We start from the raw sequence: 57,671 nt of genomic DNA, 5'->3' as shown, positions 1-57,671 counted from the left end.
GCGCGCTCGCCGGACTGCGCATGGTGGGGTTGTTCGTCGACGACTGGCGCGCGCTCGAGCTCGCACGACGTGCACGAGGGGTCGCCGATCGCGGGCGCGTGCGCCGCTTCGCGGGCATGGTGTTCGCACTGCTCGTTCTGTCGATCCGCCGAGGTGCGAAGCTCGCAACCGCGATGGAAGCCCGTGGCTTCGGCGCGCCGGTGCCGCGCACGTGGGCGCGCGAATCGACGTTCGGTGGCCGGGAGTGGGCTCTCCTGCTCGTCGGTGCGCTGATCTCGGCGGTCGCGGTGACCGCTGCCGTGATGGCCGGCTCGTGGAACTTCATCCTCGGACCGGAATAACGCCATCAGCTTCAGGTCTCATTCTGCGGCTGCCAGCGCGGTCACAGCAGTTCGTGGAGGGCCTCTTCGAGCACGATCGCGTGGGTGTGCTCCTCGTCGTGCAAGGCGTAGATGAGCGTGACGACCGGATGCTTCTTCACCTCTGCCGCGAGCTCTTCGAGCGCCGCGGCGGATTCGCCAGCGAGCTCGGCGCGATAGCGGTCGACGCAGATGCCCCATTCGTCGCCGGATGCTGCATGCCAGGCCTTGCGCAACTCGGGGCTCGGCGCGACATCCTTCGCCCACAGATCGATCTGGGCGCGTTCCTTCGAGACGCCTCGGGGCCACAGTCGGTCGACCAGAACGCGGAAACCATCGTCCGGTTCAGCGGTGTCGTAGGCTCGCTTGCGACGCAGTTCCATAGCTCCAGCCAACACCTCGTGATGCACCCGCACCAGTGCTGGAACTGAAGCCCGCGTATGCTGAGACTGAGTTGCAGAACCGTTCGAAGGAGAACTTATGCAGATCCAAGGATCCGGCGCTCTGATCACCGGCGGGGCCTCTGGCCTCGGCCTGGCCACTGCCCGCGCACTCGCCGCGGCTGGCGCGCACGTCACTCTGCTCGATCTTCCGTCGTCTGCGGGGGCTGCGGTGGCCGCCGAACTTGGCGGTGCGTTCGCCCCGGGGGACGTCACCAGCGCCGAGGACGCTGCGGCCGCTGTCGCCGCTGCGAACGAGAAAGTGCCGCTGCGCATCGTCGTCAACTGCGCGGGCATTGCCCCGCCCGCCAAGGTCCTCGACCGCGACGGCAACCCGGCAGTGCTCGCGGACTTCGAACGCATCATCCGCATCAACCTCGTCGGCACGTTCAACGTCATCTCCCAGGCATCCGCCGTCATCGCGAAGAACGACCCTTCGACAGGCTCAGGGGGCGAATCGGTCGGAGACCGTGGTGTGATCATCAACACGGCATCCGTTGCAGCATTCGACGGGCAGATCGGGCAGCCCGCGTACTCCGCGTCGAAGGGCGGCGTGCACGCCATGACCCTGCCGATCGCACGAGAGCTCGCGCGCTACGGCATCCGGGTGTGCACGATCGCTCCCGGAATCATGGAGACCCCGATGCTCTCCGGCCTTCCCGAGGCAGCGCAGGCCTCTCTCGGTGAGCAGGTGCCGTACCCCGCGCGCCTCGGCAGGCCCGCCGAGTACGCCGCGCTGGTTCAGAGCATCGTCGAGAACGGATACCTGAACGGCGAGACGATCCGCCTCGACGGCGCCATCCGCATGGCGCCGAAGTAACGGCGCACCACCCGCCGTTCAGGTCGCAATTTGTGCCGCTCTGAGCGTGCGAAAGCGGCACAAATCGCGACCTGAACGCACACCACAACGCAAGGAGCACGAATGACCACCCTCGCCGGAAAGACCATCCTGATGTCGGGCGGCAGCCGCGGCATCGGCCTCGCGATCGCGCTGCGCGCTGCAGCAGACGGCGCGAACATCGCGATGCTCGCGAAGACCGACACCCCGCACCCGAAGCTCGAGGGCACGATCCACACGGCCGCGGAGCAGATCCGTGCCGCCGGTGGTCAGGCGCTTCCCATCGTCGGTGACGTGCGCGACGATGACGACATCACCGGTGCTGTCATGAAGACGCAGGGAGAGTTCGGCGGCATCGATATCGTCATCAACAACGCCAGTGTCATCGACCTGTCGCGTTCGCTCGATCTCGGCGCCAAGAAGTACGACCTCATGCAGGACGTCAACGTCCGCGGCACGTTCATGCTCTCGCGGGCGGCGATTCCGCAGCTGCGCGAAGCGGCGAACCCGCACATCCTCTCACTCTCGCCGCCGCTGAACCCCACGCCGAAGTGGCTCGGAGCGCACACCGGATACTCGCTCGCGAAGTTCGGCATGACCATGGCCACCCTCGGCCTCGCCGCCGAGTTCGCGGCCGACGGCATCGCCGCGAACACCCTGTGGCCGCGCACGACGATCGCAACGGCTGCGGTGCAGAACCTCCTCGGCGGAGACCAGGTCATGGCAGCCAGCCGCACGCCGGATATCTATGCGGATGCTGCGTACGCCGTCATCACGAAGCAGGCGAGCGGCTACACCGGACAGACGCTCATCGTCGAGGACGTGCTCGAGGCCGACGGCGTGACCGACTTCTCGAAGTATGCGGCAGTCCCCGGCACCCCGGACGACCGCCTGTTCCCCGACATCTTCCTCGATTAGGGCCCGAAGCTCTCTCGAGCCCGCAAAACCACGCCCAGCCCGCAAAACCAGGCCGAAACGGCGGCGAATCGCCGCGGTCTCGGCGTGGTTTTGCAGGTTTGTGGGGCGGGGCAGGGGCTGGTCAGAAGAGTAGGTAGACCGCACCGATGATCGTCAGCACGATCACGATGCGATCGAACACCTGCTGCTTCATGCGTCGTGCGAGCCAGAGCCCTGCAAAGGCGCCGATGATGACGAGCGGGACGAACGCGGCATCCATAAACAAAGTCTCGGCGTCGAAGAGTCCGATTCCGGCCAGGAACGGCACCTTGGCGAGGTTCACGATCGCGAAGAACCACGCCGACGTCCCGAGGAACACCTGCACCGGCGTGCGCTTCGCGAGGAAATACATCGACATGACCGGTCCTGCAGCATTGGCGACCATGGTCGTGAATCCGGCGAGAGAGCCATAGGCGGATGCCGCGACGATTCCGTGTTCTGCGGACGACGCATCCGCTCTTCCCTGTCTCGATCTGCGCCAAAGCGTCACCGCGATCATGGCCAACAGAATGACGCCGATCGCGCGGCGCACGACCTGATCATCGCCGAGCGCGAGGAACGCGAAGCCGATGAGAAGCCCTGCCACCACCGCGGGTGCGAGTCGCAGGAGCGTCGGCCAGTGCGCGTGGCGGCGATAGGCGATCAACGCGAAGGCATCGCCGACGATCAGCAGCAGCAGAAGCGCCGCTGTCGACGTGCGCGCGGGTAGAACAGCGGCGAAGATCGCGACAGGCAGGATGCCGCCGCCGGGGATCGCGGTCTTGGCGAGCCCGACGAACAGCGCCGCGAGGCCGAGCAGCAGCCACGCCCACGGCGCAAGATCGATCATGGATCAATCATGCCGTTGCCGCAGGCTCCATTCGTCGTGAGAGGTCAGCGGGACAAGAGGGGGCCGCTCGGCCGTGGTGGCCAGGTCGATGCGCTGGCCGGTGCGCGCCGACTCCATCAGCGCGCTCATGATCTCGAGCACGTGCAGGGCGATCGAACCATCTGAGCGCGTGCCGCCTGATACGAAGTCGAGCAAGCCGATGCCGCGTCCTGCGTTCTCGTAACCTGCGCTCGTCGGGACCGTGCTCCAGCCGTCGTCGCCCGCGCGACGCAGTCGCACCTCGCCCGTGAAGTGGTTGGGGTCGGGCAGTGAGAGGGTGCCGGTCTCGCCGTGCACCTCGATCGGTGCGGCCTCTGTCGCCGGGGCATCGAAGCTGAACGTGACGGTCGAGATCGCACCGCCGACGTGCTCGAGCACACCGGTGACGTGGGTGTCGACCTCGACCGGGATCTCTTCTCCGGACCGGGGTCCGGATGCGATACGGCGCACCGACTTCGGCCGGGAGGATGCGCCGGAGACGCGTGCGACCGGGCCGAGCAGGTGGAACAGCGAGGTCAGGTAGTACGGACCCATGTCGAGCAGCGGGCCGCCGCCCTCGCGGTAGTAGAAGTCGGGGTTCGGATGCCAGGCTTCATGCCCTGGCGAGGTCCACGTCGCCACCGCGGCGATGGGGCGGCCGATCTCGCCCGCGTCCACGGCCGCGCGGGCGGTCTGGATGCCGGTGCCGAGCACGGTGTCGGGAGCACACCCCGCCCAGGCTGACTTGGTGGTGGCGGCGATGATCTCGCTGGCCGCCGGCAGGGTTGCCGCCAGCGGCTTCTCACCGAAGACGTTCTTGCCAGCGCGGAGCGCGGCGAGCGCGACCTCCGCGTGGGCCGCCGGGATGGTGAGGTTCAGCACGGTCTGCACCGCGGGATCTGCGACGAGCTCATCGACGGTGAGTGCGCGGCATCCCTCGATCCCGTCGGCGACCTCGGCTGCCCGCGTGAGAGTCAGGTCTGCTGTCGCGACGATCCGCACGCCCGGGTGCGTGCCGAGGGTCTCCAGATACTGTCCGGAGATGACCCCGAGTCCGACTATTCCGATACCGTGCGGCTCGCCCACAGCATTCCTCTCTCAACGATCGTGCGCACATTTTCGTCGCGCAGCACTTCCGGGCTGTGCCCGGGGGTCGCGACGAAGATGCGTCCCTGACCCCACTCGCGCGTCCACACTGCGGGAGACACGATCGGCCGGTGCCAGGGGTGGTACGGCTGGACGGGATGGGTGGTCGTGGCGAGAACGTCATTGAGATCGTCCGTGAGCACCCAGTACTGCTCAGTCTCGAGCGGGAAGTCCTCGATGCCGGCCATGATCTCGTGCGCGCGGCCGAGGTCGGTGACCGCGACCGTGTGCGGCAGGTAATTGTCGGACGGGTCTCCGACGCAGGCATCCGGATGCTTCGACGGGTGAGTGGCGAACTGTCCGCCGATGAGCTGCAGGTAGTCGGAGCTGTTGCGGTAGGAGTCCGCGATCCCGCCGTGCCAGCCGGCCAGCCCGGTGCCAGCCGCAACGGCGCGGCGCAGACCCTTCAGCGCGTCATCCGAGATCTCGGACATCGTCACGGACTGCACGATGAGGTCGGTCTCACCCATCACGGTCTCGTCGGCATAGATCGCGTTGGACTCCTCGACGCGCACCTCGAACCCCTGCTCCTGAAGGAACGGGATGAAAACCTCAGTCGCCTCGATCGGGCTGTGGCCTTCCCATCCGCCTCGAACGACGAGTGCTTTTCGCGTTGCGGTCATGACTGTCTTCCTTCCCCTGCGGTGTGCGGGTCGCGCAAAACTCTGCCACGTGTCGCGCCCCATGTCTCGAAAATTGCGCAAAAATAAGTGGGTGTCTTCTCCGCGCCGCATCACCCTCGCCCGCGTGGCCGAGGAGGCCGGGGTCAGCGTGTCCACGGCATCGCGGGCATTGCGCGGTCGTGGTGACCTGTCCGCCGACGTCCGCACCCGCGTGCTGCATGCCGCAGCGGCGCTGGGGTACACCTCGGCGGGAGAGTCGCGCGGCCGCCCGCGCGACCCGACCGCAGGGGTGATCGATCTCGTCTTCGGCAACTTCCATGACCCCTATACCGACGAGGTCGTCGCGGGCGCGCGGACGACGGCCGCAGCGCTCCGCTACGACCTCGTGCTGACGACAGACCGTCCGGATGCTGAAGATGACTGGCCGCATCGCATCCGCACACGCGGCACGGCGGGCGTGATCGTCGGGCTGGTGATGCCGACGGCAGCGCAGGTGGCGCTGATGCGAGAGGCCGGGATCCCCCTGGTGCTGCTCGATCCGCCCAGCGAAGCGCCTGCGGCGCTGACCAGCATCCGCACCACCGACCGAGCTGGCGGGGTCTCGGCCGCCGAGCACTTGCTCGCCCGAGGCGCGGAGCGCTTCATTGTTATCGGTGGCACGCCGTCGTACCGATTCGGGCGTGCCAGGGTCGATGGATTCATCTCTGCTGTGCGCACGGACTTGCCGGAGGCGCAGGTGGTTCGTGTCGACGCTGATTGGAGCGCGATTGGCGCTGCCGCCGCATGCGCCCGGGCGCTCCGCGAGCTGAACGGGGCAGGGCCGATCGGACTCTTCGCCTGCAACGACGAGATGGCGGCGGGCGCGTATCGGGCCATTGCCGATGCGGGGCTGGCCGTGCCGCGGGAGGTGCTGGTGGTCGGCTTCGATGACGTGCGCGGTGCCCGGTGGCTACATCCGCCGCTGACCACCATCCGGCAGCCGATCCGCGAGATGGGAGCTGCGGCCGTGCGAACCCTGGTGCGCGCGATCGAGGGGGCGGACATCGCGGGGGAGGCGATCGAGCTTCCCACCGCGCTGGTGGTGCGCGGGTCGACGGCGCCGGGGGCACCGGGCGACCCAGCCTCTTCTCACCCGTGAAGCCGTACCCTGGAAGCATGACCGAGACTTCTCCTGCGCGCCCTGCGAACACTGGTGTGCGCCAGACGCGCCCGCGCACCGAGGGCTGGACGCAGAAGAAGGATGCCGAGGGACGCCCGCTGCTGCAGTTCGCGAGCCCGAAGCGCGGCAAGCCTCCCGTGCACCTCGCCGACATGACGCCGGCCGAGCGCATCGAGAAGGTCAAAGAGCTGGGCCTGCCCGGCTTCCGCGCGAAGCAGCTGGCGACGCACTACTTCACGCACTACACGTCCGACCCCGCCGAGATGACCGACCTGCCCGCCGCTCAGCGCGACGAGCTCGTCGCCGGCATGCTGCCGCCGCTGCTCACCGAGGTGCGCAGGCTCGAGACCGACAAGGGCGACACGATCAAGTTCCTCTGGCGCCTGCACGACGGCGCACTGGTCGAGTCCGTGCTCATGCGCTACCCGGGGCGCATCACGCTGTGCGTGTCGAGCCAGGCCGGATGCGGCATGAACTGCCCGTTCTGCGCCACCGGCCAGGCGGGTCTGACCCGCAATATGTCGACGGCTGAGATCATCGAGCAGATCGTGCGCGCCAACCGGCTCATCGCCGAGGGCGGTCTCGGCGGCAAGAAGGCGGATGACCACTCGATGGAGCGCGTGAGCAACATCGTCTTCATGGGCATGGGCGAGCCGCTCGCCAACTACAAGCGCGTGATGGATGCCGTGCGCATCATGGTCGCAGACCAGCCCGATGGCCTCGGCATGAGCGCCCGCGGGATCACGGTCTCGACCGTTGGTCTGGTGCCTGCGATCCGCAAGCTCGCCGAAGAGAACATCCCGGTCACCTTCGCCCTGTCGCTGCACGCCCCGGATGACACTCTGCGCGACGAGCTCATTCCGGTGAACTCGCGCTGGAAGGTCGACGAGGCGCTCGATGCCGCCTACAACTATTACGAGAAGACCGGCCGCCGCGTCTCGATCGAGTACGCGCTCATCAAAGACATGAACGACCATGGGTGGCGTGCCGACCTGCTGGCAGAGAAGCTCAACCAGCGGGGTCGCGGCTGGGTGCACGTGAACCCGATTCCGCTGAATCCGACGCCGGAATCGGTGTGGACGGCATCCACTCGCGAGGTGACGAACGAGTTCGTGCGCCGCTTGAACGACGCCGGCATCCCGACGACCCTGCGCGACACCCGCGGCAAGGAGATCGACGGCGCCTGCGGTCAGCTCGTGGCCACGACCGAAGACGAAGCGGCAGCCGAAGCCTTCGCCTGAGCAGGCATTCCTGTGAGTGCCTCGCAGGGATCTTCCAACCTTTCCACAGGCGCCCTTTCGTAAGTTGTTCGGATGCCTTATTCTGCTCACCGCCCAGGGCGATTCGACTCGCAGGGCCGGATCGTTCTCGCCAGCGACTCCGCAGACGAGACCGATGAGCTCGACTTCCTGCGCGACTACGAGCCGACCGGAACCCCGGAGGTCACCGATCCGTTCGTGGGCACGTCGTTGACCGAGGATGCTGAGGCGCCCGTCGCTACGCCGGTGGAAGAGACCGCGCCTGCGGAAGCATCCGCGCCGCAGAAGGTGAAGCGCCCGCGTCGCCCGCGTACCCCCGGCTCTCGCCTGCGCACCCTCGCGATCCTCGGTGGAGCCGACGGCGAGATCCTCGACCGCGTCCCCGGCGAGACGCCCCGGTTCGTGCAGATGTTCTTCGTCCTCGCCGGCACCGCGCTGGTCTCGGCGATCTCGATGCTCTTCGCCCTCACGACCGGAGTGCAGGCCGCCATCTGGCTGGCAGTACCGCTCGCGATCGTGTGGGCGCTGGTCATCTTCAACCTCGACCGCTTCCTCACGTCGACCATGACGTCGACGCGGAGCATCCTGAAGCTGCTCGGCCTCGCGCTGCCGCGAGTCATCATGGCGATGATCATCGGCTTCGTCGTGGCTGAGCCGCTCGTGCTGCAGGTCTTCCACAACGACATCAGCCGTGAGGTCGCGGCGACCAATATCGTGCAGGCACAGTCCGATCAGGAAGCACTCGAGAGCGGACCGGAGAGGATCGCCCTCGATGACGCGACCGACCGGGTGTCGGCACTCGAGAACCAGGCGGCGACGGGGATCGTCGCAGGCACGGATGCATCCTCTGCGAGCGAGTCGGCCGCACAGGCGACCGTCGATGACCTCACCGCCAAGATGACGGAGCAGCAGGGCGTCATCGACCAGGCGCGTGCGCTGTACCAGTGCGAGTTGACCGGTGAGGGGGCCGGAACCGTCCCCGGTTGCACGGGGGTGAACGGCGAGGGTGCGAGTTCGGATGCTGCAGAGGCACAGTTAGGGCAAGCACAGCAGACCTACGACGCGCTCGCCGCCCAGCTGCGCGACGCCAACGACGACCTCGAGAGCGCGGGAACCACCGCGAAGGCGAGCACCGCAAGCTCCGAGACGCGCAACCGCGAGGAGGCGGCATCGAAGCTGCCCGCAGCGCGCGACAGCTATGACCAGGCGCTCGCCGCCTACAACGCACGAGCCGATTCGGTGGCGCAGGGCAATGCCGGTGCGGTCGGGTTGCTCAGCCAGATCAGTGGGCTGAACCGGCTCTCCGAGAAGGAGCCGACGATCCTCTGGGCGCACTGGCTGATCGCCGCGCTGTTCTTCATGATCGAGTTGCTGCCGGTGCTGGTGAAGGTGCTCACGAGCTACGGTGCCCCGTCGCTGTATGAGAAGGCCTATGCGATCCGCAAGCAGGTCGATCTCGACCGGGTGACCGCCGAGGGATTCCGCGACAGGGCATCGATCGTCACGGCCGCGGATCCCGCGGCATCCGAACCTGCGCCATCCGCCCCCGCGACCCGCGCCGATCTTCGTAAATCGGTCAACGCCTGACTTTACGGAGCAGGCGCCTCCCAGGCGGCGCCGATAGGGTCGCGGCATGAACGAACAGGGCCGTGCAGTTGCCACTCGCTCCACTATCGTCGTCTCGATCGTCGGCATCCTCGCCGTCGTCGCTTACGCCGTGTGGGGTGCTGTGCAGGTCATGATTCTGACCCCGATGGTCGCAGTGCCCGGACTCACCATCCGCGAGATCCGTGCAGCGATGTCCGCCGCGGGCGAATCGCCCTCCGACGTGGCGATCTGGATTTTCGTGGGGCTCGGCGTTGCGCTTGCCGTTATGGTGGCACTGATCGCCATCCGCTCGGGGATCCAGCCTGAACTCACCGCGCTGCTGTTCCTCGGCGTGCTGACGTTCGGTGCTCCTGCACTGTTCATCGCGTCTTTCGGATGGGGGATGGCGCTCGCCGACACCTTCGGGGTCTCTGGTGGAATCACCGCCCCAGGAATGGCAGTGGTCTACCTCGTCAGCGCACTCGCCGGGGCCGGAAGCATCGTGCTCGGGGTAATCTTCGTGATGCGATCTCGTCACGTGGCCGTGACAATCTGACGCACTCGCCCCGTTGGTTCCGAGACGCCGTAGCGTGGACTTATGGTCAACTATCGCTATCTCGGAAACAGCGGCCTCAAGGTCTCAGAGATCACCTACGGCAACTGGGTCACTCACGCTTCGCAGGTTGAAGACGACGCAGCGGTGAAGACGGTGCACGCCGCCCTCGACGCCGGAATCACGACCTTCGACACTGCCGACACCTATGCCAACACGGCTGCGGAGGTCATCCTCGGCAAGGCTCTCGCCGGCCAGCGCCGTGAGGGCCTGGAGATCTTCACAAAGGTCTACTTCCCGACCGGACCCATGGGCCCGAACGACACCGGGCTCAGCCGCAAGCACATCTTCGAGTCGATCAACGGTTCGCTGCAACGCCTCGGCACCGACTACGTCGACCTGTACCAGGCGCACCGCTTCGACTACGAGACGCCGCTGGAAGAGACGTTCCAGGCGTTTGCCGATGTCGTGCGCCAGGGCAAGGCGCTCTACATCGGCGTCAGTGAGTGGACCGCAGAGCAGCTGCGCGAAGGACACGCGCTGGCTGCGCAGCTCGGCGTGCAGCTCATCTCGAACCAGCCGCAGTACTCGATGCTGCACCGCGTGATCGAGGGCAAGGTCGTTCCCGCATCCGAAGAGCTCGGCATTTCGCAGATCGTCTGGTCGCCGATGGCGCAGGGTGTGCTCAGCGGCAAGTACCTGCCCGGTCAGCCCGTGCCGGCCGGCTCGCGCGCGACTGACCCGCACAGTGGAGCGGACTTCATCAAGCGACTGCTCGAGGACGATATCCTCACCGCCGTCCAGCGCCTGAAGCCGATCGCCGCGGACGCCGGACTCACGATGCCGCAGCTCGCGATCGCCTGGGTGCTGCAGAACCCGAATGTCGCCGCAGCCCTGGTGGGAGCATCGCGTCCGGAGCAGCTGGCAGACACGGTCAAGGCGTCTGGTGTGACGCTCGCGCCGGAGACTCTCCAGGCGATTGATGAGGCCCTGGGCGACGTCCCCAACCGCGACGCCGAGCACACCTACTCCGTGTCGCCGAAGTCCCGCCTGGTCTGACTCTCTTCCCTCCCTTCCGCCGAGACCCCAGGCTCTCGCCGAGACCCCGCGTTGTTCACGCCTGTAACCGGGGGTCTCGGCAGCAACCGGGGGTCTCGGCGAAAGGCCAGGAGGCTCAGCCCAGCGTGATGTCGACCTGGAGCTCGGCCGTGAGCCGCTCCAGGTCGGCGCGCAGCGCGGCAAGATCAGCAGACGCGGGCACTGTCGCCGCCACCGACGCCTCGAACAGGCGGCCGCCGGCCATCGCGGCATCTCGCGTCTGGGTCGTCATGTCCTGGATGCTGAGCTCATGCGCGTGCAGCACCGCCGAGACCTCGCGCACGATGCCCGGCCGGTCGTTCCCGAGGATCTGGAGCGTGATCGGCCGCTCGGCAGCATCCGAAGCATCCGCCCCGGTGTGGATGGAGACGCTCAGCAGTCCGTCCAGGCTGCGCAGCGCGCTCTGCAGGTCGCCCTCGTGTTCGGGGGCGACTGAGACCTGGATGACTCCGGCGAAGACCCCGGCGAGCTCGGCGAGCTGACTGCTCTCCCAGTTTCCGCCGTGCGCATCGACGACATCGGCGACGGCCGCGACAAGGCCAGGGCGATCGGATCCGGCGACAGTGAGGATCAGAGTGGTCATGTCTGAAGCGTAGCCCGACCCGCACCCCACTCGCGAGACCGCAAAACCACGCCGAGACCGCAACGACACGACGCTGTCTCGGCGTGGTTTTGCAGTCTCGGTGGGGCTACCAGGTGCCCGACTCGAGGAACCGGTCCAGCTGCGCGCGGTGCGGCTCGAGGTCCATGCCCTCAGATGCGACCCACTCGTCGGAGTAGTACGTTCCCGCGTAGCGGGCGCCTCCGTCGCAGATGAGCGTCACAACGCTGCCCTGCTCTCCGGCAGCGCGCATCCGCGCGATGAGCTGGAACGCGCCGACGAGGTTCGTGCCGGTCGATCCGCCCGCCCAGTGCAGCGTGCGCTCCTTCAGCAGGCGGATGGCAGCGATCGACGCGGCATCCGGGATCTGCAGCATCTCGTCGATCACGCTGGGCACGAAAGACGGCTCGACGCGCGGCCTGCCGATGCCCTCGATCCGGCTGGGGACGCCGGTCGTGAAGTCGGATGCTCCGATCGACCACCCGCCGTAGAACGCCGACCCCTCCGGGTCGACGACGGCGACGCGGGTCGGATGCTGCCGATACCGCACATACCGCCCGAAGGTGGCGCTGGTGCCGCCGGTCCCGGCGCCCACGACGATCCATGCAGGGATCGGATGCTTCTCCCGCTCGAGCTGGCTGAACACGCTCTCGGCGATGTTGTTGTTCCCACGCCAGTCCGTCGCCCGCTCCGCGTAGGTGAACTGGTCGAGGTAGTGCCCGCCGCACTCGGTCGCGAGCCGCTGGGCCTCGCTGTACATCTCCGGCCCGCTGTCGACGTAGTGGCAGCGGCCGCCGTAGAACTCGATGAGGTCGATCTTCTCCGGGCTGGTGGAACGGGGAACGACCGTGATGAAGTCCAGTCCCAGCATCCGCGCGAAATACGCTTCTGAGACGGCGGTCGATCCGCTCGAGGCCTCAACGAGCGTCGTGTGCTCGTTGATCCGCCCGTTGACCAGTCCGTACAGAACGAGCGAACGTGCGAGGCGGTGCTTGAGCGAACCGGTCGGATGCACCGATTCGTCTTTCAGATACAGATCGATGCCCCACTCGGCGGGAAGCGGGAAGACATGCAGATGCGTGTCTGCACTGCGATTGGCATCGGCCTCGAGCAGGGCGATCGCTGCGCTGGACCAGGAGGTCATCCGAGCCCGGACTGCGACAGCTGCCAGAACACGATCGCGCCACCGGCCGCGGCGAGCGCGAGCACGATGATGAGCGGTACGAGCCATCTCGCGCGCCTGCGCGGAGGACGGATCACGGGCGCGGGCTTGGTGAGCGGGCCGGGAGCGGGCTCCGGCTTGCCGGTCAGATCCGCCATCGGCGGGGTCGGGCCGGTGCGCGGCTGCCTCTCGCCGCCGGGGTTCTGATCAGGAGCTGCGCCGGTGACCATCGTTGTCCTCTCCGAGGCGAGTGAATGCCTTAGACAGAGACTGTACCGCCGGCCCCGCCTTCGCCGGCGCAGACCCGGCGGATGAGCATTACTGTCAGTGATGATGGATGCTCTCTCAGATGGCGCCCGAGTGCGCTCCGGCTTGCGGCTCGGAATGCCGCTCGCGATCGCCGCCGCGCTGTCGTTCGGCATGTCGGGGGCATGGGCGCGCGGTCTGATCGACGCGGGCTGGACCCCTGGTGCCGCCGTCACCGTGCGGATCTGGGTCGCAGCCCTCGTGCTGCTCGTGCCGACGCTCATCGCCCTCCGCGGCAAGTGGGTGCTGCTGCGTCGCAACATCTGGATCATCGCCGCGTACGGACTGCTGGCGGTCACCGCGACGCAGCTCTTCTACTTCCAGGCTGTTGCCGTCATGGACGTCGGGCTCGCGCTGCTCATCGAGTACACCGCCCCGATCGCCGTGGTGCTCTGGCTGTGGGTGCGCCGCGGGGAGAGGCCCACGGGGCGCAGCATCCTGGGGGCGGGGATCGCGCTCGTCGGCCTCGTACTCATGCTCGATGTGCTCGCCGGCGGCAGCGCCCCGATCTCGGGCGTGCTCTGGGCGTTCGGCGCGATGATCGGGGCGGCGGCGTACTTCGTGCTGTCGGCCAAGAGCGATACCGGGCTGCCGCCCATAGCGCTCGCCGGAGCCGGCCTTCTCGTCGGCGCTGTCGGTCTCACGATCGCCGGCCTCATCGGCGTTCTGCCGATGGTCTGGAACACCGACGATGTCGTCTACCGCTTCGGAACCGTGCCGTGGTTCGTTCCGGTCCTCGCGATCGGCCTCATCGCGACCGCCCTCGCCTATGTCCTCGGAATCGCGTCGACCCGTCTGCTCGGTTCACGTCTTGCGTCATTCATCGCGCTCGCCGAAGTGATCGCAGCCATGCTGTTCGGCTGGCTGCTGCTCGGACAATTGCCGAACCTTCTGCAGGGCCTCGGCGCGGTGCTGGTGCTCGCCGGCGTCATCGTAGTGAAGCTCGGGGAGCCGGCGGCATCCGTCTCTGGTGACCCGGCGCTGGCGCCGCCTGTCGATTAGATCATCCGCAGGCATTCAGGTCGCACTTAACGCCGCTATGGCCGCGCTCAGAACGGCCGATATTGCGACCTGGACATCACCGCGAACTGCGTTTCGGCAAGAGACCCAGGAGTGCGGTCCGCATGCCTTCGAGCATCTCAATCGAGGAAGACACATCGGGCAGCGTCGGCTCCGGAGACCAGAGCCCCTCGGCTTCGCTGATCGGCGGCGCACCATCGATGATCGACTCGACGTCGGTCACCAGCGCGCCCTTCGACGTATCGCCCCGCAGGCGCTCGCGGATGCTGTCGGCGTCGATCTCTGCACCGCTTGCGATGAGACAGGCGTTGCCGAAACGCAGACCTCCCAGAGACGAGCCCTGCACGATCATGACGACATGGGGGAAGACGCTCTGCAGCGTCGCGAGCTGACGGCGAGTGAACTCCAGCTCCGGCCCCGCCACGGAGTTGACGACGAGCATCCCCTCGTCAGTCAGGACTCGCCGCGCGTCATCGGCGAGCTCGACCGACGAGAAGGCGGGCGGGACCCGTCCGTTGTGGAACACATCGATGAGGATCGCCTCCTGCGAGCCGGACTCCGCCTCAGCGAGCCAGACGCGCGCGTCGCCCTCGATCATCGTGACGCCGGCGGGTGGCGGAAAATGTGAACGAACGAGTGACACGAGCGCAGGCTCGGACTCGAGGACGACCTGCACAGCATCCGGCCATCGCCCCGCGATCGCGCGCGCCAGCATCAGCAGACCACCGCCGAGCTGAGCGATGCGGCGGTGGTCTCGGCTGTCGAGAGCCGCCATCATCCAGCGTGCGTATGCGAGTGAGAGGGGACGACCGGGCTCGGCGATGTGCGATTGCTGCACGCCACCGACCTCGAGAAGCCATCCGTCGGCATGGGGGATGACGTGGGCGGTGCGTCCATCGCTGAGCACGACCGAGAGCGGTTCGTCGTTCGGCATTCCTCGATCTTGTCACGTCCGCGCGCGCCGATTCCGGGGAGGAGTGCCCATGCGTTCAGTTCAGACATCGAGCCAGTATCGGTAACGTTGCAGGGTACGGCAGAACGAGTCTGCTGCAGCCGCGGGAGGTGGGCACGTGACGACGATCTGGGAAGTGGATGACGCTGACGAAGAGATCGAGGGGCTGGACGCGGCCGGGCGGCCCGATCCCGCGTACGCCGCCGCGCTCGGTTTGATTCGCGCCCCTTACGGGCGACGGTTCCTGGCCGTGACGATCGACATCGTGGTCTATCTGATCGTGCAGATCCCCTACTGGGTTTTCAGCGTGCCGCTGCTGCTCATGTTCGCTCGGTCGGAGATCACTCTGTACGGGCTCGTGGCCCATCCGAATTTCTTCGTCGCCGTGCTCATCGCGGGAATCACTGCACTGCTCACCCTCGCGCTGTTGATCGTGCAGGGCGCTTTCCAAGGGCGCGCGGGCGTCACGATCGGCAAAGCCATCACCGGCATCCGCAGCATCAACGTGGTGCGGCTTGCGAAGCCGGGGTTCTGGCGGATCGTCCTGCGAACTCTGATCGTCGGTGCGTCGAACATCGTGCCCGTGATCGGACCGACGCTGATGTTCTGCTCGGCGCTGGGCGACTCAGAGAAGCGGGGACGCGCGTGGCATGATCATGCCACCCAGGTGTGGCTGATCGACGTGAAGAAGGGGCTCGACCCCTACGACGGAAAACGCATGCGCATCGCACGAAAGGTCGTGAAGGTCGAGATCGCGCCTCAGAGCCGTGATCTGCCGTCGCTCGCGACAGCCGAGAGCAGTGCAGTAGAGCCCGAGTACCGACCGGCGCACAGCGTCAGCGCCGGGGTGCTGGGCATTGCGAAAGCGAAGCGTGCGGGCCGCGATGACTCCGTCGGGATCGTCGCGCAGCACCTGGGTTCCGCGAGTGCTGTCACGGCGGCCGAGAAGGAAGGCGGCCGGGTCGGCGGCGGTTAGCCGGGTGGCCGATCGGGCCAGCCGCCGCTTCCTGCCACAGGGCTCCCTGCCCGCGCACCTGAGGATCATCGCGTCGTGCTCGGCGTGCCGCCAGAGATCGCGTCCGGCTCCGCTTCGCAGACACCTCCTGCGACTGCTCCGGAACCTCCTGCGCCGGCCCCGCAGCCGGCCGCTCCTGCCCCGGAGCCTGCCGCCCCTGCCCCGGAACCGACCGTACGACTTGCCCTCGACTCTGGCGACGCGTACGTGCTCGCCGAGCCGATGATCTTCGGGCGCAATCCCGATGAGACCGGGACATTCGGCGCAGCGCAGCGCGTAGCGGTGTCGGATGACACCCGGTCGGTCTCGAAGACGCACTTCGCGATTCGTCTGTCGGCGTCGGGCATCGAAGTCGAGGACCTCGGGTCGACCAACGGCACGTTCATCCTGCGCGCTGGAGTCGAGACGCAGGTGCCCTCCGGCGCGGCGCTCATCGCCGCGCCGGGTGACGTGGTGCGATTCGGTGACCGCACGATGACGATCGGCACGGTATGACGTTCACGACCCGCGGTATGACGTTCACGAATCGTGAACAGAGGGAAGAGATGAATGAAGGTTAAGCTCACTCTGCATCGCCCTAGTGGCGACCCTGTGGACATCGCTGTCGTCGCTGACTCGACGGCCACGACCGGGGACGTCGCGCGGCATATCGCTGCCGCAGATCCTGCGCGGTCGATCTTCGTCGATCCGAACGATGACCTGACCCTCGCCGTTGCTCCGCCCACCGGCGAGCACCTGGAGCTTCTGCAACCTGACATTCCGATCGGCGAGGCGCCGATCGGGTCCGGCTTCGCCGCTGCCGTGCGCCCGGTGAAGCGCGACCAGGGCCAGTCCGCCGAGGACCGCAAGGTCGTGGCCTTCCTGCGTGCGATCGATGGGCCGTTGAAAGGGCAGGTGTTCCCCGTCGCCCAGGGCTACTCGTTCATCGGGCGCGTCGGCCCCAACGACGTTGTGCTGCCCGACGCGATGGTTTCGAAGAAGCACGCGCGTCTTGAGGTCTCGACCTCGCTCGAGCTGGTCGACCTGAACTCTACGAACGGCGTCTACGTCGACGGTGAGCAGGTGCAGCGCGTGCGCCTGGAGCCTGGGCAGCAGTTCGTCATCGGAGCGTCGACGCTGGTCGTCGCCCTCGCCGACGACTACGACCCGTTCGAAGACCACCCGGTGCTCGAACGCGGCGGTGGGTTGCGGTTCAACCGCAGCCCGCGCGTCGAGGATCGTTATCCCGGCATCCAGCACACACCACCGCGGATGCCGACAGAGACGCTCATGCGTCTGTTCCCGTGGACGATGCTCGTCGCCCCCATCATCATGGCGCTGTCGATCTACCTCATCACCGAGCGCCCGCGCGCGCTCCTGCTGATCATCATGACGCCGCTGATGGCGTTGGGTAACTTCATCAACCAGCGCGTGCAGATGAAGAACAAGCGCAATCATGAGCTGCAGTTGTTCGAGCGGCAGTTCGAGCATCTGGAAGAGGTCTTCTTCCACGAGAAGCCTCGTGAGGAGAGCGCCAGGAACAAAGAGGTGCCTCCCGTCGTCGAGGTGTTCGATCATGCGATGCGTCTCGGCCCGATGCTGTGGACGCGGCGCCCTGAGCATTGGAACTTCCTCGCTCTGCGACTGGGGGTCTCGACAGCGGTGTCGCGCAACGCGATCCGCGAGTCCGAATCGTTGGACGGCTTGCCCGAGTACATCGAGCGCGTCGAGCGTTTGAAGGAGCGCTACCGGCTGGTGCACGAAGTGCCCGTGCTGGAGACGCTGCCTGCGAGCGGTTCCATCGGGGTGGCGGGACCGGATGCTGTGGCGGCGGATGCCGTGCGCGGACTCGCGGTGCAGGTGTTCGGGCTGCATGCGCCGAATGACGTCGTGGCGGTGGCGTTCGCGGATTCTGATTGGGTCGAGGAGCTCGAGTGGCTCAAGTGGCTGCCGCACACTTCGAGTGAGACCAGTCCCTTCAAGGATCTGCCGCTTGCCGACAGTGCTCCGACCGCGAACGCACTGCTCAATCAGCTCGAGGACTATGTGATGCGCCTGGTCAAGGGGCCGGCGCACCGTGGGCCGTTCAAAGAGACCTGGAACCCGATGCTGTACGGCACCGACGTCCACCGGGCTGCCGAAGAGACCGATGTGAAGACACGGATCTCGGTGATCATCATGGTCACCAATGACGCACCCGTCGATCGTGCACGACTGACGCAGATCCTTGAGCTCGGGGCTGAAGTCGGAGTGCATGCGATCTTCGTCTCGCCGACGGTGGAGTCGCTGCCGGCGGCCTGCCGGAGCTACCTCGATGTCACTGCGGGCCTGGATGATGTCACGGTCGGGCTCGTCCGCTCTGGTGAGCAGTACACCCACACACGGGTCGAGGGTGTGTCCAACGCATACATGGACATGCTCGCCAAGCGACTCGCCTCCGTCACGGATGTCTCGACGGTGATCCACGACGAGTCCGACATCCCGAGTTCGGTGGCGTTCCTCTCGCTCGTCGGCGAGGAGGTCGCCAGCGACCCGCAGGCCGTCATCGACCGTTGGCGGCAGAACAACACGATCATCGATCGTTCCGCGACCGAGCGCCCGCGCCTGCGCAAAGCGGGCAACCTTCGTGCGATCGTCGGCCAGGGCGCCAGCGATGCGATGACTCTCGACCTTCGCGCCCAGGGTCCGCACGCTCTGGTGGGCGGCACCACGGGCGCCGGAAAGTCGGAGTTCCTGCAGGCATGGGTTCTCGGGATCGCGAGCGCTCACAGCGCTGATCGCGTCACATTCCTCTTCGTCGACTACAAGGGCGGATCCGCGTTCGCCGACTGCGTCGAGCTGCCGCACTGCGTCGGGCTGGTCACCGACCTCAGTCCCCATCTCGTGCGACGTGCGCTGACCAGCCTGCGCGCCGAGCTGCACTACCGGGAGCACCTCTTCAACCGGAAGAAGGTGAAGGACCTGCTCGAGCTCGAGAAGCGACAGGACCCGGAGACGCCGCCAGCACTCGTGCTGGTGATCGACGAGTTCGCGGCACTGGCGGGCGAGGTGCCGGAGTTCGTCGACGGCGTCGTCGATGTCGCGCAGCGCGGCCGCTCGCTCGGCATCCACCTGATCATGGCGACGCAGCGTCCCGCTGGTGTCATCAAAGACAATCTCCGCGCCAACACGAACCTTCGCGTCGCTCTGCGCATGGCGGATGAATCAGACTCTCGCGACGTCGTCGATGATGTCGTCGCGGCATCCTTCCCGCCGTCGCTTCCTGGCCGCGCCATCGCGAAGACCGGGCCTGGGCCGCTGACGCCGTTCCAGTCGGCGTACGCCGGTGGATGGACGAACACAGCGGATGCCGTCGCTGCCGCCGAGGTCAAGGTTGCCGAACTTCGCTTCGGCAGCGTCCACGAATGGGAGCCCGACCGCCCGGCCGAGAGCGACTCGCATGATGCGGATCTCGGACCGAACGACCAGAAGCGCGTCGTGAAGTCGATCATCGCGGCCCACCGACAGGCGGCGCTCGTCGCGCCGCGGCGACCCTGGCTCGATGACCTGGCCGAGATGATCGATCTGGGAGAGATGCCGCTCGAGGGCGACGGGCGCATCGCCCTCGGCGTCGCCGACCTTCCTGAGCGTCAGCAGCAGAACCCCATCCACTTCGTTCCGGACCGCGATGGTTCGCTGCTTGCCCTGGGCACTTCCGGGGCTGGCAAGTCGACGGTACTGAAGTCGATCGCGACCGCAGCCGGGATGCGTCCGGATCTCGGTGCGGTTCAGGTGTACGGGCTCGACTTCGCGTCGGGTGCCCTGGGCGTGCTCGAAAAGCTCCCGCACGTCGGATCGATCATCGATGGCGAGGATTCCGAGCGCATCCAGCGATTGCTGCGGATGCTCGGAAGAGAACTCGACACGCGCAGTGAGCGCTTCGCGGCGGCGCACGCGTCGAACCTCGCCGAGTACCGGGAGCTCGTGGACTCGTCCACGCCGCGCATCTTCCTGCTGATCGACAACTTCCCCGAGTTCAAGAAGGACTGGGAGATCTCGGCGAACCGCGCACCGTTCTATCGGGAGTTCATGCGGATTCTGGGTGAGGGCCGCCCGCTCGGCGTTCACGCGGTGATCACGGCCGATCGTGGCGGTGCCGTGCCGACCGGTGTGTCATCGAACATCTCTCGTCGCATCGTCCTGCGGTTGTCGGACGTGAACCAGTACACGCTCGTCGGCGCACCCAAGGATGTACTGACCGATCAGTCCGGCCCCGGGCGGGCGATCGTCGACAAGAGCGAGGTGCAGCTCGCTGTGCCGGGGGGAACCTCGAACACGTCCGAGCAGGCCAAGTGGCTCGATAAATTGGCTGCTGATCTGCGAGCGAAGGGGGCCGAGGAGGCGCCGTCGATCGGGTCGCTGCCGCTGCACGCTGATATCCGTGACCTGCCCAGCAGCGTCGGTCATCAGCCCGTGTTCGGCATCGCCGACGACACCTTGGAACCGCGCGGCTTCGATCCGGCCGGATCGTTCATCATCACTGGCCCGCCTGCGTCGGGCAAGACCAATGCGATGAAGTCGCTCATCATCGCGATGGAACGGTTCGACCCGGAGGTGAAGCTGTTCCACTTCGGCACACGCCGTTCCGAGCTCGCGGATTTCCGACCGTGGGTGCGCAGCGCCATCAAGGCGGACGATGAGAAGGAGCTCGCCGCAGAGCTGACGGACATCGTCGCCGACGAATCGATTCCGTTCCGAATCCTGATCGTCTGCGAAGACATGCCGCACCTCGCCGATGGTGCCGCTGATCGGCCGATGCGGGCGTTGCTGAAGGCCGTCAATGACAGTGATCACATGCTCATCGGCGACGCGGACGTATCGCGAGCCGGTGGCGGCTCCGGCGTCATGGGCGAATGGAAGGCCGCACGACAGGGCATCGCGCTGAAGCCGGATGCGTACGATGGCGACAGCCTGTTCAAAGTGCCGTTCGGGCGCGTCAAGCGCGCGGACTTCCCGGACGGCCGCGGCATGTTCGTGCAGGCCGGGCGGGCCTCTCTCGTCCAGATGCCGGTCGCGCATGACGACCGGCCCGATGTCTCGGATGTGCGATTCCGGATGCCGGAAAAGCCCAAGGATGCGCCGGCGCCTGCGGCCACGGCTGCGCCCGTGGCCGCGCCGGCTGGCGGCGGCCTGTTGAACGACGATGAGCGCAATGCGCGACGTGCGCGCAGGCAAGCGCGCCTCGAAGCACAGCGCGGTTCGTCGACCGGCGAGGCCGGCTGATACGAGGGAGCACCGCAGGATGGGGAATGCTCCCCATCGTGCGATGAGGTGCGCCTGACTACTGTGTGGATGGGAGCTCTACCGGCTCGCCATTTTGAGAGAGACGGGGAACTGACGCATGGCTGACGTCGTCATCAAATACACCGAGCTCAACACCCTCCTCTTCCGACTCAACAGCATGATCGAGGAGTTCAACTCCGGCAGCAAGGGTGCAGAGCTGCGCGACGCGATCGGCGAACCGTTCGGGCGGAGCGAGCTCACCGATGCGGCCGAAGAATCAGAGGACCGCTGGAACGACAAGCGCGAGAGTCTCGTGGAGGATCTCACATCGATCCGCGATCTCGCCCAGGGGATATACGACGATTACCAGAAGTTCGAAGACGATGCCGCAGCGCAGTTCGAGAATGGCGCCGATGTGCCGACCAGCTCGGACTATTGAGCAGTAGGCAAGGGGATAGCGCATGAGCAAATGCTGGAGTGAAGGTGCCTACGTCAACTGGCCGTCGACGCCAGGGGGAAACGAGATCGAGCAGGCGTCGATGTCGCCGAGCGAGGTCGTCTCGACCGCGGGTGCCATGATCACCATCGCGTCGCGCATGAAAGGTGCTGCGACGACGCTGCAGGAACTCGCCAACAGTGACGACGGTCAGCAGGGCAAGGCGGTCGAGAAGCTGCGCGACAGCGTGGGTGAGACCTGGCAGATCCTCGGCGATGCCGGCGCGATGTACTACGACACCGCCGACGCGATCCGCACCTATGGCTGGGCGATCGGTGATGTCGGGGGGATCGCGGAAGCGCTCGCCACTGCGTACTCAGACGCCGACGAGAAGTGGTCGACGTATGCCGGAACCGACGGCGATCTGTACGGTGACGTCGCCGCGGAAGATGGCGACGAAGACCCGAACGCCGAGGCGGATGCCGCCGACAACAAGGCGAAGTACGACGCGTTCCAAGCCTGGATGAACGCGGCGGACCACTGGGACCAGCAGTACGACGACTGGGAGACGGCCTGGAACCAGGCTGTCTCCGCGATCGAGAACGCTCACGAGCACGGTCCGAAGGATGGCTGGAGCGAGTGGTTCGGGGATTTCCTGGAGGTCGCCTACAACATTCTGGCGGTCGTCGCGATCATCGTTGCCGTCGTGTTCATCGTCTGCACATTCGTCATCACAGGACCGATCGCTGCGGCGATCGCCGGGATCGCAGCGACGGTGGGCGCCATCATCGGTATCGCCACCGCCGTCATTTCGATCGTTCGGTTCACCCGGGGGGAAACCGACCTGTTGACGCTGGCCATCGACCTCGTGTGCGCAGTCCCTGGGCTGGGGCCGCTTGCGAACGCCGTCTCGGACATGGGGCCCCTCGTCACGAAGCTCGGTGTCGGCGCAGCGGGCATCGCGGACTTCCTGCCTTCGACGGTGAGGATCGCAGCCGATGGCGGGCTCGATATCTCGAGGGTCTTCGCGGACAGCGTCTCTGATCTGATTGTTCACGGCAGCGTCGGCGCCGGCATGCTCTTCGACATACCGAACGTCCTGCGTGTCACCGATTTCATTGCTGACACGGGGATCGACACGGTCATCTCGCAGTATTCGCCCCTGTCCTCCGTGAATACCGTCGTCAACTGGATCAAGGGTGATGGGTGATGTGGGAACTGCGGTTCGACGAACCGCTTGATGCGTGGGCCGTTGTTCCTGCGCCCGACGAGTACGAGCGGCGTCGGCAGTGGGGAGCTGTCGTCGCCGACATGGTGAGGGCGTATTGGGAGGCCGAGGAGGACGCACCCTTCTCCGACGCTCTCGACCAGGTGCTCGAGATGCTTCAGCGCTCGAGGCCGGAGGGAGCTCTCGCCGACCTCGTGACCTGGCCGACACGCTCACCGCTGCCGGTCCGCGTGACGTTCCACGTCGCCGCCGACGACGGGGCGACCGAGTGGGAATCACTCGGCTTCGAGGCATCGCCTTATCTACCGAGTCCGTTCGGGGAGGGCATCCAGTACTCCCGCCGGATATCGCCTGAGCTCACACAGGGGATCGCATCGATCGATGCGGCGATCATCTTCGATCGTGGTGATGCGGCACTGGTTGTGCGCATACATGCCTGCCCGCTCGACGCGTACATGATGGCGGCAACCGCTATAGCCGAGTTGATCGACTCGTGCGTTCTGACAGACTCGACGGGCAGCGCTTTTGCAACGGGCAAGCGTGAGCATCTGTTGCCCGGTGAGAGCGATCAGTGGCTCGAGGAAGGAACAAGCATTGGTGTCTGATGGCGGCATGTCCCTGCGTGATCTGCTGGGCGCTCGTCCGGACCCCGAGTTCGAGCTGTCGCTGCCGAAAGGTTGGGAACGCCACGAGCCCTCTCCGGAGAGTCAGGCACTGATCGAGCAGAGGCTGCGTCGCAGCCTCATGCAAGTCGGCAGCGTGGATGCGCTCCAAGCATCCGGTGTGCTGCGGAACATGCTTCGTCAGTCGATGGACGAGATGCGAAAGCAGAACGTCGTGGCCTATTTCGCGCCGTCGGGGACGGATGTGTCGACGCCATTCCCCGTGCCGGCATCGATCATCGCGACGATCCGTTCTGCACCGTCTTCCGCAGAGATGGATGGCTATATCAAGCGGATGATCCTTGAAGAACGAGCCGAGCCGCTGGGAAAGAACCGTGCGCTGCTGCGGATCGAGCGGGAAAGCATCCGAGGTGAGGGTGATGCGCAGATGGTGCTGAGCTCGACGCTGTACGTCACGCCGGTGCCGGGCACCCGCCGCCGGCGGGCGCTCGAATTGCTTGCCGGCTATGGGCGTCCCGCCGATATTCCGCGGGATGACGAACAGATTCAGTTCGTCCACGCATTCTTCGATCTGATGGTCGCGTCGCTGCGGTGGAAGAATGTGTCTGCGTGACTTCGCCCGACCCACATGGAGAAGACGACACGATGACGGATACCCCCGGATCGGCAGAAGCAGCGGGCGACGACTCGAATAGCGAGACGTCGAGTGCAGATGACACCGCGCAGGAGCGGTTCGCGGCGATCATGCGGTTCCCGAGGAATGCTGCGCTGATCAGGGGTGCTCTGGTACTTGTTGCGATACCGATCCAGGTGTTAGTGCTCGACGAATTCTCATTGCCATTGCTCGGTGTGGCTGTGCTCGCGGCGCTCGTCTGCGTTTTGGCGGTGTGGAACGTCGTCAACTTCTCGTCGACCGCAGTCGCCAGGCTAGAAGCACTGTCGCCGCAGGTCGGTGGAAGGTTCTGGCTGTGGAAGGCGGGTGCGGGCCGATACGAGGGTGGGCCTTTCGCGTTCGGGGTTGATCATCAACGGTTCGGGATGCTCAACTTCGTCGTTCACGGGATGATGGCATGGCTCTCGAGTCTTAGGGGTGCGGATAGCCCCGGAGTCGTGGCACCGTGCGCAGCGCGTTGATGTGGGCGGTGGGCGGCGGTTCCGGCTTTACGTCGGTGATGGGGGAGAGTCGCTCGCGCGCAGCTTCTTCACCCCTGATGTCGTGCAAACGTTCGAGCAGGTCGGCCGCGGCAGGCACCGAGAGGCGATGGAACGGGCAACGAGAGCTCATCGAAAGACTCGCCACCACGTTGGCGGGTTCTACGGGATGGGATCTGGTGCGTCGCCAGAGCCGGGGACGCGGCCCCGCATATGGTGTGCTTCGTGAGGACGCGGTGTGGACGGGCACGATCATCGTATCCGTGGCGGTCGTTGCGATTGTCGTACTGTCATTTATCGTGCTTAAGGCCGCCGGCCTACTGGACTAGAGATTGGTATGACCGATGGCAACGGATCGAGAGAGAGCGCGCGATGACGCGAACGGTGCGGTGGTGAACGATGACACCGCGCAGGAGCGGTTCGCTGCGATCATGCGGTTCCCGAAGAGAGCTGCGCTGATCAGCGGCATTCTGGTGCCGCTTACCGCGGCAGTGAACCTCTTCGTGCTCGAGGATACGTCGATGCCGCTGTTCGCCGTAACGGTGATCTCGGCAGTGGTCTGCCTCCTGGCGATGGTGAACGTCATCAGATACTCACCACGGGTGATGGCCAGATTGAGTTCCCTGGCGCCGCACGTGGGCGGACGATTCACGCTGTGGAAAGCGGGCGCGGGCGGGTATGCGGGCGTGCCGTTCGCTTACGGGGCGGAGCACGAGCGGTTCGGCATGCTCAACTACGACGTTCGCGGTGTCCCGATCGAGATCGGTCATCTGTCTTCCCAGGTGTCGGCCCGCTATCGGGCACCTACCGGCCGTCGTCATCCGTACGTCGTCGTCCGCTTGCCGGAGCGCATGCCGCACATGATTCTGAGCTTCGGCCACCTCTCTCGCGTTCTCGGGGTGCGGGTGGCACCGGACCAGTGGCACCGTTCGCAGCGTGTGGATGTGGGTTTCGCCCGACGGGGACGACTGTTCGTCGGCGATGGCGGCGAACACGTGGCCCGCGCCTTCTTTAGCCCAGAGATGGTGCAGCTGCTCCAGCGGACAGGGCGATACTTCGATGTCGAGATCAAAGATCGGAACCTCTATCTCTTCCCATCCGCTCCGGTCACGGCGGGCGCTGAGCGTCGAAGGGCTGAGAAGCTCGAGCTCATCGAGGAACTCGCTACCTCGGTGGCAGGCTCGAAAGTGTGGGAGCTCGTGCGTCGGCAGAGCCGCGGAACCGGGCCCAGATACGAGGCGCTTCGCGCCGACATCGCACGCAGTGTTGCCATCGTCTTCGGCATTGCGGGTGTGTTCGCCGTCGTGCTCTCGCTCATCGTGCTCAACGCTCGGGGACTGCTGGGCTGACCGCAATCGCTCACGATGGGGAATAGTCCCCATCGTGTTCCTCCGGTTCGCTTGATTAGTGTGTGTGTAGGTGGTCCGCGGTGGGCTGCTGGTCTTGACAGGAATGGGGTGAGCGCATGAGTGATTTCGGCGCAACGTACGACGAGATGGATACGGCAGCTACGAAGCTGGACGACGGCAAGGTCTCGATTGACGAGCTGCTTGATGAGCTGCAGGGTCACGTGGATGACCTTGTCGAAGATGGCTTCAAGACGGAGAAGGCGTCTGGCAAGTTCCAGGAGGGCTACCAGGAGCTCACTGACGGCATGAAGCAGGCTGCCGAGGGCGTGACCGACATGGCTTCGGCGCTTCGCGACATGGCGCAGGCCATCCAGGATCTCGACGACGCACTCGCCGGCGGCTGAGCCGCTCGCGTCATAGAACTTTGACGAAGCCCACCTCAGTCGGAGGCGAGGGCGATCAGGCCAGCGGAAGCATAAGCTCTGCTGGCCTGATGTCATCGGTGGGCTGCTCAGACATGATGTGAAGGGGTTGGGATGAGCGACGTCTACATCTCGTACACAGAGCTCGGTGAAGTCGAGACGAGCCTGACCAGCATCGTTGCGGAGTTCGAGGGCGCGGTGAGCGGCTCGGACGAGCTCGAGGCGGCGATCAGCGACCCGTATGGGCGTCACGAACTGCGCAATGCGGCGAGGGAGTTCGAAGAGCGCTGGGACAAGAAGCGCGACGAGCTGAAGGATGACCTCTCGAAGATTCTCGAGCGCGTGACCGGGATCCTTGACGGGTTCCGTCAGGGCGATGATGAGCTCGCGATTGCGCTCGAGCCGGAGCAGTAGGGAAGCAGCATGGACAAGTCGCCTGCAGGGCGTGACATCGAGTACGTCAAGGGAACACCGGAGACGATCTCCGCGCGAGGCACGGCGATCGGAACGCTCGGCCAGCAGATGATCGATAGCGCGATCGTGCTCGAGCAGATCGCCACGCGCGCCACCGACCAGCAGGGAGAAGCGGTCGACAAGCTCATCGAGACGATCGGTGACGCCTACAAGCAGCTGAAGGAAGCCGGCGAGCTGTACAAGCCCATCGGTCCCGTGCTCGTCACCTATGGCGACAAGCTCACCGAACTCAAGCCGAAGATCGACACTCGCGTCGATACATGCGATGAGCTGTGGGCCGCGTACCAGGGGCTCCCCGGCAAGGTCGAGCCGCGAGGTGCGGGCGGACTTTTCCAACCCGATGAAGGCAGCCCCGAGGCCGACGCGCAGGCAGAAGAGGATGCTGCCAAGAAGGCGGCCTTCGAAGCCTGGGAAGGCGAGGCCGAAGACTTCGACGCCGATTACAACACGTGGGAGCAGGCGTTCGACGACGCCGTCAGCGGCATCACCGATGAGATGTCGGGGAAGATCGCCGACGGATGGACGCAATGGCTTGCGACCATCAAGAACGTTCTCTCCTGGGCCGGTTTCGTGCTGGCTATCGCGGCGATCATCATCGGTGGCCCCATCATCGGGGCTCTCGCAGCCATCGTCGCAGGGCTGACGCTGATCATCGTGGTCATCCAGTTCGCGCGGGGTGAGGCGACGTGGGTCGATCTCACGCTGGCGATCATCGACGTGATCCCGATCGGGAAGATCGGCGGGATCCTCGCAGACGGCGGCAGTTGGGCGTCGAAGGGTGGAAAGTTCGGTTCCGAGTTCGTGTCGCAGTTCACGAACGTTGCGAATCGGGCCGGTTTGGACGACCTTGCGGGTCTGATCAAGAACCCCTCGTCGTTCAGCGGCGTCTCCGGCGGTCTCAGTGGCGTGATGACCCGCCTGTTCACCGGTAAAGAACTCTCGTTCTTCGACGATCTCGGTGCGGCCGGAGGATGGCAACTCGTCGCAGGCGTCGTCGAGATGCAACGGGGACTCGTGGGGGCGATCTTCAAGGTCGATGGGATGTTCGCGAAGGTTCTGCCCGACTATGACGGCATCAAGAAGGATGTCGGCAAGGTCGACGTCGGCGATACCTACCTGCCGGTTTTGGACGTGATCTGGTGACACGGATTCGAGCACGTGCGGGCACGGATGCGGGCGGGTGGATCGAGATACCGGTCCTCGGCGACGACGCGGAACGTGACCGCTGGGCCGGCGCGGTCGTCGACGCCGTCGCGCGCGCACACGGTGATCGTTTCGATGCTGAGGCGGGGCCTGGGATCCGTCGTGTCATGGCGGAGGCTGCCGACGACAGGGAGGAGTCGGACCTGCTGGTGATGGCTTTCCTGCCCACTGCTCGTCCGATCGTGGCGACCGTGCGGGTGTTCATGATGACTCCGTCGCCGGTCGACTGGTGGCGGAGCCACGGCTTCGCCCTCTCGCCGATCCACGCTCCGGGTGCGGGTCACGGAATGCTCGCAACGCGCACACTTGAGGAGACGGTCGATGAGGAGCGTCTCGTTGCCCACCAGACCGTGTTCATCTTCACCGACGGTGAGCTGGACATCGCGGTCTTCATCGAGCCGACCGCTGCGCTGGTGTTCGATCGGATGCAGGAAGGCCTGATCGAGATCGTCGCATCGCTGACGCTCGAGTTCGAGGATGGCCGGACATTCGTGGGCGCGCGTCGCACCGAACTGCCCGATAGCGACGTCGACTCATGGGATGGCACCGACTCGTGGAATATTGGGTTGCATGTCGTTGCCTGAACTCCCCGCGAATTCACCACCACCGTCCCGTTGGGCTCGCCGGGTATCGCGTGACGAACCGCACGGGCTGGATGTGCTCGAAGCCCACGTGCTCGCATGGACGGGCAGGGCGGATGAGATCGTGAAGACGCCGAAATGGCGCGTTGCATGGAGCATCTCGCCGTTACTGGCGCTACTCGCCTCGATCGGCGGATTCGCCGCAGTTTTCGGCAACCCTCGCGACATCGCGATTGGACGAACGGATGCGCCGGATATGGGCAGCATTCCGTGGGCGATGCTCGCGTACGGTGTCGCGGCATTCGGGGTCGTCCTCATTCTCATCCGCTGGTTCGTCGATGGCCGCCGAAGGAACGGATCGTTGCTGATCCTTCTCGGCCTGACGATCGGGTTCGGCGTGTTCGGTGTGCTCATCGCCTTTCAGCTCGCGGCGGAGGGCGGCGCCGATACGGGCCTGATGATGCTTCCGGCGTACGTGATGATGGCGCTCGCGGTGATCGTGTTCGTGGTCATTGCGGTGTCCCCTCCGCAGGCCCCTATCGTGGAGACGCCGGCGATACCGATCGACGAGCTGGACGAGAAGGCGATGCGGTACGTCATGCAGGAGCGCAATGACGCGATCGACACCCTTGCGGAGCGTCGGCTGCTTCCCGATGTCGACGTCAAGGTGCTCAAAGCGCGACCACTGGGGCGGTTGCACATCAAGGAGGACTCATGAACAGCGGAAGCGGTATGACCCTGCGCGAGCAGCTGGGTGTGAGTGCAGAACCCGACTTCGAGATCGATCTGCCCGCAGGGTGGGAGCGCCGCAACGTCGGTGACGACGACCGTGCTGCTCTCGAAGCCGCGTTGCGCAAGAAGTTCCTCAGCGTGCAGCGCCCTGACCTCTACGCGGCCGTTCATGCGATGGTCGACGACTCCTATACGGCCATGAGCGCTGCGGGCGCGGTCGCATATTATGCGGCGACGACGGGCGACGAGAACACGCTGTGGATCCCGGGCTCGATCATCGTGTCGACGCGCACGGCGACTGCCGATGTCTCACTCGACCAGATGGTGTCGCACGCGATCCGCGAGTTCGACGCGCAGCCGCTGCTCGGAGACAAGCGCTTCATCCGGTTCGAGCGCGACGAGATCGTCACCGTCGGCGAAGCATCCATCGGCTTGACGACCGTCGAATACCTCACGCCGATTCCGACGACCAGGCGTCGCCGTGCACTTCATTTCACTGCGACGGTCGCGCGCCCGGCCGAGGCCGGCGCCGACGATGAGCAGGTGGCCGCGTCGAAGATGCTCTACGACGCCTGCATATCCACGCTGCGCTGGGTAACCACACGGCCATGACGGCGATCACGCGCGTACTGGGCGGGGTCGCAGCGGTCGTGATCTCACTGTCGCTCGTCGCGTGCGCCGGCAAGGGGTATCCGCCGTCGGTCGTCGAAGGCAGCCAAGTAGACGTGGCGTGGGGCGATTCGCTCTCGAGCGTCAATGTCGCAAGCACCGCGGGTGCCACCGGTGGGAATTTCGAGGTCGAGCAGCTCACCCGCTCGCAGTTCGTTCGCGAACGCGCGGGGAAGATCGAGCCCAACCCGACTTTCGGAAGCATCACGATCGAGGAGGAGGCCGAGGACTCTTTCACTCTCGGCTACGACCTCGAGCAGCCGGTGTGGTCCGATGGCATTGCTCTCGACGCGGCTGATCTGCTTCTCGCGTGGGCCGCCGGCTCCAACTTCTTCGCGCCCGACAGTGAAGCGCCAGAAGACGAGCTGCGCTTCGATTCGGTCCCGACGGGGATGGCACTCAGTGACGAGATACCCACGTATGACGAGTTCGAGCGTCGCATCGACGTGCACTTCGCGCGTCCCTTCAACGGATGGGAATCGGCGCTCGATGTCGCTGTTCCCGCGCACGTCGTGGGCCGCTACGCCCTCGGCATCGATGACCCTATGGCGGCGAAGACTGCGGTCGTCGAGGCGATCACCGGTTCGGACACCGCGGCATTGGCGAAGATCGCCGCGCTGTGGAACAGCGGATTCGCTCTCGGCGAGGATCAGATCTCTCGCGACGACTTGATGCTCTCGAGCGGTCCGTACCGCGTCGAGACGGTGGAGGGCGCGTCGGACGATCCTGCGCAGCGGGTGACGCTCGTGGTCAACTCCGCATACGTCGCGGAGAAGACCGCCAGCTACGAACGCATCGTCCTGCAGCATGACGATGGCGAAAATCTTTCGGATGCCGTCGGTACCGAGTACGACCTGGGGCAGGTCGTACCGCGCGCAGACAACTTCGAGAGCATCCGTCAGCTCGAACGAGACGACTACGGCGTCGATGACATCGACCACGGAGTCGTGTGGGTGGCTCAGGCGAACACCGCGGCATCCCGACCCCTGAGTGATAGTGCGGTGCGGGGCGTCCTCATGCGCAGCTTCGACCGCGGCGACGTGGCGGCAGCCGGAGCAGGCCCCTGGAGCGACATCTATTCTGGTGTGTCGTCCGTCGTGTTCGCACCGGGCACCGACGGCTACCAGGTGGCGGTCGAAGACGCAGGCTTCACCGCGAAGTTCCGCAGCGGGGGCGATGCGGCGGATCTGCGCATTGCGGCAGGGGTGCCAGAGGGCATCCGCATCTGTGTGCTCTACGATCGCGGTTCTGCTCTCGCCGCTGGGATGTTCGCATCGTTCCAGGCGCAGGTAGGAGAGGGCGGCTGGATCGCGACGGATTGCGGCAGCGATATGCCCGAAGAAGTCGCAGCCAGCAGTGATGACTGGGACATCTATCTGGGCACGATGGAGTTCCCGGTGACCGCTGACGAGCTCCGTGCGCAGTGGGGGACAGGTGGCGCCTGGAACTACTCGGATGCGAACGACGCTGCCCGCGATGATCTGCTCGCGCAGCTCGAGGTGGAGACCGACCAGTACCGGGCGCGCGATCTCCGTGTCGCCATCGAGAGGACGGTCGTCGACCAGATGGTCATCGCCCCGCTCACGATCGACCCGATCCTCGTGATCAGCGACCGTGACGTCGAGGGTGTGGAGCCGCGTTCATCTCGGCACAGAACGCTGCTCGATCGTGCGATCGGCTGGCGCCCCTATGACGCAGAGCAGTCGAACCAGGACGAGCAACCGACTCCGCCCGCAGACGAGGGCGATGACTCCGGTCTGTTCTGAGCCGGCGCCAAGGGCCGATCTGTATACGTTCCGCGCCATCGAGTGAACTGCGGTGCCCATAGGGGCGATTTATGTATACACTACCAGTGTGAGCACCACTGTTGAGCGCACCACTGCCGTCGAGAAGACGGTGCCCGTCGAGCGGGCGCGGGCGAGTGATCGCGCCTACGCGACTCTGCTGGAGGAGATCCAGTCCGGCGCACTCGCCCCCGGCGCTGTTCTCGCCGAGGTCGAGCAGGCGGCACGCCTCGGCGTCAGCCGCACGCCGCTGCGCGAAGCGCTGCACCAGTTGAGCGCGGACGGACTCGTCGAGCAGCAGTCTCCGCGCGTCACCGTGGTCTCCGGCATTGACGCCGGCGACATCCGCTCGCTGTTCGAGATCCGCCGTGCACTGGAAGAGTCCGCGGCTCGCCTCGCTGCAGAACGCGGCGATGCCGAGCTGTTCGCGGGGCTGGCCTCCGAGTTCGCGGTCGCCGGAGCATCCCTCGATGCCGCCACCGGACGCGACGACTACTACGCGCTCATCGCGCGCTTCGACGCGGCGGTCGATGCCGCCGTCGACAACGACTACATCGCCGCCGCCCTGCGCACCGTCCGCACCCACCTGGTCCGGGTTCGGCGGATGGCCCGCGATAACCGAGAGCGCCTCGTCGCATCCGTCGCCGAGCACCGGCTCATCGCCGAAGCGCTCGCCGAACGCGATGGCGACCTCGCCGCGCACGCCACCCATGTGCACCTGCGGAACGCCCTCACGAGCATTCTCGACAGCATCCAGAACCCTGAAATCACCGACAGCAGAGGGCAATCATGACCGTCAATCACCACGTCCGTGTCTACAAGAGCGAAGAGGATCTGCCCCGCGAGGAGCAGCTGGCCTGGAAGATCGCCGAAGTCGCCACCGACGCCGTCGAGGTCCCGCAGGATGTCGTCGACATGATCATCAACCGCATCATCGACAACGCATCGGTCGCCGCGGCATCCCTCACTCGCGGACCGATCCTCGCGGCCCGCGACCAGGCGTTCGCTCACCCGGTCTCCACGGGCGGGAAGGGAGCAACCGTCTTCGGTGCTCCGCTGGAGAAGCGCACGAGCCCCGAGTGGGCGGCATGGGCCAACGGCGTCGCCGTGCGTGAGCTCGACTACCACGACACCTTCCTCGCGGCGGACTACTCGCACCCCGGTGACAACATCCCGCCGATCCTCGCGGTCGCTCAGCACGCCGGCAGCGACGGTCGTGCGCTCGTGCGCGGCATCGCCACCGGCTATGAGATCCAGGTCGACCTGGTGAAGGCGATCTGCCTGCACAAGCACAAGATCGACCACGTCGCGCACCTCGGACCCTCTGCTGCAGCCGGAATCGGCACCCTTCTCGGCCTCGACGCCGAGACGATCTACCAGGCCGTCTCTCAGGCCCTGCACACCACGACCGCCACGCGTCAGAGTCGCAAGGGCGAGATCTCCACGTGGAAGGCGCACGCCCCGGCCTTCGCGGGCAAGATGGCGGTCGAGGCCGTCGACCGCGCCATGCGCGGCCAGACCAGCCCCTCGCCCATCTACGAAGGCGAAGACGGCGTCATCGCGTGGATGCTGGATGGCCCGGATGCTGCATATGAGGTGCCGCTGCCCGCCGCCGGCGAGGCGAAGCGGGCGATCCTCGACACGTACACGAAGGAGCACTCCGCGGAGTACCAGGCGCAGGCCTGGATCGACCTGGCGCGCAAGCTGCACAACGAGCACTTCTCGTCGCTCCCTGAGCCCGTCGAAGGGTCGACGTCGCGCACCTGGGACGACATCGAGTCGGTCGTCCTGCACACCAGCCACCACACCCATTACGTGATCGGCTCGGGCGCGAACGACCCGCAGAAGTACGACCCGAAGGCATCGCGCGAGACGCTCGACCACTCGATCCCGTACATCTTCACCGTCGCGCTGCAGGATGGCACGTGGCACCACGTCGACTCGTACGCTCCCTCACGGGCAGCGCGCGCCGACACTGTCGAGCTGTGGAACAAGGTGACCACGCTCGAGGATGCCGAGTGGACGCGCCGCTACCACTCGAACGACATCTCGGAGAAGGCCTTCGGCGGTCGCGTGGAGATCACGTTCACCGACGGCACGACGCTCGTCGACGAGATCGCCGTGGCCGATGCGCATCCGCTGGGTGCCCGTCCGTTCGCCCGCGACAACTACATCGCGAAGTTCCGCCTGCTCGCAGAGCCCGTGCTCGCGCCCGAAGAGATCGAACGCTTCCTGTCGCTCGTGCAGCGCCTTCCCGAGCTCACCGCGGCCGAGGTCGCAGAGCTCTCGATCATCGCGAGGCCCGGCGTCGTGGCATCCGAGCCCACCACTCAGGGACTGTTCTGATGCTGTATTCGAAGACGACGCCCGCCGAGAAGCGGCGGCTGTTCCGGGAGCGGCTCGCTTCCGGCGACCTGCTGCGGTTCCCCGGAGCGTTCAATCCGCTGTCCGCGCGGCTCATCGAGCAGAAGGGGTTCGAGGGTGTCTACATCTCGGGCGCCGTGCTCTCCGCCGACCTCGGGCTGCCCGACATCGGGCTGACCACGCTCACCGAGGTCGCTGGTCGTGGCAAGCAGATCGCACGCATGACGGAGCTGCCGACGATCATCGATGCCGACACCGGATTCGGCGAGCCGATGAACGTGGCCCGCACGATCCAGGAGCTCGAGGATGCCGGCCTCGCCGGCGCTCACATCGAGGACCAGATCAATCCGAAGCGCTGCGGTCACCTCGACGGGAAGGCCGTGGTCGATCTCGGTACTGCGACCAAGCGCATCCGGGCGGCCGTCGACGCGCGTCGGGACGAGAACTTCCTCATCATGGCGCGCACCGATATCGCGGCCGTCGACGGGTTGGAAGCTGCGAAGGATCGCGCGAAGGCGCTGGTGGATGCCGGGGCCGATGCGATCTTCCCCGAAGCGATGCGATCGCTCGAGGAGTTCGCGGCGATGCGCGAGGCCGTCGATGTGCCGATCCTCGCGAACATGACCGAGTTCGGGAAATCGGACCTCTTCTCGGTGGAGCAACTGCGCGACGTGGGTGTCAACATCGTCATCTGGCCGGTGTCTCTCTTGCGTCTGGCAATGGGCGCGGCGGGCCGTGGTCTCGATACGCTTCTGGATGAGGGGCATCTGACCTCGAAGCTCGGCGAGATGCAGCATCGCGTCGACCTCTATGACCTGATCGACTACGAGTCGTATAACCACTTCGACTCCGGCGTCTTCAACTTCACCATCACGAAGGAGTGAGCATGGCTGAGAACGAGATCAAGAAGGGCCTTGCCGGAGTCATCGCGGATGAGACGGCGATCAGCAAGGTCAACCCCGAGACGAACAGTCTGCTGTATCGCGGGTACCCGGTGCAGGAGCTCGCCGCGACGCAGCCCTTCGAGGCCGTCGCCTATCTGCTCTGGCACGGCGAGTTACCGACGGCATCCGAGTTGGCCGACTTCCGCGCGACCGAGCGCGCGAATCGTGCGCTCGCGCCCGAGGTCAAGGAGGCCATCGACCGCCTGCCGCTGGACTCGCACCCGATGGACGAGGTGCGCACCGCGGTCAGCGTGATCGGCGCGATCGAGACAGCCGGAATCAGCAACGTGCTGGATGCTGTCGGCACACCGGAAGAGAATCTCGAGCGGAGTCTGAAGCTGTTCGCGGTGCTCCCCGCGATCGTGTCGTACGGTCAGCGGCGCAGGCGTGGGCAGCAGATCGTCGAGTCGCGTGACGACCTCGACTACGCGGCGAACTTCCTCTCGCTGACGTTCGGTGAAGAAGCCGCGCCCGAGGTGGTGGATGCTTTCAACCGCTCGATGATTCTGTATGCCGAGCACTCCTTCAACGCCTCCACCTTCACGGCACGAGTGATCACCTCGACCCTGAGCGACCTGTACTCTGCCGTCGTCGGGGCGATCGGCGCGCTGAAGGGTCCGCTGCACGGCGGTGCCAACGAGGCCGTGATGCACATCTTCGATGAGATCGGCACTGCGTCGGAGGTCTCGTCGTGGTTGGATACCGCGCTCGCCGAGAAGCGCAAGATCATGGGTTTCGGGCACCGCGTCTACAAGCGCGGCGATTCGCGAGTGCCGACGATGAAGGCGGCGCTCGACACGCTTGTCGAGCACTACGACCGGCCGAATGTTGCGGATCTCTACAACACCCTTGAGAGCGAGTTCGTCGCGCGCAAGGGGATCTACCCGAACCTCGACTACCCCTCGGGGCCTGCGTACAACCTCATCGGCTACGACACACTCACGTTCACGCCGCTGTTCATCGCGTCGCGCATCACCGGGTGGACGGCGCACATCATCGAGCAGCAGGCGTCCAACGCGCTGATCAGACCGTTGTCGGCGTACAACGGACCGGATGAGCGGCATATTGCCGACTATGAGCCGGATACCGCGGCGATCGATGTGCAGGAGCGACCGGAAGAGGCGGCAGGCTGATCCGCCTGTAGCCGGCCGAGAAGGAGAAGTATGAGCACGCGCAGCGAAGCGGTTCTGGTCGATGTCGTCCGCACCCCGGTCGGTCGCGGCAAGCCCGGTGGTGCCCTGAGCGGAGTGCATCCGGTGGATCTGGCCGCAGGGGTTCTCTCGACGATTCTCGAACGCAACGGCTTGGAATCCCAGCAGATCGACGACGTGCTCCTCGGCTGCGTCAGCCAGGTCGGCGATCAGTCGATGAACATCGCCCGGCAGGCGGTGCTGGCGGCAGGATTCGACGAGACCGTGCCCGGGGCGACGATCGACCGGCAGTGCGGATCGAGTCAGCAGGCGGTGCACATCGCAGCCCAGGGGATCATGGCCGGCGCGTATGACGTGGTGCTGGTCGGTGGAGTGGAGTCGATGAGCCGCGTTCCACTTGGGTCATCCGCCGCGGGTGGATCGCCGATGTCGCCGCGGCTGCGCGCCCGGTACCCGGAAGGACTCGTGAACCAGGGCGTCTCGGCCGAGCTCATCGCGCACCGCTGGGGTTTCGGCCGTGGCGAGCTCGACGCGTTCGCGGCCGAGTCGCACCGTCGTGCAGCACAGGCCTGGGCGGACGGATTCTTCGACAGCACGGTCGTCGCGGTCGATGAGGCACCGGATGCCGCGACCGATGAGACGGTGCGGGCGGGGACGACGGCCGAGAAGCTTGCCGGCCTTCAGCCCGCGTTCCGCACGGATTCTCTCGCGGCACGGTTTCCGGAACTTGAGTGGAGCATCACCCCCGGCAACTCCTCACCGCTGACGGATGGCGCATCCGCTGCGCTGCTCATGAGCGCAGAGCGCGCAGTGGCCCTCGGGCTTCGCCCCCGGGCGAGATTCCACGCGTTCTCAGTGGTGGGCGACGATCCGATGATGATGCTCACCGGGCCCATTCCAGCCACCCGTCTCGTGCTCGAACGCGCGGGACTCACGATGGATGACCTCGACGCGTACGAGGTGAACGAGGCTTTCGCCTCGGTCCCGCTGGCGTGGGCCGCGGAGCTGGGAGCGGATGCCGCGAAGCTGAACCCGCGCGGCGGTGCGATCGCGCTCGGTCACGCGCTCGGGTCCTCCGGAACGCGCCTGCTCGGCACGCTCATCGATCAGCTCGAGGCGACCAGTGGTCGTTACGGGCTGCAGACCATGTGCGAGGGTGGCGGCATGGCGAACGCCACGATCATCGAACGAGTCTGACCGGCTGCGACCCGACCGAGGGATCTACCGCCCGGGCCCGGGGAACCCGGTCGACTCGCGTCTGACGATGCGGAACTCCGGCTTCACCGTGCGCGGCGGGCGACGCTGGCCCTTCTCCTCGATGCGCTCGACGAGCAAGTCGACCGCGGTGAGCGCGATCTCCGCACTCCCCGCATCCACGCTCGACATCGAAGGCATCGAGAACCGCGTCTCGTCGATGTTGTCGAAGCCGATCACGGCGACGTCCTCAGGGACCCGGAGTCCTGCCTCGTTGAGTGCGCGAAGCGCACCGAGGCCCAGCGCGTCGTTGAACGCGAAAACCGCATCGAATGAAACGCCCTCGGCGAGGAGCTCGTGAATGGCGGCGGCGCCCGCGTCTCGAGTCCAGTGCTCCGTCGTATGGATAAGGCGTGAATCGATCGCGAGCTCAGCACGCTCGTAGGCCTGTCGGTACCCCGTCAGACGCAGCGTTGCTGAACTCGTGTCGGTGGTGTGTTCCCCCTCAGCGCCGATGACGGCAATCCGGCGGCGCCCGATGTCGAGCAGGTGCTCCGTTGCAGCCCTGGCCGCAGAGACGTTGTGCATCGCAACGTGATCGGTAGGTCCGCCGAAGATGCGCTCGCCGAGGAGGACCAGGGGGAGATCAGTATTGAGGGAGTCCACGTCGGACTGACCGAGGGCGAACGGGCTGAACAGCATCCCGTCGGCCAATCGGGGTCTTCCGCCGGTGATGACTTGGAGCTCTCGCTCTCGATCGCCGCTGGTCTGCTCGACGACCACGCCGAGGCCGCGCGCATCAGCGGCGCGGATGACGGCGTCTGCGAGCTCGGCGAAGTAGTTCTCGCGGAGCGCAGGGACCGCAAGACCGATGACTCCGGTGCGCCCCGAACGGAGTCCCCGAGCGGAGAGGTTCGGGCGGTAACGCAGCTCATCGATCGCCGCCTGCACCCGCTCACGGGTCTGGGGCCGCACGTGCGGGTGATCGTTGATGACGTTGGAAACCGTTTTGATGGAGACGCCGGCGAGCTTTGCGACATCGTGCATCGTCGAATCCATCGGTCCACCAATCGCCGGGCATCGCTGCTTCCGAGCCACCACTCTAGCCGCGCCTGATGCGGGTCGACGAACAGTCGTCGACCCGCATCAGACGTGCCGTGGAGAGTTACTCGCCGAGCTCGTTCAGCACAGTGTCCTGTGCCTGCTCGAGAGCATCTGCGGCGGGAGTGCCGCTCTCGTAGATCTCGTTGAGGGTGACCGTGCGGAACTGATTGTCCACGGTCGGCAGGTTCGGGTTCGAGAACGACTGGAAGTGCGCGATGCCGTCCTTGACCGAGTTGAGCACGTCGAACAGGTTCGTCTGGAAGTACTGGTTGAACTTGTTGTCCGGGTTGTGCGTGATCGCTTCGTCCTCCCAGACCGACATGTTCACGGGGTCGAAGCCGAGGACTTCCCACACCGCGACATTGGCCTCGAGCGACAGCTTCGTGAAGGCGAGGAACTCACTGGCGAGGTCCTTGTGCTCACTGGCGGCCAGCACGGACGTGCCGGTGCCGCCTCCACCGATCGTGAGGATGTCGGAACCCTCGATCTGCGGTGCGGGGGCGATCGCGATCTTGCCGCTCAGGTCGGGCATGTAGTCCACGAAGCGCGAGGTGTACCACGCAGGGTAGACGATGGCCGCGTAGTCACCGTTGTTGATGGCTCCGAACGCCTCTTCGCTGTCGGGGCTGCCGCCGGGGATCGTCGAGAGCGCGCCCGCATCCTTCATGTCCTGGAACATCTCCATGGTCTCCACGACCTCGGGACTGTTCAGAGCCGGTGAGCCGAGGCCGTCGTCATCGAAGAGCTCTCCGCCGTTCTGAGCGATCGCCAGAGGCTCGGTGAAGAAGACGCCGGTGCTCGCGACGCTGAAGGCCTTGTCAGTTGCATCGTTGTACATTGTGCCCGCAGCAGCGAAGTCATCCCAGGTCTTGATCGTCGTGTAGTCGATGCCTGCGCCATCGAGCAGTTCAGTGTTGTAGAACGCGACGAAGGCCCCGACGTGGGTGGGGTAGCCGTAGATCTTGCCGTCGCGGCTGTACAGGTCGAGACGGGCCTGGACGATGTCGTCGATGTAGGGCTCGGCTGCCTCGGTCAGGTCGGCGAGCGGCGGGTTGCTGCCCTTGACGAAGTTGCCGAACTTGCCGACTTCGATGTCAGCGAGGTCGGGCAGTCCCTGACCCGAGTTCACGGCGAGCAGGAGCTTGTCGTGCATGTCCTGGTACGGGTAGACCGAGAGGTTGAGATCGATCTGCTTGTCGGGGTTCTCCTCGTTCCACTTCTCGGCCATCTCTTCGTAGACCTGGCCGTGGAGCTCGGCGAACACCCACATGTCGAGTGTGGTGACGCCGTCGGCGCCTTCGCCGCCGCCGTCATCCTGGCCGCTGCTCGTGCAGCCCGCCAAAGCGCCGAGTGCCAGTCCTGCCACGATCGTTGTGGTCAGCATCCTTCGGATTCGCATGGTGTTGCTCCTGACTGTGTGTTGGGTATTGCGGATAAGGGGGTACGTGTGTGCGAGCGATCAGCCCTTCACTGCGCCGGCGGTCATACCGCTGACGAAGAACCGCTGGAAAGCGAGGAAGAGGATCAGGATCGGGATGAGCGAGAAGAACGAGCCGATGATCAGCAGCTCATAGTTGTTCCCATGCGGGGTGAGCAGAGTGTTCAGACCGATCGGGAGCAGGAACTTCTCGGGCGAGCGCAGCACCAGCAGCGGCCAGAGGAAGTTGTTCCAGATCGTCATGCCGTTGAGGATCGCCATCGCGGCGAAGGCCGGCTTGGCGATCGGCACGACGAGGCGGAAGAAGATGCCGAACTCTGAAACGCCATCCACCCGGCCCGCCTCGAGGATCTCCTTCGGCACGCTGAGGAAGTACTGGCGGAAGAAGAAGATCGTCACCGCCTGTGCGAGGAACGGCAGGACGACGACCCAGTACTGATCGGCGGCGCCGATGTCGTTGACCTGCACGTAGAGCGGCAGCATGAGCATTTCGAACGGGATCGTCATGAGGATGATCACGAGGATGAAGCCGAGGCTCTTGCCGCGGAATTCGTACATCGCAAAGCCATAGGCGACGAACGAACTCACAAGCAGCGTTCCCAGCACCTGGATGACCGTCACCGCCAGGCTGTTCCAGAACCACTGGAAGTACATGCCCGAATCGGTGAACAGCATGACGTAGTTGTCGAAGCTCAGCTCGGAGAAGTCGATCGAGAACGAGATGCCGTTGCGGATGACATCATTGCCGTCCTGGAACGTACCGACGAAGATCGCGAGCACAGGCACCAAGGTGATCAGCGCGATCAGGAGCAGGAAGGCCCCTTGGATCAGCCGGATAGTTCTGCGGCTCATGCGGGGCTGCGTCTTGTCGACGCTCGATGCGCGAGGGGGCGCCACCGTATTGTGCGTCATCGCGTCGACTCCTTCTTGAACGTTCCCGTGGCGGTGAGCTGGGTGAGGTTGATCGCCAGGACCAGGACCAGCAGCACGACGCCGACTGCGGAGGCGAATCCGAGATCGTTGTCCTGGATGCCCTTCCGGTAGAGGTAGCCGACGATCGTCAGACCCTGGTTGTTGGGGGAGTTGTTGCCGGCGTAGAGCATGAAGCTCTCCAGGAACATCGCCAGGCCGCCGTAGACGCTGATGGTGGTGACGTAGACGATCGTGGGCTTGATCCCCGGCAGAGTCACGTTGAAGAACTGCTGGATCTTGCTTGCGCCGTCGATCGATGCGGCCTCGTAGTAGTCAGAGGGGATCGCCTGCATTCCGGCGAGAAAGTACATGGTGTTCACGCCGGCCCAGCGCCAGAGGGCGAGCAGCAGCAGTGCGAAGAGTCCGGTCAGGTCCTCTCGGAGCCAGCGCACCGGGCCGAAGCCGAGGAACTCGACGACCTGGTTCATCAGACCCGAATCGGTCTCGGCGAACATCAGTCGGAAGACGATGCCGGCGACCACCACTGAGGTCAGCGCCGGCACGAACAGCGACGACTTGAAGAAGTTCTTGACCCGGGTGCTGCCGATCTTCGAGTTGATGATCGCTGCGAGCGCCATCGGGATCGGGATGAGGATCAGCAGGGTGAGGAGCATGTAGCGGATGCTGTTGAACATCGCCTGCCAGAAGACGGGATCACGCCAGAGTCGCTCGTAGTTCGCGGTGCCGATGAAGGTCGCCTGTCCGTACAGAACCTCTTGGAAGCTCATGATGACGGAGCGTCCGACGGGGATCAGCCAGAAGACGAGCAGCGTCAGCAGGAACGGCAGGATGAACAGATACGGAGCGAGCCGCTGACTTTAGAGCAGCTTCTTGAAGCGGTTTGTCTGGGTCATGGCAGATTCTTCCTCGAACTGTGCCTGGGGGACTTTCTTCGTCCTCGGTTCAGAAGGCTATACTCCGGAGAAAGAATTTACAACGTTGTATTTTGGAAGGTGCAGGCATGGCAGTCGAGAGCTGGCGGGATCCTCGGGTAAGCGTCGACGAGCGGCTTGATGCGCTCGTCGCTGCGCTGACTGACGAGGAGAAGATCGCTCAGCTGGGCGGCTACTGGGCGGACAAGCGCACGTCGGGCGAGATCATCGCACCGATGCAGGACGTGTTCTCCGAGGGGCGGGCGCCTTTCGAGCATGTCGTGCGCCACGGCATCGGTCAGCTCACCCGCGTCTTCGGCACCGCACCCGCCGACGCCCGTGATGGCATGGCGCGCATCAGGGAGGCGCAGCGTCATCTGCTCGACACCACGCGCATCGGGATCCCGGCCATCGTGCACGAAGAGTGCCTGACCGGCTTCACCACGCTCGGTGCCACGGTCTATCCGACCGCGCTCGCGTGGGGTGCGACCTTCGACCCGGAACTGGTCGGCGAGATGGCGCGCGCGATCGGCCGCGATATGTCGGCCGTTGGTGTGCATCAGGGGCTGTCCCCGGTGCTCGATGTGGTGACCGACTACCGCTGGGGGCGGGTGGAGGAGACGATGGGGGAGGATCCCTATGTGGTCGGCACCCTCGCCTCCGCGTACGTCGAGGGGCTGCAGGGTTCCGGCGTGATCGCGACGCTGAAGCACTTCGCCGGGCACGCGAGCTCGCGAGGCGGACGCAATCACGCGCCGGTCGCGATGGGGGAGCGGGAGCTGCGTGATCTCGTGCTTGCGCCCTTCGAGATGGCGGTGCGCGTCGCCGGGGTGCGCAGCGTGATGAACTCTTACACCGAGACCGATCGGGTCCCGGCGGCGGCGGACCGCTGGCTGCTCACGGATCTGCTCCGCGGCGAGTGGGGCTTCACCGGCACTGTCGTATCGGACTACTGGGCCGTCGCCTTCCTGAAGTCCAAGCACGGAGTCGCCGCAACGATGGCAGAGGCCGGCCGCCTCGCCCTGCACGCCGGTCTCGACGTCGAGTTGCCCGACATCTCGGCATTCCTCGCGCTGGAGGAGAACGATCCGGATGCTGATCGCACTGCCGCCGACATCGACACGGCTCTGCGGCGGGTGCTCAGGCAGAAGATCGAACTCGGGCTGCTCGATGAGGGGTGGGAACCGTCAGAGCCCGCCGACTACGATCTCGACAGTGCGGCCAACCGCGACATCGCGCGACGGATGGCAGAGAAGGCTGTCATTCTGCTCGACAATTCCGCAGGCATCCTCCCGCTCTCGCGCGAGACCTCGCGCATCGCTGTCATCGGGCCCTGTGCAGATGACCCGAGCGCGATGATGGGGGCCTATTCCTACCCGGTGCACGTGCTGCCGCGGCATCCGGAACTCGGGCTCGGGCTCCAGGCGCGCTCGCTTCCCGTCGCACTGCGCGAGTCCTTCCCCGCAGCGGATGTCGTTGTCGAGCGCGGCTGTCCGCTGCAGGATCCCGGCACTGCCGAGGAGCTCGCGCGTGCCGCGGAAGCCGCCAGGGGAGCGGATGTCGCGATCGTCGTCGTCGGCGACCACGCCGGCATGTTCGGCAAGGGCACGTCGGGCGAAGGGTCGGATGCTCCATCGCTGGATCTTCCCGGTGATCAGCAGGATCTCGTCGAGGCGGTATTGGCGACCGGCACGCCGGTCGTGCTGCTGGTTCTCTCCGGTCGCCCTTACGCGCTGGGGCGCTTCGTCGGGCGTGCGGTCGCGGTGCTGCAGGCTTTCATGCCCGGGGTCGAAGGTGCCGGTGCCCTCGCGCGCATCCTGGTGGGCGAGGTCAACCCGAGCGGTCACCTTCCGGTGCAGGTGCCGCACACGGGCGCAGCGCTGCCGCACACCTATCTCGCACCCCCGCTTGGACAAGACGGCGACCGGATCAGCAATCTGTCGATCGCTCCGGCCTTCCCATTCGGTCACGGCCTGTCGTACACGACATTCGAGATCCAGGACCTCGCACTCGACCGCGTCGAGATCGCCACGGACGGCACCGTCACGGCGACAGCGACGGTGGCGAACACGGGCGAGCGGGCGGGGGAGACGGTCGTGCAGCTGTACAGCGCCGACCCCGTCGCGCAGGTCACCCGGCCGGTGCAGCAGCTCGTCGGATACTCTCGGATCGCGCTCGACGCCGGTGAGAGCGTCCGAGTCTCGTTCACCCTGCACGCCGACCGCTTCTCGTTCACGGGACTGTCTCGTCGGCGCATCGTCGAGCCGGGCGAGATCGTGCTTTCGGTCGGGCTGTCGGTCGGCGCGCTCGCGCGCTCGCAGACCCTGGCCATCACCGGAGCAGAACGCGAAGTCGTCGAGCCCGTCCTGCGCACCGAGGTCGCATGAACACCCGCAGCAGCAACAGCACGCCCCACGATCTCGGAACAGATCTCGGAACAGAAGAGGAACCCACCATGCCCGAAGCCCGCCTGACCATCGACCCGCACTTCGCTATCGGGAGCATCCGCCGCAGGCTGTTCGGCGGCTTCGTCGAGCACCTCGGTCGGCACGTCTACGACGGCATCTACGAACCCGGCCACGAGACGGCGGATGCTGAGGGTTTCCGTCAGGACGTGATCGAACTCGTCCGCGAGCTCGGCGTCTCCACCATCCGCTACCCGGGCGGGAACTTCGTCTCGGGCTTCCGCTGGGAGGACTCGGTCGGGCCGCGCGAGCAGCGTCCGCGCCGCCTGGACCTCGCCTGGCACTCGACCGAGACGAACGAGGTCGGACTGCATGAGTTCTCGTCGTGGCTCGAGAAGGTGGGCAGCGACCTCATGCTCGCGGTGAACCTCGGCACCCGGGGCACGATGGAGGCACTCGATCTTCTCGAGTACACGAACGTCCCCGGCGGCACGGAGCTCAGCGAGCGTCGCCGTGCCAACGGACGCGACAAGCCCTTCGCCGTGGAGATGTGGTGCCTCGGCAACGAGATGGACGGGCCATGGCAACTGGGTCACCGTTCGGCGGATGACTACGGCAAGATCGCTTCTCAGACGGCCAAGGGGATGCGTCAGATCGACCCGGACATCACGCTTGTGGCGTGTGGTTCCTCCAGCGCCGCCATGCCGACCTTCGGTGAGTGGGAGCGCGTGGTGCTCGGTCACACTTACGACGATGTCGACTACATCTCCTGTCACGCCTACTACGAGGAGAAGGATGGCGACATTGATTCCTTCCTCGCCTCGGGCGTCGATATGGATCGCTTCATCGAATCGGTCGTCGCGACGGCAGACCACGTCGGCGCCGTCCGCGGCAGCGCGAAGCGGATCGACATCTCGTTCGACGAGTGGAACGTCTGGTACATCGACCGTTACCACGGCGTCGACAAGATCACCGGAATCGACAACTGGCCGGTGGCGCCGCGCATCCTTGAGGACAGCTACTCGGTGCTGGACGCCGTCGTCTTCGGCGGCCTGATGATCTCGCTGCTCAAGCATGCCGATCGGGTCACCAGTGCTTCGCTGGCTCAGCTCGTGAACGTGATCGCTCCGATCATGACCGAGCCGGGCGGTCCGGCCTGGCGGCAGACCACGTTCTTCCCCTTCTCGATCACCTCGCGCCTGGCGCAGGGCGAGTCGCTCGAGCTCAAGCTCGACTCCCCGACGTACGAGACCGCGCGCTTCGGCGAGGTTCCCCTGGTCGATGCCGTGGCGACCCACGATGCCGAGGCCGGGCGCTCGGCAGTGTTCCTCGTGAACCGCAGCACGACCGATCAGATCACGGTCACGATCGACGTCGCCGGGCTCGGAGACGTCTCGGTGCTCGAGACGCATACGCTGACCGATGCCGACATCTACGCGAAGAACACCCTCGATGACCGCGAGCGGGTCGCACCTCGCACGAACGACACCGCGTCGCTCGAGAACGGAGAGCTCACGATCGTACTTCCTCCGGTCTCGTGGACGGCCATTTCGCTGGGATGATCCGGATCATGGTTGTGCGAAACGCGGCAGGATAAGAACATGCAGAAGAACTGGGCGGGCAACCTGACCTACACCGCGGCCGAGGTCGCGCATCCGACATCGGTCGATGAGCTGCGCGAGCTGCTCGCCGAGAACGGGCTGGTGCGCCTGCTCGGGACGCGGCACTGCTTCAATGACATCGCCGATTCGGCCGGGGTTCTCATCGCTCTGGACCGGATGCCGCGCGAGATCGAGGTGAACGAAGCGCGAGACGCCGTGCGGGTTTCGAGTGCGCTGCGCTACGGCGACATCGCGCCCGACCTCGAGGCGCAGGGACTCGCGCTGGCGAACCTCGCGTCACTGCCGCACATCTCGGTCGCGGGCGCTGTGGCCACGGGCACGCACGGATCGGGCGACCGCATCGGGTCGCTCGCGTCCGCTGTGCGCGGGCTCACCATCCTCACCGTCGACGGTGAGATCCGCCGGCTCGCCCGCGGAGACGCGGACTTCGACGGTGCGGTCGTCTCGCTCGGCGCTCTGGGCGCCGTGCTCGACGTCACCCTCGATGTCGAACCCACCTACCAGGTCGCGCAGCACGTGTTCGACGCGCCCCGGTGGGACGCGATCCTCGCAGACTTCGACGCGGTCACCAGCGCCGGAACGAGCGTGAGCATCTTCACGACGTGGCAGCGCACGGACGTCGCAGACCTGCTCTGGATCAAGCAGCGGATGCCGGACGAGCGTGCCGAGGCGCGCGCCTCGCTCGCGGCGCGGCTCCAGGCGACAGCATCCGATGGTGAGCGGCATCCGATCCTCGGTGTCGATCCGGTCGCGACCAGCGTCCAACGCGGCGTCGCGGGCCCATGGTTCCAGCGCCTGCCGCACTTCCGGCTCGAGTTCACCCCGTCGGCCGGCGCCGAGATCCAGAGCGAGTACCTGGTTCCGCGCACTGACGCTCTGGCGGCGATCAGCGCTATCCGCTCGCTCGCCGACCGCATCGCGCCGCTGCTGCTCGTCAACGAGGTGCGCACGGTGGCAGCCGATGACCTGTGGCTCAGCCCCGCCTATGGAGTGGATGCTGTCGCCCTGCACTTCACCTGGAAGCCCGATGAGGCCGCGATTCGCGCGTTCCTCCCCACGCTCGAAGCCGCACTGCCTGCATCCGCGCGCCCGCACTGGGGCAAGGTCGCAACCCTCGACGGGGCCGAAGTACGCAGCCGGTACCCGCGGTTCGACGACTTCGCGGCGCTGCGCGCCGAGTTCGACCCTGAGCGACGTCTGGTCAACGGGTATCTCGCTCGACTGGGCTTCTGACCGGCGCACCGGTAGACCGTCGAGTAAAAGACGACGAACCGCGTTGCAGGGTTCATCTCTTGCTTACCGCTCCTTGATACCGGTAACATTCAGGAAGCCGCTAGTTCGAAACCGGCGGCGGCGCATCCGTAGCCCCTGCGATTTCCCGCATCTCGAGGAGGAGAGTGCAATGAGCAGCACCATCGATGTCGGTCCCACGAAACTCTCGGCGGTTCCCGCCGTCTAGCGCTTCCCGTTTTCTGGGCGCATCGGAAAGATCACGCCTTTCTAAGGCTCACTGAACACACGCGCACGCGCTGTGTTCGACGATGTGCCGTACCCCAAGCCCACAAGGAGACACGAGCCGTCTCCGCGGTGATCGACTGCGGAATCGGCCCCGGTCAGTTCGTCCCCATCACGCATGAGGTCGGCGGGCTCGCGACGCTGCACTGGCGTCGCTGCTTGGCGCGCCCGCAGACTTCTCGCAAACATGAGAGAGCAAGGAATCCACCCAGTGAGAACACAGAACAGATACGCGCGCCGCTCGGCGCCGCGGACGGCGGCGCTTCTCGGCGTCGCGGCGCTGCTTGCGACGTCCGTCACCGCGGTCGGCGTCAGCGATGCGGCATACGCAGCCCCTGCGAACCTGGTCGTCAGCGAGGGCGAACCGGCTGCCACCGAACCGCCGGCCGTCCCCGGCAACCTGCTCCCTGACGGCCGCTTCGCCGCGGGCACGGACGGTTGGACCGCAGAGATGGGTGGCACGCTTGCTCTCAGTGATGACGCAGCCAGCGGAGCCCACTCCTTGTTGGTCACCGAGCGGAACAGCACCCAGTCCGGACCGTTCGCTGACGTCACCGGAAAGCTCGAACTCGGGGCGACGTACCGCATGACCGGGAAACTGAAGTACGACGAGGGCAGCGCCACGCAGCAGTTCAACTTCACGTTCTGCCCGTCGAACTTCAACGGATGCGTCGATTACGGACACTCCTTCGCCAAGGGCGAGTGGGGCACCTTCTCGAAAGAATTCACGGCCGAGGAGCGCCACGCCGGCGCCGCATGGCTCTTCGTTGAGACGCCGTGGGGTTCAAATGCGCTCCAGGACTTCGCCGTCGACGACATGTCGCTCGTGAAGATCGCCGACGCACCTGCCGCGCCGGAATTCACCGCGTTGGAGGACGTGCAGACCAAGCCGGTCACCGACCACAACCCGCTCGTCGGTCACAAGTTCGGTGCAGACCCGCATCACCTCACCTACAACGGTCGTCTCTACATCTACTCGACCGATGACACACAACAGTACGAGCTGAACAGTAAGGACGCCAACGGCCTCCCCACGCAGTCGAACGGCTACGGGGGAATCACTCGTCTCAATGTGATGTCCACGAGCGACATGGTCAACTGGGTCGACCACGGCACGGTTCCCATCGCTCGCGAAGGCGGCGCGGCTCCCTGGGCACGCAACTCTTGGGCGCCGGCGGCGATCGAGAAGGACGGCAAGGTCTACCTGTACTTCTGCGACAGCGGCACCGGTACGGCAGTCGTCGTAGGCGGCTCGCCGCTGGGACCGTGGGAGGATCCGCTGGGCAAGAAGATCATTCCCGACACCGTCTCGAACGACTACATCGCCGACGGCGGGTTCCCCGCAGGAATGTGGCTGTTCGATCCCGAGGTGTTCATCGATGATGACGGTCAGGGTTATCTGTACTTCGGCGGCAACTCGACGATCGGGACCGGCGCAGACCAGCAGGGGCCGCAGAACCCGAAATCCACACGCGTCGTGAAGCTCAAGGAGGACATGTACACCCTCGACGGCGACCCCGTCGAGATCGACGGGCCGGGCATGTTCGAAGCATCGAGCATGTTCAAGCGCGACGGCAAGTACTACTACTCCTACTCCTCGAACTTCCAGGTGAACGAGGAACCGGGCAAATACCCGTCGCGCGGCGGCATCGCATACATGATGACCGAGGACCCGATGGATCTGTCAGCGTCGAAGTACGCCGGGCTGGCGTTCGAGAACCCGGCGACGTTCTTCGGGGCGGGCAACGGTGGCAACAATCACTCCGACATGTTCACGTACAAGGGAGAGACCTACTTCACGTACCACGCGCAGACGAGAGGCGCCGCCTGGGCTGCGGCTCTCGGAACGCCTGGCGCGACGCAGGGTTACCGTTCGGTGCACATCGACAAGATGGAGTTCAACGACGACGGGACGATCAAACCGATCGAGGGTACGCGCGCCGGGGTCGAGCAGGTCGAGGACTTCAACCCGTACCGCACGTTCGAAGCAGAGACCCTCGCATGGCAGAAGGGTGTCAGCGTCACAGAGACGGATGCCGCTTCGGTCGAGTTCCCCGAGCACAACGGCGGGGGAAACATGGTCCTCTCTTCGGTCGATGACGGCGACTTCGCCGGGATCTCCGGAGTGGACTTCGGCACCGGCGCAAGGACCGTCACGGCGCGGGTGAAGCCGCTCGTGAAGGGCGGCAGCATCCAGGTGCGCTTGGACAATGTCGACGGTGACGTCGTCGCCGAGATCGCCGCCGACGGTGAAATCGGCCAGTGGACGGACGTTCAGGCGGATGTCTCCGGTGCCAACGGCGTGCACGATCTGTTCTTCGTGTTCGCAGGGCCTGAGGGTGCTGAGGCTACGCAGGATCTCGTCGAGGTCGACAACTGGGCGTTCACTGCCGTGGAAGACCAGGGGCCGGTCGACGTGTTGACGGCGCAGCTGTCACGCACGGAGGTGCCTGCTGGTGAGTCGGTGACGGTCACTGCAGCGGGTGTGGTTGCTGCGGAGGTCGAGATCGGTATCGAGAGCACGTACCGTGCTCTGGCCACGGCAGAGGTCACTGACGGTCGCTTCGAGGTGGCAGTGGTGATCCCGGCTGATCTCGAGCCGGGTGCGCATGAGATCGTGCTTCGTGCGGATGGGGTGGACCTGATTCGTCTTCCTCTCGCCGTCACTGCCGCGGGGTCAGACGGCGGCGCCGGTGGTGACGGTGGGGATTCCACGAGCGGTTCCGGGTCTGCGGGTTCGACAGATGCTGGTGGTGGCTCGTTGGCGACCACGGGTGGCGATTCGCAGGTGGCGATGAGCGCTGGGCTGCTTGCGGCGCTTTTGATGGCACTGGGATCAGTCCTGTGGGTCGCTCGTCGGCGACGCGCACACACGGCAGCGGACATCGAGTGATCGATGAGCGGTCTGCTTCTCGGCACTAGCTGAGACTCGACTCGGCCCGCCCGCATTCCTGTTCATGCAGAGGAGCGGGCGGGCCGACTCTTCCGTCCGCTGGCGTAGCGCGCCGCATTGCGGACTTTCAGCTGTGCTCGGTAACATCACTAAGCCGGGCCGACGGAGGTACGCATGGCCAACGTCAGCTCTGACAAACCCAACATTCGCCAGGTCGCGTCGATCGCCGGCGTCTCGCACATGACGGTGTCGCGCGTCCTGAACGATCACCCGAACATCAAGCCCGATACTCGGCGCCGAGTGCTCGAGGCCATCGAAGAACTCGACTATCGACCGAACCTCGTCGCACGAGCGCTGGCGACGCAGCGTTCGCGCCGCCTCGGCGTCATCGTCGAGAGCCCCGTCGCCTTCGGGCCCAACAGCATCCTGCGCGCCGTCGAGTTCGCCGCACGCGCAGCCGACTATTCCGTGACACCGATTGCGTTGAACGAGGGAGACCAGCTCTCACCCCAGGATGCTGTGGAGAGTCTCATCACCCAAGGGGTTGATGCGCTGTGCGTGATCGCCCCGCGTTCGTCATCGGTGGCTGCGCTGCGTCGGATATCCATCAGTGTGCCGATCCTCGTCGTCAAAGCAGACGCCGATCCTACGTTCCTCACTGTCTCGATCGACCAGCACGCAGGTACCACCCTCGTCGTCGATCACCTCGTCGCGCTGGGGCACCGAGACATCCTCCACATCTCCGGTCCGCTCGACTGGCTCGACGCGCGCGCCAGGGAGCGGGCGTTCCATTCCAGAGCGAAATCATGGGGGATCCGTGAGCGCCCCATCGTGGTCGGCGACTGGACTGCTGATTTCGCCTATGACTTCGCAATGGGGTTGAGTCGACTGCCCGACTACACCGCCGTCTTCGTCGCCAACGACGACATGGCGATCGGTTTCATCCACGGGTTGCACGACAAGGGGTTCGAAGTCCCCCGTGACCTGAGCGTCGTCGGTTTCGACGACGTGCCCCTGGCGCGACATTTCCTCCCGCCGTTGACGACTGTCCGCCAGGACTTCACCTCCCTCGGCAGTGCAGTGGTCGAGATGCTGCGCGCCGCCATCGAGGAGCGGGAGATCCCGACCCTGACACGAATCCCGACCGAATTCGTGCCTCGAGCATCCAGTGCACGCCCACGGGAGATGCGCTGATGCCCGAGACGCAGCCCATCGTGCAGCTGGAGGGCATCACGGTCGACTTCGCCGGGGTGCGTGCCCTCGACGGCGTGGATTTGCGCCTGATGCCCGGAGAGGTGCACGCCCTCATGGGTGAGAACGGCGCAGGCAAGTCGACGCTCATCGCGGTCCTCACGGGCACATGCGTGCCGGTGGCCGGCACGGTGACGGTGGACGGAGAGAGTCGTCGGTTCTCGGGGGTCGCGAATGCACGCGCTGCCGGGATCGCCACCGTCTTCCAGGAGACGCAGCTCAGTCCCAACCTCAGCGTGGCCGAGAACGTCATGCTGGGCCGTGAACGTCGAGGCAGGCTCGGTATCAACTGGCGTCGCACCAGAGCGGACGCCGCAGCCGCGCTCGCCACGCTCGGTCTTGAGGGCCTCGATCCGAAGACACCGCTATCGGTGCTCTCGCCCGCGCAGAAGCAGCTGGTGGCGCTCGCACGTGCGGTCGTGGACGATCCGCGCGTGCTCGTGCTGGATGAGCCCACGTCGAGCCTCGATCAGGCCGAGGTCGCCATGCTCATGCGCGTCATCAGAGGGCTCCGCGAGCGCGGTGTGGCGATTCTGTTCGTCTCGCACTTCCTCGAGCAGGCGTTCACGATCAGCGATCGCATGACGGTTCTGCGAGGTGGTCGGATGGTGGGCGAGCATGCCACCCGCGACCTGGAGCGCGCGGATCTCATCTCCCAGATGCTCGGAAAAGACATCGAGAGCCTTCGGGCACTGAGTTCGGATCGAAAGGCTCACCATTACGCCTGGGACGGGATGCCGGCGATCCGCACCGCGAATCTCGGGCGTCACGGCGAGCTGGGGCCGACCGATATCGACGTCCAACCCGGGGAGGTCGTCGGCTTCGCCGGTCTGCGCGGCTCCGGCCGCACAGAGCTCGCGTCGCTGATGAGCGGGGCCGTACGTGCGGACACCGGCGAAATCTGGGTCGACGGCGAGAAGGTCGACCTGCGCAACCCCTCCGTCGCTCTACGGCACCGTATTGCGATGTCCAGCGAAGATCGACGCACCCAGGGTGTCATCGACGAACTCACCGCTCGGGAGAACATCATCGTGTCGCTCCAGGCGCTGCGAGGGTGGTGGCGGCCGCTGTCATCGCTGGAGATGTCGGATCTCGTAGAGACTTTCGTCGAATCCCTTCGGCTCGATCCTGCCGATCTCGATCGTCCGGTCAAGATGCTTTCCGGAGGCACGCAGCAGAAAGTGCTCCTGGCACGCGCGCTCGCCGTGCGGCCACGGGTCCTCATTCTCGACGAACCCACGCGCGGTATGGACATCGCCGCCAAGATCGATATCCAGCGCAGAGTCAGCGAACTCGCTGCCACGGGTGTCGCTGTCGTGTTCATCTCATCCGAGCTCCAGGAAGTGGTACGGCTCAGCGATCGAATCATCGTTCTGAAGGACCGCGAGAAGATCGGCGAGCTCAGCAACGGTCCGGCGGTGACGGTAGACACCGTCGTCGAGATGATCGCCGCTCATGATTCGGACGGGGGCGGGTGATCGCCTGAGGTGACGGAAGCGTCACGTTCGTCCCGGGTCCATATGGCCTGGTTGTGTTTCACGTATTGTTCCCGGTAACATCGCTGCGAGGACGTACACGACGTACTTCCTGCAATCACACGAACGAAGGACCGGCCACGGTCCGTCCGGGTCCGTCCCGGTATCTCAAGGAGGAGAACATGTCCGCTAAGAAGCGCATTCGCACCGCGTTCGGTCTGGTAGCCGTCGGCGCGCTCGCATTCGGGTTGGCCGGCTGCTCTAACGACGATTCCAGCGATTCCGGTGATGCCGGCGGAAGCAGCAGTGACGACCTGGTCACAGTCGGTTTCGTTGCAGTCGGCCCCGAGGGCGGCTGGCGTCAGGCCAACGAGCAGAACATCCAGGATACCTTCACGGAGGACGCCGGTTTCGAGCTGAAGTACGCACCCGCCGCGAACCTCGACCAGAAGTCGCAGATCGACAGCTTCACGTCCTTCGTCGACGAGGGCGTCGATGTGATCCTGCTCTCGGCGACCGAGGCGTCCGGCTGGGAGGACTCGCTCAAGCGTGCGCAGGAGGCAGAGATCCCCGTCGTGCTGCTGGACCGCGGCATCGAGCCCGAAGACACGAGCCTGTACGTCACTCGCATCGCTCCGGACAACGTCGAGGTCGCGAAGGCCGTCGGCGAGTGGGCGGCGGCGGAGTTCCCCGACGGTGGCAACTACATCGTCCTCGAGGGCCCGGCCGGCGTCGGCGTCGTGAACGAGCGCAACACCGGCTTCGAAGAGGGACTGGGCGACTCGTCGCTGGTCAACGTCGCCTCGCAGACGGCGAACTGGTCGACTGAAGAGGGCAAGAGCGTCACCGAGACGCTGCTCAAGTCGAACAACAACGACATCCAGTTCATCTTCGCTCAGAACGACGAGATGGGTCTCGGCGCTGCTCAGGCGGTCGAAGAGGCTGGCCTCACCGTCGGCACCGACGTCAAGATCGCAACGATCGACGGCACCAAGAACGCCATCCAGGCGCTTGCTGACGGGCAGCTCAGCTTCGTGCACGAGTACAACCCGTTGTTCGGCGAAACGGCGATCGAGGTCGTCGAGAAGGCGTTGGCTGGCGACAAGGTCGACTCGTACATCATCGTTCCGAGCGAGGCGTTCGACTCGGCCGAGGCGGCGCAGGCCGTTCTGGCCGACCGCAAGTACTGATCAGTCCCAGATGATCGACGTCGGAGCTGCAACTCCGACAACGCCTCGGGCGGCGCAGAAGCACTGCGCCACCCGAGGCACCTCTTTCCTGATACCGAAAGACAGCCATGAACGAAGAACTGCCCATAGTCCAAATGCGGGGGATCTCTATCGAGTTCCCCGGTGTGAAGGCGCTCGACGGAGTCGATTTCCGTCTCTTCCAGGGCGAGGTGCATGCTCTGATGGGTGAGAACGGCGCCGGCAAGTCGACCCTCATCAAAGCTCTCACGGGCGTCTACGGCATCGACTCGGGGTCCATCCTGGTCGCGGGACAGGAACGCAGCTTCAAGGGAACGGGTGACGCTCAAGCGTCCGGAATCTCGACCGTTTACCAGGAAGTGAACCTGGTCACCAACCTCTCCATCGGAGAGAACGTCATGCTCGGCCATGAGGTGCGCGGCCCGGTCGGCATCAACTGGCGAGCAACGCACAAGGCAGCCACCGAGGCCCTCGCTCAGCTCGGTCTCGACCACCTCGACACGCACAAGCCCTTGTCGAGCCTGTCGATCGCACTCCAGCAGCTCGTCGCCATCAGTCGCGCCATGGCCATCAAGGCGAAGGTGCTCATTCTCGACGAGCCGACGTCGAGTCTCGACGCCGCGGAGGTCGAAGGTCTGTTCCGCGTGATGCGCAAGCTCCGTGACCAGGGCGTGGCCATTCTCTTCGTCTCGCACTTCCTCGATCAGATCTACGAAATCAGCGACCGACTGACGGTGCTGCGCAACGGCCAGTACGTCGGCGAGTATCTTACCCGTGAGCTCGATCGCCACGCGCTGATCTCGAAGATGATCGGCAAAGACCTCGACGCGCTCTCCGCGCTCGGGGGGAACCGACGCATCGCAGCCCGTGAGGCCGATGAGGAACTGGTCGTCTCCGCCCAGGGCCTCGGACGTCGCGGGTCCGTGCAGCCGACAGATCTCGAAATCCATCGCGGAGAGGTGGTCGGCTTCGCCGGTCTTCTGGGCTCCGGACGCACAGAACTCGCGCGACTGCTGTACGGCGCGGATCGTGCGGACTCCGGCACCATCGCGCTCAACGGGCGCAAGAGCGACATCAAGTCACCCTCGGACGCGCTAGCCAAGCGCGTCGCCTTCTCCACGGAGAATCGCCGCGACGAGGGCATCATCGCCGATCTCTCTGTGCGGGAGAATATTATCCTCGCCCTGCAGGCCGAGCGCGGTTGGGCGCGGCCGATCCCGAAGAGGGAGCAGGATGCGATCGTCGACAAATACATCACCGAACTCAACGTGCGTCCTGCCGACCCGGATCGTCCGATCAAGAACCTCTCTGGTGGAAACCAGCAGAAGGTGCTACTCGGCAGGTGGCTCGCCACAAAGCCTGAGCTGCTGATCCTCGACGAGCCCACTCGCGGCATCGACGTCGGCGCCAAAGCAGACATTCAGGAAACCGTCGCGCAGCTGGCCGAAGAGGGCATGTCCGTGGTCTTCATCTCGTCGGAGCTGGAGGAGGTCGTGCGCCTTTCCGAGCGCATCGTCGTGCTCAAGGATCACCAGAAGATCGGCGAGATCCTGAACGGCCCGGATGTCACCGCGCAGTCGGTGGTGGACATCATCGCCGCGCATGGTGTGGAAGTCGCCGCAGAGAATCTCGATGAGGCTCCGGGTGGAGAGCCCGAAGCCGGACCCACGGCGATCGTCGCGCGCGCCGACGAGACCATCGCCGCAGAAGAGGAGACGCGATGAGCGCCGCAGCAACTGTCCGCACCACCTGGTGGCGAGACCTCATCCACAAACCCTGGTTCTGGGGGATCGTCGCCCTCATCGCCCTGCTCGCGCTGAACGTGCTGAAGGACCCGACGTATCTCGGCTTGTCGGTGAACCCGAACAACGGCAATCTCGTGGGCAACCTCGTCGACATCCTGAAAGCGGCAGCGCCGATCATGATGATCGCGTTGGGGATGGCGCTGGTGATCGCCACTGCTGGCATCGACCTCTCTGTCGGCTCGCTGATGGTCGTGGGCGGCGCGGTATCCATGGAATTCATCAGGGCGATGGGCGACTCGAGCTCGCTCGGTGTTGCACTGGCCGCGGTCGGCCTCACCCTGCTGGTGACCGGCATCCTCGGCGCGGTCAACGGCGTGCTGATCGCCTACGTCGGTCTGCAGCCGTTCATCGCCACGCTGGTGCTCATGCTCGCCGGTCGCGGTATCGCCAAGGTGATCACCGGGGGGCAGAACACCTCGGCCTCGAATGAACCGTTCCGCTGGATCGCGAATGGTTACATCATCGGTGTCCCCGTGGTGTTCCTCTTCGCCGTTGCCATCGTCTTGATCGTCGCCGCAGTGGTTCGCCGCAGCGCGTTGGGCCTCATGATCGAGGCGATCGGCATCAATCCGAAGGCCAGCAGGATGGCAGGCATCAAGCCGCGCGGGCTCCTGCTGACGACGTACATCCTCAGCGGTGTGCTCGCAGGCGTCGCAGGCATCCTGTCTGTCGGCACCGTGATGACGGTGGATATCTCCCGCACCGGGTACCAGCTCGAACTGGACGCCATCCTCGCCGTTGTCATCGGCGGCGCCTCGCTGGCGGGTGGCAAGTTCTCCCTGAGTGGAGCCTTCGTCGGTGCGCTGCTGATCGCCACTCTCGATAAGACCGTCGTCTTCTTGGGCATCTCGTCATCGGCGACTCCCGCCTTCAAGGCGATCGTGATCGTCGTGCTGTGCCTGCTGCAGTCCGACCGCGTGCGCGGATGGCTCTTCCGCCGCCGCAAGTCGAAGAATCCGTCAGAAATGAAAGTCGAAGCATCGAAAGAGGAGGCGATGGCATGAGCGCCCTGACTGCAGCACCGACCCGTAAGGATGCCGGCATCGGCATCGGCATCCCGTCCCGCGTCCGTCGGCTGGTCTCGACGAACCCGTCTGCGCTGCCCACCGTGGCCGCCGTCCTCATCCTCGTCGCCATGGTCATCTACGGCGAGATCGCGTACGGCCGGATCGTGCAGGCCAACACGCTGTCGAACCTGCTGATCAACAACACGCACCTCATCATTCTCGCTGTGGCGTTGACGTTCGTGATCATCACCGGAGGCATCGATCTGTCCGTCGGATCGATCATCGCCTTCTCATCGGTGGCGGGCGTGATGCTCTCCAACGCCGGTTGGCATCCGATCGCCGTGTTGATCGTCATGATCGGCTCCGGCTCCTTGTTCGGCCTCGTCTCCGGCATTCTGATCCGCTACTTCAACGTGCAGCCATTCATCGCGACCCTGGCGATGATGTTCCTGGGTCGCGGACTTGCTTCATTGCTGAGCACGGTTCCTGAGCGGCTCGGCGAGGATTCGCCGTTGCGCTGGATCGGTTCGCAGATCAAGGTCGTCGACGGTCCCAAGGTCAATGATCTCGTGATCACTCCGGCAGTCATCATCACGATCCTCGTTGTACTCGGTGCGTTCTTCGTGCTTCACCGC

Annotated in this window: 52 protein-coding genes (2 of these 52 only partly in view); 40 read left to right on the top strand and 12 right to left on the bottom strand. The window is 65.5% G+C overall.

From position 1 onward, the window contains the following. On the top strand, positions 1-341 hold the 3' end of the coding sequence (locus ACN0RC_RS04195) for an energy-coupling factor transporter transmembrane component T family protein (protein WP_417509110.1). It extends 448 nt beyond the left edge of the window; 341 of the gene's 789 nt are visible here — the last part of the coding sequence; its start codon lies off the left edge, out of view; the stop codon is at positions 339-341. 41 nt (positions 342-382) lie between these two features. Here ACN0RC_RS04195 and ACN0RC_RS04190 read toward each other — a convergent pair whose 3' ends face one another. Further along, positions 383-742 carry a DUF488 domain-containing protein gene (locus ACN0RC_RS04190; protein WP_417509108.1) on the bottom strand — a complete coding sequence of 120 codons (360 nt, stop codon included), beginning with the start codon at positions 740-742 and terminating at the stop codon, positions 383-385. Positions 743-839: 97 nt separating this feature from the next. Here ACN0RC_RS04190 and ACN0RC_RS04185 point away from each other — a divergent pair, with 97 nt between their 5' ends. Then, complete coding sequence (locus ACN0RC_RS04185) at positions 840-1,619, top strand: SDR family NAD(P)-dependent oxidoreductase (protein ID WP_417509106.1); 780 nt, start codon at positions 840-842, stop codon at positions 1,617-1,619. Between the two features lie 102 nt (positions 1,620-1,721). Further along, positions 1,722-2,555: an SDR family oxidoreductase gene (locus ACN0RC_RS04180; protein ID WP_417509103.1), complete on the top strand. Its 834-nt coding sequence runs from the start codon at positions 1,722-1,724 to the stop codon at positions 2,553-2,555. A 121-nt stretch (positions 2,556-2,676) separates the two neighbouring features. Here the strand turns inward: ACN0RC_RS04180 and ACN0RC_RS04175 are convergent, their stop codons facing one another. From ACN0RC_RS04175 to ACN0RC_RS04165, 3 genes are read right to left on the bottom strand one after another with little or no spacing between them, the layout of a single operon-like run. After that, positions 2,677-3,423, bottom strand: a complete 747-nt coding sequence (locus ACN0RC_RS04175; RefSeq protein WP_417509101.1) for a sulfite exporter TauE/SafE family protein — start codon at positions 3,421-3,423, stop codon at positions 2,677-2,679. Between the two features lie 3 nt (positions 3,424-3,426). Then, the gene (locus ACN0RC_RS04170; protein WP_417509099.1) at positions 3,427-4,527 is read right to left on the bottom strand and encodes a Gfo/Idh/MocA family protein; all 1,101 of its coding nucleotides are present in this window, start codon (positions 4,525-4,527) and stop codon (positions 3,427-3,429) included. Continuing rightward, positions 4,500-5,210 (bottom strand): ThuA domain-containing protein, encoded by a 711-nt coding sequence (locus ACN0RC_RS04165; protein ID WP_417509097.1) that lies wholly within the window; start codon positions 5,208-5,210, stop codon positions 4,500-4,502. The genes ACN0RC_RS04170 and ACN0RC_RS04165 overlap by 28 nt, the downstream gene beginning before the upstream one ends. A 91-nt stretch (positions 5,211-5,301) precedes the next feature. Between ACN0RC_RS04165 and ACN0RC_RS04160 the strand changes: the two genes are divergently transcribed. The 5 genes from ACN0RC_RS04160 (at position 5,302) to ACN0RC_RS04140 (ending at position 10,827) form a co-directional block, all read left to right on the top strand. Further along, on the top strand, positions 5,302-6,348 hold the full coding sequence (locus ACN0RC_RS04160; RefSeq protein ID WP_417509095.1) for a LacI family DNA-binding transcriptional regulator: 1,047 nt from the start codon (positions 5,302-5,304) through the stop codon (positions 6,346-6,348). Between the two features lie 17 nt (positions 6,349-6,365). Beyond that, positions 6,366-7,610 carry a 23S rRNA (adenine(2503)-C(2))-methyltransferase RlmN gene (gene rlmN / locus ACN0RC_RS04155; protein WP_417509093.1) on the top strand — a complete coding sequence of 415 codons (1,245 nt, stop codon included), beginning with the start codon at positions 6,366-6,368 and terminating at the stop codon, positions 7,608-7,610. 72 nt (positions 7,611-7,682) lie between these two features. Beyond that, positions 7,683-9,215, top strand: coding sequence for a DUF4407 domain-containing protein (locus ACN0RC_RS04150; RefSeq protein ID WP_417509091.1), 1,533 nt, complete (start codon positions 7,683-7,685; stop codon positions 9,213-9,215). Between the two features lie 46 nt (positions 9,216-9,261). Then, the gene (locus ACN0RC_RS04145) at positions 9,262-9,771 is read left to right on the top strand and encodes a hypothetical protein (RefSeq protein ID WP_417509089.1); all 510 of its coding nucleotides are present in this window, start codon (positions 9,262-9,264) and stop codon (positions 9,769-9,771) included. A gap of 42 nt (positions 9,772-9,813) precedes the next feature. After that, a complete protein-coding gene (locus tag ACN0RC_RS04140) occupies positions 9,814-10,827 on the top strand; it encodes an aldo/keto reductase family protein (RefSeq protein WP_417509087.1) in 1,014 nt (337 codons plus the stop codon). A 115-nt stretch (positions 10,828-10,942) separates the two neighbouring features. Here the strand turns inward: ACN0RC_RS04140 and ACN0RC_RS04135 are convergent, their stop codons facing one another. The 3 genes from ACN0RC_RS04135 to ACN0RC_RS04125 all read right to left on the bottom strand — a co-directional run bounded on the left by ACN0RC_RS04135 (position 10,943) and on the right by ACN0RC_RS04125 (position 12,859). Next, positions 10,943-11,449, bottom strand: coding sequence for a glycine cleavage system protein R (locus ACN0RC_RS04135; RefSeq protein ID WP_417509085.1), 507 nt, complete (start codon positions 11,447-11,449; stop codon positions 10,943-10,945). Between the two features lie 106 nt (positions 11,450-11,555). Beyond that, complete coding sequence (locus ACN0RC_RS04130) at positions 11,556-12,611, bottom strand: PLP-dependent cysteine synthase family protein (protein WP_417509083.1); 1,056 nt, start codon at positions 12,609-12,611, stop codon at positions 11,556-11,558. After that, a complete protein-coding gene (locus tag ACN0RC_RS04125; protein WP_417509081.1) occupies positions 12,608-12,859 on the bottom strand; it encodes a hypothetical protein in 252 nt (83 codons plus the stop codon). Before ACN0RC_RS04125 ends, ACN0RC_RS04130 begins: the two co-directional genes overlap by 4 nt. A gap of 103 nt (positions 12,860-12,962) precedes the next feature. On the opposite strand from ACN0RC_RS04125, the gene ACN0RC_RS04120 reads away from it, so the two are divergent. Beyond that, positions 12,963-13,937 (top strand): EamA family transporter, encoded by a 975-nt coding sequence (locus ACN0RC_RS04120; protein WP_417509080.1) that lies wholly within the window; start codon positions 12,963-12,965, stop codon positions 13,935-13,937. 76 nt (positions 13,938-14,013) lie between these two features. Here the strand turns inward: ACN0RC_RS04120 and ACN0RC_RS04115 are convergent, their stop codons facing one another. Beyond that, positions 14,014-14,889 (bottom strand): spermidine synthase, encoded by an 876-nt coding sequence (locus tag ACN0RC_RS04115; protein WP_417509078.1) that lies wholly within the window; start codon positions 14,887-14,889, stop codon positions 14,014-14,016. A 136-nt stretch (positions 14,890-15,025) separates the two neighbouring features. Between ACN0RC_RS04115 and ACN0RC_RS04110 the strand changes: the two genes are divergently transcribed. The 21 genes from ACN0RC_RS04110 to ACN0RC_RS04010 all read left to right on the top strand — a co-directional run bounded on the left by ACN0RC_RS04110 (position 15,026) and on the right by ACN0RC_RS04010 (position 37,472). Further along, entirely contained in the window at positions 15,026-15,883 is an 858-nt protein-coding gene (locus ACN0RC_RS04110; RefSeq protein ID WP_417509076.1) for an RDD family protein, read from the top strand. A 75-nt stretch (positions 15,884-15,958) separates the two neighbouring features. Beyond that, positions 15,959-16,417: an FHA domain-containing protein gene (locus ACN0RC_RS04105; RefSeq protein ID WP_417509074.1), complete on the top strand. Its 459-nt coding sequence runs from the start codon at positions 15,959-15,961 to the stop codon at positions 16,415-16,417. A gap of 54 nt (positions 16,418-16,471) precedes the next feature. Further along, positions 16,472-21,163, top strand: coding sequence for an FtsK/SpoIIIE domain-containing protein (locus ACN0RC_RS04100; protein ID WP_417509072.1), 4,692 nt, complete (start codon positions 16,472-16,474; stop codon positions 21,161-21,163). Between the two features lie 118 nt (positions 21,164-21,281). Beyond that, complete coding sequence (locus ACN0RC_RS04095; RefSeq protein WP_417509070.1) at positions 21,282-21,602, top strand: hypothetical protein; 321 nt, start codon at positions 21,282-21,284, stop codon at positions 21,600-21,602. Between the two features lie 22 nt (positions 21,603-21,624). Next, a complete protein-coding gene (locus ACN0RC_RS04090) occupies positions 21,625-22,809 on the top strand; it encodes a hypothetical protein (RefSeq protein ID WP_417509069.1) in 1,185 nt (394 codons plus the stop codon). Beyond that, positions 22,806-23,432, top strand: coding sequence for a hypothetical protein (locus ACN0RC_RS04085; RefSeq protein WP_417509068.1), 627 nt, complete (start codon positions 22,806-22,808; stop codon positions 23,430-23,432). The genes ACN0RC_RS04090 and ACN0RC_RS04085 overlap by 4 nt, the downstream gene beginning before the upstream one ends. 7 nt (positions 23,433-23,439) lie before the next feature. Next, positions 23,440-24,063 carry a hypothetical protein gene (locus ACN0RC_RS04080; protein WP_417509067.1) on the top strand — a complete coding sequence of 208 codons (624 nt, stop codon included), beginning with the start codon at positions 23,440-23,442 and terminating at the stop codon, positions 24,061-24,063. A 32-nt stretch (positions 24,064-24,095) separates the two neighbouring features. Then, on the top strand, positions 24,096-24,584 hold the full coding sequence (locus ACN0RC_RS04075) for a hypothetical protein (protein WP_417509065.1): 489 nt from the start codon (positions 24,096-24,098) through the stop codon (positions 24,582-24,584). A 410-nt stretch (positions 24,585-24,994) separates the two neighbouring features. After that, a complete protein-coding gene (locus tag ACN0RC_RS04070; protein WP_417509064.1) occupies positions 24,995-25,951 on the top strand; it encodes a hypothetical protein in 957 nt (318 codons plus the stop codon). Between the two features lie 116 nt (positions 25,952-26,067). Beyond that, entirely contained in the window at positions 26,068-26,355 is a 288-nt protein-coding gene (locus tag ACN0RC_RS04065) for a WXG100 family type VII secretion target (protein ID WP_417509062.1), read from the top strand. A 132-nt stretch (positions 26,356-26,487) separates the two neighbouring features. Next, positions 26,488-26,787: a hypothetical protein gene (locus ACN0RC_RS04060; protein ID WP_417509060.1), complete on the top strand. Its 300-nt coding sequence runs from the start codon at positions 26,488-26,490 to the stop codon at positions 26,785-26,787. Between the two features lie 9 nt (positions 26,788-26,796). Next, the gene (locus ACN0RC_RS04055) at positions 26,797-27,990 is read left to right on the top strand and encodes a hypothetical protein (protein ID WP_417509058.1); all 1,194 of its coding nucleotides are present in this window, start codon (positions 26,797-26,799) and stop codon (positions 27,988-27,990) included. Continuing rightward, a complete protein-coding gene (locus tag ACN0RC_RS04050; RefSeq protein WP_417509056.1) occupies positions 27,987-28,634 on the top strand; it encodes a hypothetical protein in 648 nt (215 codons plus the stop codon). Before ACN0RC_RS04055 ends, ACN0RC_RS04050 begins: the two co-directional genes overlap by 4 nt. Then, positions 28,621-29,349, top strand: coding sequence for a hypothetical protein (locus ACN0RC_RS04045; protein WP_417509054.1), 729 nt, complete (start codon positions 28,621-28,623; stop codon positions 29,347-29,349). Before ACN0RC_RS04050 ends, ACN0RC_RS04045 begins: the two co-directional genes overlap by 14 nt. Further along, positions 29,346-29,975 carry a hypothetical protein gene (locus tag ACN0RC_RS04040; RefSeq protein WP_417509052.1) on the top strand — a complete coding sequence of 210 codons (630 nt, stop codon included), beginning with the start codon at positions 29,346-29,348 and terminating at the stop codon, positions 29,973-29,975. The genes ACN0RC_RS04045 and ACN0RC_RS04040 overlap by 4 nt, the downstream gene beginning before the upstream one ends. Next, a complete protein-coding gene (locus ACN0RC_RS04035; RefSeq protein ID WP_417509050.1) occupies positions 29,972-31,798 on the top strand; it encodes a hypothetical protein in 1,827 nt (608 codons plus the stop codon). The genes ACN0RC_RS04040 and ACN0RC_RS04035 overlap by 4 nt, the downstream gene beginning before the upstream one ends. Before the next feature lie 88 nt (positions 31,799-31,886). Next, entirely contained in the window at positions 31,887-32,609 is a 723-nt protein-coding gene (locus ACN0RC_RS04030) for a GntR family transcriptional regulator (protein ID WP_417509048.1), read from the top strand. Beyond that, positions 32,606-34,162: an MmgE/PrpD family protein gene (locus ACN0RC_RS04025; protein WP_417509046.1), complete on the top strand. Its 1,557-nt coding sequence runs from the start codon at positions 32,606-32,608 to the stop codon at positions 34,160-34,162. Before ACN0RC_RS04030 ends, ACN0RC_RS04025 begins: the two co-directional genes overlap by 4 nt. Next, a complete protein-coding gene (gene prpB, locus ACN0RC_RS04020) occupies positions 34,162-35,064 on the top strand; it encodes a methylisocitrate lyase (RefSeq protein WP_417509044.1) in 903 nt (300 codons plus the stop codon). Before ACN0RC_RS04025 ends, prpB begins: the two co-directional genes overlap by 1 nt. A gap of 2 nt (positions 35,065-35,066) precedes the next feature. Further along, entirely contained in the window at positions 35,067-36,257 is a 1,191-nt protein-coding gene (locus ACN0RC_RS04015) for a bifunctional 2-methylcitrate synthase/citrate synthase (RefSeq protein WP_417509042.1), read from the top strand. A gap of 30 nt (positions 36,258-36,287) precedes the next feature. After that, positions 36,288-37,472 carry a thiolase family protein gene (locus ACN0RC_RS04010; RefSeq protein ID WP_417509040.1) on the top strand — a complete coding sequence of 395 codons (1,185 nt, stop codon included), beginning with the start codon at positions 36,288-36,290 and terminating at the stop codon, positions 37,470-37,472. A gap of 24 nt (positions 37,473-37,496) precedes the next feature. Here ACN0RC_RS04010 and ACN0RC_RS04005 read toward each other — a convergent pair whose 3' ends face one another. The 4 genes from ACN0RC_RS04005 to ACN0RC_RS03990 all read right to left on the bottom strand — a co-directional run bounded on the left by ACN0RC_RS04005 (position 37,497) and on the right by ACN0RC_RS03990 (position 41,711). After that, positions 37,497-38,528, bottom strand: coding sequence for a LacI family DNA-binding transcriptional regulator (locus tag ACN0RC_RS04005; protein ID WP_417509038.1), 1,032 nt, complete (start codon positions 38,526-38,528; stop codon positions 37,497-37,499). A gap of 106 nt (positions 38,529-38,634) precedes the next feature. After that, the gene (locus ACN0RC_RS04000; RefSeq protein ID WP_417509037.1) at positions 38,635-39,957 is read right to left on the bottom strand and encodes an extracellular solute-binding protein; all 1,323 of its coding nucleotides are present in this window, start codon (positions 39,955-39,957) and stop codon (positions 38,635-38,637) included. Between the two features lie 75 nt (positions 39,958-40,032). Further along, positions 40,033-40,863, bottom strand: coding sequence for a carbohydrate ABC transporter permease (locus ACN0RC_RS03995; RefSeq protein ID WP_417509035.1), 831 nt, complete (start codon positions 40,861-40,863; stop codon positions 40,033-40,035). Positions 40,864-40,919: 56 nt separating this feature from the next. After that, complete coding sequence (locus ACN0RC_RS03990; RefSeq protein WP_417509033.1) at positions 40,920-41,711, bottom strand: carbohydrate ABC transporter permease; 792 nt, start codon at positions 41,709-41,711, stop codon at positions 40,920-40,922. 233 nt (positions 41,712-41,944) lie between these two features. On the opposite strand from ACN0RC_RS03990, the gene ACN0RC_RS03985 reads away from it, so the two are divergent. The 10 genes from ACN0RC_RS03985 to ACN0RC_RS03940 form a co-directional block, all read left to right on the top strand. After that, positions 41,945-44,242, top strand: a complete 2,298-nt coding sequence (locus ACN0RC_RS03985; RefSeq protein WP_417509031.1) for a glycoside hydrolase family 3 N-terminal domain-containing protein — start codon at positions 41,945-41,947, stop codon at positions 44,240-44,242. A gap of 68 nt (positions 44,243-44,310) precedes the next feature. Next, positions 44,311-45,822 carry an alpha-N-arabinofuranosidase gene (locus ACN0RC_RS03980; RefSeq protein WP_417509634.1) on the top strand — a complete coding sequence of 504 codons (1,512 nt, stop codon included), beginning with the start codon at positions 44,311-44,313 and terminating at the stop codon, positions 45,820-45,822. A gap of 39 nt (positions 45,823-45,861) precedes the next feature. Then, on the top strand, positions 45,862-47,115 hold the full coding sequence (locus ACN0RC_RS03975; RefSeq protein ID WP_417509029.1) for a D-arabinono-1,4-lactone oxidase: 1,254 nt from the start codon (positions 45,862-45,864) through the stop codon (positions 47,113-47,115). Positions 47,116-47,608: 493 nt separating this feature from the next. Further along, on the top strand, positions 47,609-50,290 hold the full coding sequence (locus ACN0RC_RS03970; protein WP_417509027.1) for a family 43 glycosylhydrolase: 2,682 nt from the start codon (positions 47,609-47,611) through the stop codon (positions 50,288-50,290). Positions 50,291-50,464: 174 nt separating this feature from the next. Next, positions 50,465-51,484, top strand: coding sequence for a LacI family DNA-binding transcriptional regulator (locus tag ACN0RC_RS03965; RefSeq protein WP_417509025.1), 1,020 nt, complete (start codon positions 50,465-50,467; stop codon positions 51,482-51,484). Beyond that, positions 51,484-53,019 carry a sugar ABC transporter ATP-binding protein gene (locus tag ACN0RC_RS03960; RefSeq protein ID WP_417509024.1) on the top strand — a complete coding sequence of 512 codons (1,536 nt, stop codon included), beginning with the start codon at positions 51,484-51,486 and terminating at the stop codon, positions 53,017-53,019. Before ACN0RC_RS03965 ends, ACN0RC_RS03960 begins: the two co-directional genes overlap by 1 nt. Positions 53,020-53,198: 179 nt before the next feature. Further along, entirely contained in the window at positions 53,199-54,206 is a 1,008-nt protein-coding gene (locus ACN0RC_RS03955) for an ABC transporter substrate-binding protein (RefSeq protein ID WP_417509022.1), read from the top strand. A gap of 107 nt (positions 54,207-54,313) precedes the next feature. Beyond that, the gene (locus ACN0RC_RS03950; RefSeq protein ID WP_417509020.1) at positions 54,314-55,948 is read left to right on the top strand and encodes a sugar ABC transporter ATP-binding protein; all 1,635 of its coding nucleotides are present in this window, start codon (positions 54,314-54,316) and stop codon (positions 55,946-55,948) included. Beyond that, entirely contained in the window at positions 55,945-57,033 is a 1,089-nt protein-coding gene (locus ACN0RC_RS03945; RefSeq protein ID WP_417509018.1) for an ABC transporter permease, read from the top strand. Before ACN0RC_RS03950 ends, ACN0RC_RS03945 begins: the two co-directional genes overlap by 4 nt. Beyond that, positions 57,030-57,671 carry the 5' portion of an ABC transporter permease gene (locus tag ACN0RC_RS03940; protein WP_417509016.1) on the top strand. It continues 405 nt past the right edge of the window, so 642 of the gene's 1,047 nt are visible here — the first part of the coding sequence; the start codon lies at positions 57,030-57,032; the stop codon falls past the right edge of the window. The genes ACN0RC_RS03945 and ACN0RC_RS03940 overlap by 4 nt, the downstream gene beginning before the upstream one ends.

Source organism: Microbacterium sp., from assembly GCF_048259935.1.
Taxonomy (GTDB): domain Bacteria; phylum Actinomycetota; class Actinomycetes; order Actinomycetales; family Microbacteriaceae; genus Microbacterium.
Note: the sequence above shows the minus strand (reverse complement) of the source record. Positions and strands in the feature narration are given on the sequence as shown.

Bases quoted from the DNA above. Each gene is read 5' to 3' on its own strand.
- ACN0RC_RS04190 (WP_417509108.1), bottom strand. From the start codon at position 742: ATGGAACTGCGTCGCAAGCGAGCCTACGACACCGCTGAACCGGACGAT.
- ACN0RC_RS04185 (WP_417509106.1), top strand. From the start codon at position 840: ATGCAGATCCAAGGATCCGGCGCTCTGATCACCGGCGGGGCCTCTGGC.
- ACN0RC_RS04180 (WP_417509103.1), top strand. From the start codon at position 1,722: ATGACCACCCTCGCCGGAAAGACCATCCTGATGTCGGGCGGCAGCCGC.
- ACN0RC_RS04175 (WP_417509101.1), bottom strand. From the start codon at position 3,423: ATGATCGATCTTGCGCCGTGGGCGTGGCTGCTGCTCGGCCTCGCGGCG.
- ACN0RC_RS04165 (WP_417509097.1), bottom strand. From the start codon at position 5,210: ATGACCGCAACGCGAAAAGCACTCGTCGTTCGAGGCGGATGGGAAGGC.
- rlmN (WP_417509093.1), top strand. From the start codon at position 6,366: ATGACCGAGACTTCTCCTGCGCGCCCTGCGAACACTGGTGTGCGCCAG.
- ACN0RC_RS04150 (WP_417509091.1), top strand. From the start codon at position 7,683: ATGCCTTATTCTGCTCACCGCCCAGGGCGATTCGACTCGCAGGGCCGG.
- ACN0RC_RS04145 (WP_417509089.1), top strand. From the start codon at position 9,262: ATGAACGAACAGGGCCGTGCAGTTGCCACTCGCTCCACTATCGTCGTC.
- ACN0RC_RS04140 (WP_417509087.1), top strand. From the start codon at position 9,814: ATGGTCAACTATCGCTATCTCGGAAACAGCGGCCTCAAGGTCTCAGAG.
- ACN0RC_RS04135 (WP_417509085.1), bottom strand. From the start codon at position 11,449: ATGACCACTCTGATCCTCACTGTCGCCGGATCCGATCGCCCTGGCCTT.
- ACN0RC_RS04130 (WP_417509083.1), bottom strand. From the start codon at position 12,611: ATGACCTCCTGGTCCAGCGCAGCGATCGCCCTGCTCGAGGCCGATGCC.
- ACN0RC_RS04125 (WP_417509081.1), bottom strand. From the start codon at position 12,859: ATGGTCACCGGCGCAGCTCCTGATCAGAACCCCGGCGGCGAGAGGCAG.
- ACN0RC_RS04120 (WP_417509080.1), top strand. From the start codon at position 12,963: ATGGATGCTCTCTCAGATGGCGCCCGAGTGCGCTCCGGCTTGCGGCTC.
- ACN0RC_RS04115 (WP_417509078.1), bottom strand. From the start codon at position 14,889: ATGCCGAACGACGAACCGCTCTCGGTCGTGCTCAGCGATGGACGCACC.
- ACN0RC_RS04100 (WP_417509072.1), top strand. From the start codon at position 16,472: ATGAAGGTTAAGCTCACTCTGCATCGCCCTAGTGGCGACCCTGTGGAC.
- ACN0RC_RS04095 (WP_417509070.1), top strand. From the start codon at position 21,282: ATGGCTGACGTCGTCATCAAATACACCGAGCTCAACACCCTCCTCTTC.
- ACN0RC_RS04090 (WP_417509069.1), top strand. From the start codon at position 21,625: ATGAGCAAATGCTGGAGTGAAGGTGCCTACGTCAACTGGCCGTCGACG.
- ACN0RC_RS04080 (WP_417509067.1), top strand. From the start codon at position 23,440: ATGTCCCTGCGTGATCTGCTGGGCGCTCGTCCGGACCCCGAGTTCGAG.
- ACN0RC_RS04075 (WP_417509065.1), top strand. From the start codon at position 24,096: ATGACGGATACCCCCGGATCGGCAGAAGCAGCGGGCGACGACTCGAAT.
- ACN0RC_RS04065 (WP_417509062.1), top strand. From the start codon at position 26,068: ATGAGTGATTTCGGCGCAACGTACGACGAGATGGATACGGCAGCTACG.
- ACN0RC_RS04060 (WP_417509060.1), top strand. From the start codon at position 26,488: ATGAGCGACGTCTACATCTCGTACACAGAGCTCGGTGAAGTCGAGACG.
- ACN0RC_RS04055 (WP_417509058.1), top strand. From the start codon at position 26,797: ATGGACAAGTCGCCTGCAGGGCGTGACATCGAGTACGTCAAGGGAACA.
- ACN0RC_RS04045 (WP_417509054.1), top strand. From the start codon at position 28,621: ATGTCGTTGCCTGAACTCCCCGCGAATTCACCACCACCGTCCCGTTGG.
- ACN0RC_RS04040 (WP_417509052.1), top strand. From the start codon at position 29,346: ATGAACAGCGGAAGCGGTATGACCCTGCGCGAGCAGCTGGGTGTGAGT.
- ACN0RC_RS04035 (WP_417509050.1), top strand. From the start codon at position 29,972: ATGACGGCGATCACGCGCGTACTGGGCGGGGTCGCAGCGGTCGTGATC.
- ACN0RC_RS04025 (WP_417509046.1), top strand. From the start codon at position 32,606: ATGACCGTCAATCACCACGTCCGTGTCTACAAGAGCGAAGAGGATCTG.
- prpB (WP_417509044.1), top strand. From the start codon at position 34,162: ATGCTGTATTCGAAGACGACGCCCGCCGAGAAGCGGCGGCTGTTCCGG.
- ACN0RC_RS04015 (WP_417509042.1), top strand. From the start codon at position 35,067: ATGGCTGAGAACGAGATCAAGAAGGGCCTTGCCGGAGTCATCGCGGAT.
- ACN0RC_RS04010 (WP_417509040.1), top strand. From the start codon at position 36,288: ATGAGCACGCGCAGCGAAGCGGTTCTGGTCGATGTCGTCCGCACCCCG.
- ACN0RC_RS04005 (WP_417509038.1), bottom strand. From the start codon at position 38,528: ATGGATTCGACGATGCACGATGTCGCAAAGCTCGCCGGCGTCTCCATC.
- ACN0RC_RS04000 (WP_417509037.1), bottom strand. From the start codon at position 39,957: ATGCTGACCACAACGATCGTGGCAGGACTGGCACTCGGCGCTTTGGCG.
- ACN0RC_RS03995 (WP_417509035.1), bottom strand. From the start codon at position 40,863: ATGAGCCGCAGAACTATCCGGCTGATCCAAGGGGCCTTCCTGCTCCTG.
- ACN0RC_RS03990 (WP_417509033.1), bottom strand. From the start codon at position 41,711: ATGAGCTTCCAAGAGGTTCTGTACGGACAGGCGACCTTCATCGGCACC.
- ACN0RC_RS03985 (WP_417509031.1), top strand. From the start codon at position 41,945: ATGGCAGTCGAGAGCTGGCGGGATCCTCGGGTAAGCGTCGACGAGCGG.
- ACN0RC_RS03980 (WP_417509634.1), top strand. From the start codon at position 44,311: ATGCCCGAAGCCCGCCTGACCATCGACCCGCACTTCGCTATCGGGAGC.
- ACN0RC_RS03975 (WP_417509029.1), top strand. From the start codon at position 45,862: ATGCAGAAGAACTGGGCGGGCAACCTGACCTACACCGCGGCCGAGGTC.
- ACN0RC_RS03965 (WP_417509025.1), top strand. From the start codon at position 50,465: ATGGCCAACGTCAGCTCTGACAAACCCAACATTCGCCAGGTCGCGTCG.
- ACN0RC_RS03960 (WP_417509024.1), top strand. From the start codon at position 51,484: ATGCCCGAGACGCAGCCCATCGTGCAGCTGGAGGGCATCACGGTCGAC.
- ACN0RC_RS03955 (WP_417509022.1), top strand. From the start codon at position 53,199: ATGTCCGCTAAGAAGCGCATTCGCACCGCGTTCGGTCTGGTAGCCGTC.
- ACN0RC_RS03950 (WP_417509020.1), top strand. From the start codon at position 54,314: ATGAACGAAGAACTGCCCATAGTCCAAATGCGGGGGATCTCTATCGAG.
- ACN0RC_RS03945 (WP_417509018.1), top strand. From the start codon at position 55,945: ATGAGCGCCGCAGCAACTGTCCGCACCACCTGGTGGCGAGACCTCATC.